The following is a 57,671-nucleotide window of genomic DNA, read 5'->3' on the forward strand; positions in this document are numbered from 1 at the left end:
TTGGCAACGATCAGTCGTGTGTGAAGTACTTCACATGGACCGTATCGTCCGCATTCACGGCTGCGCCGACCTCGTTGCGCATCGCCCAGTTCAGGGTCTGGTGATGCACGGGCAGATAGATCATGTCCTCTTTCACGATCTGCCACATTTCCGCGATCATGGCGTCGCGGGCCTCCAGATCGACCTCGGCCGCGATGGCGCGTGTCATCTCGTCGATCTTGGAGTTGGAATAGCGGGTGCTGTTCCAGGTGCCGAACTCATCGCCCTTGGTGTGGTACAGGAAGTTGAAGATATACTCACTGTCATAGGTCGGAACGCCCCATCCCAGCATGTAGAAATCCGACCCCAGCCCGTTGATCAGCGGGAAGTGCTGCGCCTTGGGCTGCGCGTTCAGGTTCGCCGTCACGCCGATCTGCGCCAGCATCCCGACAGCCGCCTGACAGATCGCCTCGTCGTTGACGTAGCGGTCGTTCGGGCAGTCGAGCTGGATGGAGAATCCGTCCGCCCAGCCGGCCTCTTCCATCAGGGCGCGCGCGGCCTCCACATCGGTGGTGGGAACGGTGTCCAGCTCCTCGGTCCAGCCGTTGACGAACGGAGGCATGACGACCCCCGCCGGGATCGACTGGCCGCGCATCACGACCTGCCGGATCGCATCACGGTTGATCGCCATGTTCATCGCCTGACGCACGCGCACATCGGCCAGCGGGTTTCCGCCCTCGGGCGTGCCGTTGACCAGTTCGTCACCGATGTTCATGCCAAAGAAGATCACCCGGTTCTGCGGTGAGGTCATGATCTTCAGTTCGGGATCGCTCTCGATCCGCTGAAGATCCTGCACCGGCACGTCCTGGATGAAGTCCACCTCACCCGACAGCAGCGCCGCAACGCGTGTCGAGGGGTTCTGGATCGGCGTGTAGACGATATCGGTATAATCCAGCGGGAACTCATCCGCGCCCCAATAGCCGTCGAACCGTGTCATCTCGGTTTTCACGTCGGCCTCACGGCTGACCAGCCGGTAGGGGCCGGTGCCGTTGACGTTCTGCGAGGCGAAGGTTTCCTCGCCGCTCTCGAAATCCTGCACGTTCTGGGCGCCGTTCGCCTCGGCCCAGCCCTTGTCCATCATGAAGATGTTGGTCAGCGATGAGGGCAGCAGCGGGTTCGCGCCGTCGGTGGTGATGATCAGCTCATGATCGCCGTTCGCCTCGACCGACACGATGGAGGTGAGCAAGCCCTTCATGTCGCTGTTCTCGCTCATCGCGCGCTCGAACGAGAAGACGGCATCCTCGGCGGTGAAGTCCGCGCCGTCGTGATATTTCACGCCCTCACGCAGGGTGAAGTTCCAGGCGTCGGGGTTTTCGGTGCTGACGGCCCAGTCGGTGGCCAGCGCGCTTTCCAACTCACCCGACGGGTTGCGCAGGATCAGCGGCTCCATCATCTGGTGCATCATGGCCAGCGTCGGCCCTTCGTTCTGGGCCTGCGGGTCCAGTGTCAGCGAATCGCTCGACCGGGCCCATCGCAGGGTTTCCGCCTGCGCCGCCCCCATCGTCATCGTCATGGCCGTCGCGGCCAGAAGGAGATGTTTCATCATCATCGTTTCCCTGTCGTTTCGTTGCCGGGCCCGGTTCGCGGACCTCATTGCATCAGACCTTGCGATCCGATCGGTGAACCTGACGCGAAAGCGAAGCCCCGAGCTTCGAAGCCCCTGCCCCCTCCGCGTGCAGAATAAGGTTAGCCCCCAAACGCATCCGAATGCGACCCGGAAAGTTGATTTCCCACCGAGGAAAAACGCGATGAAAAAACGTGCCCCCGCGCGGGGGTGCTGACATGCTCACATCTGGTGCAGCGAAAACGCGAGATTTTCCAGAATCCCGTCAAGGATGACCGCCGCAAGCAGCCTCTCGCCACTGTCCGCCCCGAAATAACGATTGACGAGCCTGTCCAGCCGGAACTGATGCATAAAATCAAGTGGACTTTATGAAATCACCAATATACTGACGTTAATATGGACTTTGAGAACTATCAGGACTGCCCCGCATGAAGTATAGAAGTGAAATCGACGGACTTCGCGCTGTAGCTGTTTTACCGGTAATTTTATTTCATGCTGGCTTCAGTTTATTCAGCGGCGGCTACGTTGGTGTTGATATCTTTTTCGTCATTAGTGGCTATCTCATTACCAGCATACTGATCGGTGAACTTGAGCAAGGAAAGTTTTCAATCCTACGATTTTATGAACGTCGGGCCAGGCGAATCTTGCCAGCCTTGTTCACCGTGATGCTGGCTTGCCTGCCATTTGCATATCTATGGATGTTGCCGTCGCAGCTGAAAGATTTTGCGCAAAGCGTTTTTGCTGTCATTTTCTTTGTCTCGAATATACTTTTCTGGAGGGAAGACGGATATTTTGCTGCGGCTGCCGAACTAAAACCACTTCTGCATACGTGGAGCTTGGCTGTAGAGGAGCAATATTATTTTCTGTTTCCACTATTCTTGCTTTTTGCGTGGAGGTTCGGCCGTAATCGTGTGTTCTGGAGTGTTGTTGCGGTTTCCGTGGCGAGCCTCCTCGTTGCCGAGTGGGGGTGGCGGAACTCACCTTCCGCGAACTTCTACCTGGCACCGTCACGCGCGTGGGAAATGCTGGCAGGTTCTATCTGTGCATTTTTGACAGTGGGCCGTTCGCCCAGGTCAAGCAATGTCCTCAGTGTCACAGGGCTGGCGTTAATCGTGTTCTCAGTTTTACATTTTGACAATAACACACCATTCCCAAGCGTATATACTCTTGCTCCAGTAGTAGGAACGTCTTTGATAATTTTGTTCGCTGCGCGTGAAACATTGGTCGCAAGATTTCTTTCCGCAACTCCTCTTGTTGGAATAGGATTGATTTCTTATAGTGCATACTTGTGGCATCAGCCGCTATTTGCTTTTGCTCGTTTAAGAAGCATAGCCAAACCTGATGATTTGTTGATGGCTTCACTTGCCCTCTTGTCTCTGGTGCTGGCGTGGCTCTCATGGCGGTTCATTGAGCAGCCCTTTAGGAAAAAGAATAGGCCTTTGCTCCCTACAAGAACTGGCCTTTTTGCAGCGAGTGGGGCTGTTAGCGCAGCGTTTGTAATTATTGCCTTTTCCGGGCATTTTAGTCAGGGTTTCGATTGGCGCCGCGCCGGAACTTTCACACTTGGGGAGCTGGATCAGCGCGTTGCTATAAATCGTGGCCTTCATAGTGATTGTGAGGGCCACTTTACCGATTCAGAGAACTGCTTTACTTCAGATAATCCCAAAATTTTGCTTTGGGGTGATAGTTTTGCGATGCATCTAGCCCAAGGCATTTTAGCCAGTGACCCAAACCTTGAATTACAGCAGCACACAAAATCAGCCTGCACTCCAATATTAGGGATAGCCCAAATCACAGTTGGTAGGACCAGCGACTGGGCTATGGATTGCATTCAGTTTAATAACAGTGTTATGAATTGGTTAAGTCAAAACGAAGATGTAGATCTTGTTGTAATATCATCTCCTTTTAGTGGGGTACTAAGCGGAACCTTAAAAACCGAAAGCGGCGAAGTTATATCTGGGGATAGCTTGGACTATGTTTCTGAAATGTTAAGGGCGACCGTGGATCAGATACGTCTGATTTCAGATGCCCGCGTGTTGATTGTCTCTCCAACGCCGACCGAGAGCAATAAGTTTAATCTTGGACAATGCGCTATAAGAAGCGTCTTTTTTGCCACGGATGAAGACGTGTGTGACTTTGAAATGAATCCGGAAACAAGACCTTATGAACTTTTAAGAAATGTATCGAACTCAATACCTGTTTACTGGTTGCACGATAACATTTGCGAAGGCGAGGTCTGTCATCCAATAGTCGATGGTGTCTTCATTTACAGAGACGGAGGTCATTTAAGCAAGGAAGGCAGTGCCTATCTGGGCCTTAAATACAACTGGATTGATAGCTTTTATTCAATGGCTCTTTGACACTTACGACGCATATTCCCTTTTCGCCATGCTTGCCCCCCCGCTGAGCCCGCCCTCACGTCGCATAATCGTCGATAAGAGGGTTGGGCTTGGCATAGCGTGTCAGTTCTGCAAGGTCGCAGATCACGATGCGGCTGCCATCCACCTTGACGCCGTGCGGCTCCAACCCCTTGAAGGCACGGCTGAGGTTTTCCGGTGTCATGCCCAGAAAGGACGCCAGCCGCCTTTTTTCCATCGCCAGATCGAACGCCACATCGCCTGTCCGCTCCTGCTGGCGCAGCAGGTAGTTTGCCAGCCGCTCGAACGATGTTCGCAGCTTGAGGTCCTTGGCGTTCTTCACCACGGATCGGTAGCATTGCGCGAGTTCGGCAACGATTGCCTGGGCAAAGGCGCTGTCCCTGGCGAAAACCTCTCTGACATCCTGCGAAGGGATCAGGGCGATGCGGCTCTTCTCCAGCGTTCTGGCGGACATCAGGTAAGGTAGATTCCGCACACTCGCCGCCAGAATGAAGGTCGAGACGGGTCTGACCGTGGCCATGCTCGTCTCCCGCCCGTTCCAGACCGAGAACAGATCAACGGAGCCCGACAGAATGACATGCAGGAAATCCGGCGGATCATTCTCGTGAATCAGATCAATTCGCGGCGGGAAGTTCTGAACATAGGCCCCCCGCACCAGGGCACGGAAATTGGCCTCGTCCATGGCGGTGAACAATTCAAGGTTCCGAATCTCTTGCTTGTAGTCTTCAGACATGTCCACCCCGGTCCGCCGCTTTTCGCTGATAGGCGGTATCCTTCAGGCCCGCTTGATAAATGTCAACTTTGCGATTGACCTACGCGCAGCGCGGCTTGATCTATCGTCGCGCAGGGTTTGATAAATATGGCTAAGTAATTTATTTTGCTGCATATTTTCCCGTTTTTGATCCACGTCAAGCACGCACGGCCCAAAACCCTCCACCTCTTGCACACGCCCGAATTGTGCATGTCGCACGATAATCGTCAGGAGGACGTACCATGGACAGTGCCGGAACGGTCGGCAGAGCCGATCAGAACAGAGCCCTCGGGCTGAGCACCGTCGCCTTTACGGCATGTTTCGCGGTCTGGACGATCTTTTCCATTATCGGTGTCGGGATCAAAGTCGAACTGGGGCTGAACGAGGCGCAGTTTGGCCTGCTGGTCGCAACGCCCATCCTGACCGGCTCCATCACGCGCCTGTTTCTGGGCGTCTGGACCGAGAAATACGGCGGGCGTCTGGTCTTTACCGCCCAGATGGCCCTGACCGCGATTGCGACATGGGCGCTGACCTTCGCCTCGACCTACCCGATGTATCTGATCGCCGCATTGGGCATTGGTCTGGCCGGGGGGTCGTTCATCATCGGGGTCGCCTACGTTTCGCGCTTCTATGATGCGGGTCATCAGGGCACGGCGCTGGGGATCTTCGGGGCGGGCAATGTCGGGGCGGCTGTTACCAAATTCGTGGCCCCGTTCGTGATGGTGGCCTATGGCTGGCAGGGTGTGGCGCATGTCTGGGCCATCGGCCTCGGCATCATGGCGATCATCTTCTTCGTGTTTGCCAAGGACGACCCGGAACTGGTCGCGCGGCGCAAGTCGGGGATCAAGCCGCCCAGCTTTGCCACGCAATTCGCGCCGTTGCGCAATTTGCAGGTCTGGCGGTTCTCGCTCTATTACTTCTTTGTGTTCGGGGCCTTCGTGGCGCTGGCGCTCTGGATGCCGCATTACCTGATCGACGTCTATGGCCTCGACATTCGGGCGGCGGGCATGGCGGCGGCGGTATTCTCGCTGTCGGCCTCCTTGTTCCGGGCCTATGGCGGCCACCTGTCAGACAAGTTCGGCGCGCGCAAAGTCATGTACTGGACCTTCGGCTTCAGCCTGGTGCTGCTGTTCATGCTGTCCTATCCGCCGACCAACTACGTGATTCAGGCCAAGGACGGCCCGATTACCTTCTCGACGGAAATGGCCCTGTGGCCCTTCGTCATCACGCTCTTTGTTCTGGGGTTCTTCATGAGCCTGGGCAAGGCAGCCGTGTTCAAGCATATCCCGGTCTACTATCCGCAACATGTCGGCGCGGTCGGGGGCCTCGTCGGTATGATCGGGGGTCTGGGCGGGTTCGCGCTTCCCATCGGGTTCGGGGCTTTGCTGGAGCTGACGGGCATCTATACCAGCTGCTTCGCGCTTCTGTTCGCACTGGTGGCGGTCTCGCTGGGCTGGATGCACCTGTCCGTGCGCGCGATGGAGCGGGCGGCCCATGGACCGGCGCTGGACGCGCTTCCCGAACTGCCCGAGATGCAGTCGATCCACCTGCCCGAGCGGACAACCATGCCCCGCACGCTGACAGAGTGGCACCCCGAGGACGAAACATTCTGGAAAGAGACGGGCCGAGCAATCGCGCGGCGCAACCTGTGGCTCTCGATCCCTGCCCTGCTGCTGGCGTTTTCGGTCTGGATGGTCTGGTCGGTCGTGGTCGCCAGATTGCCCGCCATCGGGTTCGACTTCACCTCGTCCCAGCTGTTCTGGCTGGCCGCATTGCCCGGACTGTCGGGCGCAACCCTGCGTATCTTCTACAGCTTCATGGTGCCGATCTTTGGCGGCAGGCTGTGGACGACCCTTTCGACCGGGTCGCTACTGCTGCCGGCAATGGGGATCGGCTACGCGGTGCAGAACCCCGAAACGCCCTATCTGATCTTTCTGACGCTGGCGCTGCTATGTGGGCTTGGGGGCGGCAACTTCGCCTCCTCCATGGCAAACATCGCCTACTTCTTTCCGAAGGCGGAAAAGGGCAATGCGCTGGCGCTTAACGCGGGTCTGGGAAATCTGGGCGTGTCGGTCATGCAGTTCCTGGTGCCGATCACGATTACCGCGGGCGTTTTCGGCGCGATGGGCGGCGCGCCGGTCACGCTGGATGATGGCAGCCAGCTGTGGATGCAGAACGCCGGTTTTGTCTGGGTGCCCTTTATCCTCATCGCGACGGTCGCGGTATGGCTGGGCATGAACGACATCGCGGACGCCAAGGCCAGCTTTCGCGATCAGGCCGTCATCTTCGGCCGTTTCCACAACTGGGTGATGTGCGTGCTCTATACCGGCACGTTCGGCAGCTTCATCGGCTATTCGGCAGGCTTCCCCCTGCTGACACGCCTGATGTTCCCCGAGGTCAACGCCCTGCAATATGTGTTCCTCGGCCCGCTTGTCGGTGCGCTCAGCCGCGCGGGCACGGGCTGGATCAGCGACCGGTTCGGCGGCGGGCGGGTCACGTTCTGGACGTTCCTCGGCATGATCGTCGCGGTCTATGGCGTGATCTTCTTCCTGCCCTCGGGCGGACAGGGCGGCAGCTTCATGGGCTTCTTTGCCTGCTTCATGGCGCTGTTCTTCCTGACCGGGGTGGGCAATGCCTCCACCTTCCAGATGATCCCGTCGATCATGCGGCAGGAGGTGCCGCGCCTGATGCCGCAACTGGACGCGGCGGCCCTGCAAAAACAGTCGGAGCGTGAGAGCGCGGCGATCATCGCCTTTACCTCGGCCATTGCCGCCTACGGCGCGTTCTTCATCCCGAAACTTTACGGCACCTCGATCAGCATTACCGGGGCTCCGAACGGCGCGCTCTGGTGCTTCCTGATCTTCTACGTGGTCTGCGTGGCGATCACCTGGACCTTCTACAGCCGCAAGAACGCACCGGTGCCCTGCTGACCCATCGACGACGCGGAGGCGCGGTCGCGCATCCCGACAGCGAAAGGAAAATGGATATGAGCCATCTTCTCGACAGACTGAACTTCCTGCAACCCAAGGAGCTGGAACAGTTTTCCAACGGCCACGGGCAGGTGACCCGCGAAAACCGCGATTGGGAGGACACCTATCGCAACCGCTGGCGCCACGACAAGGTCGTGCGCTCCACCCACGGGGTGAACTGCACGGGCTCATGTTCGTGGAAAATCTACGTCAAATCGGGGATCGTGACATGGGAAACGCAGCAGACCGACTATCCCCGCACGCGCCCCGACCTGCCCAATCATGAACCGCGCGGTTGCGCGCGCGGCGCCAGCTACAGCTGGTATCTCTACTCCGCCAACCGGGTGAAAAACCCGCTGGTGCGCGGGCGCTTGCTGAAGATCTGGCGCAAGATGCGCGAAACGTTGAGCCCGATCGAAGCCTGGACCAAACTGCAAGCCGATCCGATCCTGCGCGCCTCATATGTCGAGACGCGCGGCAAGGGCGGCTTCGTGCGCGCCACATGGGACGAGGCGACCGAGATTACCGCCGCCGCCAATGCCTACACCGCCAGGACCTATGGCCCGGACCGGGTGTTCGGCTTCTCACCGATCCCTGCGATGTCGATGGTCAGTTACGCCGCAGGCTCCCGGTATCTCAGCCTGATGGGCGGCGTGTGCATGTCGTTCTACGACTGGTATTGCGACCTGCCGCCGGCCTCACCCATGACGTGGGGCGAACAGACGGACGTGCCTGAGAGCGCGGACTGGTACAATGCCGGCTATCTGCTGCTGTGGGGCTCCAATGTTCCGCAGACGCGCACGCCGGATGCGCATTTCTATACCGAGGTGCGCTACAAGGGCACGAAATCCGCCGTCATCTGCCCCGATTATTCCGAAGCCGCCAAATTCGGGGATGTCTGGCTGAACGCGCGGCAGGGAACCGATGCGGCGCTGGCAATGGCCTTCGGTCACGTGATCCTGCGTGAGTTCCATCTGGACCGGCAGACCGAGTATTTCGAGGATTACACGCGCAAATATTCCGACTTTCCGATGCTGGTGAAGCTGGACCGGCAAAACGGCAAACTGGTGCCCGGCCGCTTCCTGCGCGCCGATGATCTGGACGGCAAGCTGGGCGAAAGCAACAATCCCGAATGGAAAACCGTTGCCTATGACGAGATTTCCCAAGGCTTCGTCGCGCCCAACGGCTCCGTCGGCTATCGCTGGGGTGAGGACGGCGAATGGAACCTTGAGGAAAAGGCCAAGGAAGCTGAAACCCGGCTGAAGATGAGCTTCATCCTGGATGAGGATCACGACGACGCGCCCGGCGTCGATTTCCCCTATTTCGGCGGTGAGGCCTTCGGCCAGTTCAAGACGGATGCCGACCATCCCAATGTCCTGACGCGCAATGTGCCGGTAAAGCGGATCCAGACCCCCGACGGCGAAATAGCCGTGGCCACGGTGTTCGACCTGTTCTGCGCCAATTACGGCCTCGATCGCGGGCTTGGCGGCGATTGGGTGACGAACGACTACGCCAACGACATGCCCGGCACCCCGGCCTGGGCCGAAAAGATCACGGGCGTGCCCGCGGACAAGATCATCCACGTCGCGCGCGAATTTGCCAGCAATGCGGAAAAAACCAATGGCAAGTCGATGATCATCATCGGCGCGGCGATGAACCACTGGTTCCACATGGACATGAACTATCGCGGTGTCATCAACATGCTGGTGATGTGCGGTTGCGTCGGCAAATCCGGCGGCGGCTGGGCGCATTACGTCGGTCAGGAAAAGCTGCGTCCGCAAACCGGCTGGCAGCCGCTTGCCTTCGCGCTGGACTGGGGGCGCCCGCCCCGGCACATGAACTCGACCTCCGCCTGGTATGCGCATACCGACCAGTGGCGTTATGAGACGCTTGAGGCGGATGAGATCCTGTCGCCCACCGCCCCCGCCGGCGATTGGGATGCCAGCATGATCGACTATAACATCCGGGCCGAGCGGATGGGCTGGCTGCCCTCCGCGCCGCAGCTCAAGACCAACCCGCTGGAGGTGGCCAGGGCAGCAAAGGCCGCGGGCAAGGAGATCCCGGCCTATGTGGCGGAAAACCTGAAATCGGGTGATCTGCAAATGTCGTGCGAGGATCCCGACGATCCCGCAAACTGGCCGCGCAACCTGTTCGTGTGGCGGTCGAACCTGCTGGGATCGTCAGGCAAGGGTCACGAATACTTCCTCAAACACCTGCTGGGCACCGATAACGGCGTGATGGGCAAGGATCTGGGCGAGGAAGGCCGCCAATTGCCCAAGGAGGCCCGGTGGCACAAGGACGCGCCGCGCGGCAAGCTCGACCTGCTGGTGACCATCGACTTTCGGATGAGCACCACTTGCGTCTATTCCGACATCGTTCTGCCAACGGCCAGCTGGTACGAAAAGGACGACATGAACACGTCCGACATGCACCCGTTCATCCACCCGCTTCAGGCGGCGGTGGACCCGGCTTATGAAAGCAAGTCCGACTGGGAAATCTTCAAGGCGATCGCCGCGAAGTTTCAGGAAATCGCGCCCGGCTATCTGGGCAAGGAAACCGACATCGTCGCCCTGCCCATCCTGCACGACACCCCGGCGGAGATCGCGCAGGATCAGGTGAAGGACTGGAAAAAGGGCGAATGCGATCTGATTCCGGGAAAGACGGCACCCGCCTTTGTGGCGGTTGAGCGGGATTATACCGCGATCCACGACCGGTTCACCGCGCTGGGTCCGCTGCTCGACACGCTGGGCAATGGCGGCAAGGGGATCACCTGGAACACCTGTGAGGAGATCGACAACCTGTCCGCGCTCAACGGTGTGCAACTGGACGGCTCGGCCGCCGGTCGCCCCCGGATCGACACGGCGATAGATGCCTGCGAGGTTATCCTGATGCTCGCACCCGAGACGAACGGCAACGTTGCGGTCAAGGCATGGGAGGCCCTGTCAAAGGCCACGGGCCGCGAACACGCCCATCTGGCCGAGGGCGAGCACGGCAACAAGATCCGCTTCCGCGACATCGCCGCCCAACCGCGCAAGATCATCTCCAGCCCCACATGGTCAGGCATCGAGAGCGACAAGGTCAGCTATAACGCGGGCTATACCAACGTCCATGAACTGATCCCGTGGCGCACGCTGACCGGGCGCCAGCAACTGTATCAGGATCACCTGTGGATGCGCGCGTTTGGCGAGAGCTTCATGTCCTACCGCCCGCCGGTCGATCTCAAGACGATCACCAGGGACGTGCAGGATGCGGGCGACACGCTGGTGCTCAATTTCATCACGCCGCACCAGAAATGGGGCATCCACTCCACCTATACCGACAACCTGCTGATGCTGACGATGAACAGGGGCGGGCCGGTGGTCTGGATATCGGAGGTGGACGCGCGCTCTGCCGGGATCGTCGATAACGACTGGATCGAGGTCTACAACATCAACGGCGCACTGACCGCACGGGCGGTGGTGTCGCAGCGGATCAAGGAAGGCTCGACCTTCATGTATCACGCGCAGGAAAAGATCGTGAACACGCCCGGTTCCCAGAAGACGGGCCTGCGCGGCGGCATCCACAACTCGGTGACGCGCACGGTTCTCAAACCCACCCACATGATCGGCGGCTACGCCCAGCAATCCTACGGCTTCAACTATTACGGAACCGTGGGGGCGAACCGGGATGAATTCGTGGTCATCCGCAAGATGAAGAAGATCGACTGGCTCGACACCGAAAAGAGCCGGGACGTGCCCAAGCAGGAGGCAGCAGAATGAAAGTCCGCGCACAAATCGGCATGGTGCTCAATCTCGATAAATGCATCGGGTGCCACACATGCTCCGTCACCTGCAAGAACGTGTGGACCAGCCGCGAAGGCGTCGAATACGCATGGTTCAACAACGTGGAATCCAAGCCCGGCCTGGGCTATCCCACCGATTGGGAAAATCAGGCCCGCTGGAATGGCGGCTGGGAGCGTACGAAATCCGGCAAGCTTCAGCCCAGGCAGGGCAGCAAGTGGCGGATCCTCGCCAATATCTTCGCCAACCCCAACATGCCCGAAATCGACGATTACTACGAGCCGTTCGATTTCGACTATGACCACCTGAAATCCGCCCCCGAGATGGAGGCGTTCCCCACCGCGCGCCCCCGCTCCAGGATCACCGGTGAGCGGATGCAGAAGATCGAGAAGGGCCCGAACTGGGAGGAAATTCTGGGCGGCGAATTCTCGAAACGATCCGGGGATTACAATTTCGAAGGCATCGAAAAGCAGATCTACGGCGAATACGAAAACACCTTCATGATGTATCTGCCCCGCCTGTGTGAGCATTGCCTCAACCCGACCTGCGTATCGTCCTGCCCCTCGGGCGCGATCTACAAGCGGGAGGAGGACGGCATCGTCCTGATCGACCAGGAAAAATGCCGCGGCTGGCGGATGTGCGTCTCGGGCTGTCCGTACAAGAAGGTCTATTACAACTGGTCCACCGGCAAATCCGAGAAATGCACGCTGTGCTATCCCCGCATAGAAAGCGGCAACCCGACGGTCTGCTCGGAAACCTGCGTGGGGCGCATCCGCTATCTGGGCGTCATGCTCTATGACGCGGACAGGATCGGTGAGGCGGCCAGCGTGGAAAACCCGCAGGACCTCTATGATGCGCAGCTTGGCGTGTTTCTGGACCCCAACGATCCGGCGGTGATCGCGGCGGCGCGCGCCGACGGCATCCCCGAGGATTGGATCAAGGGGGCGCAGGAAAGCCCGATCTGGAAAATGGCGATGGAGTGGAAGGTCGCCTTCCCCCTGCATCCCGAATACCGGACATTGCCGATGGTGTGGTATATCCCCCCCCTCTCCCCCATCCAGAACGCGGCGGAGGCCGGCGCGATCGGCATGGATGCGGGAATGCCCGACGTGCGCAATCTGCGCATTCCCGTGCGCTATCTGGCCAACATGCTGACCGCGGGCGACGAGGCACCCGTCATCACCGCGTTGGAGCGGATGCTGGCGATGCGCTCCTACATGCGCTCCAAAACCGTTGAGGGCGTGATTGATGAGGGCATAGCCCAGCGTGTCGGCCTGAGCGGGCGCATGATTGAGGATATGTACAAGATCATGGCGCTTGCCGATTACGAGGACCGCTTCGTGATCCCCACCACGCACCGTGAACAGGTCGAGGATGCCTATGACCTGAAAGGCGGCTGCGGGTTCACCGACACCAACGGATGCTCCACCGGCATCTCGAACGGGTCGCTGTTCGGCGGCTCGAAAAGACCCCTGAAAATGCCGGCGGAGGTGCAATGAAATGGACCGTACATTAAAGGCCCTGTCCCTGATCCTGAGCTATCCCACGTCCGAGTTGCAGCGCGTCATGCCCGAAATCGGCGGCGTTCTTGCCGCCGACCCGCGCTTGACCGCCGCCGCGCGCAGGGCACTGCGCCCGCTGGTCGAGGCGCTGACCACGCGCGACATCTATGAGGTGCAGGAAACCTTCGTCATGCTGTTCGACCGATCCCGCACCCTGTCGCTGAACCTGTTCGAACATGTGCATGGCGAAAGCCGGGATCGCGGCGGGGCGATGGTGTCGCTGGTCGAAACCTACCGCGCGGGCGGGTTCGATCCGGTCACATCCGAACTGCCCGATCACCTGCCGGTGCTGCTGGAATTCCTCGCCACCCGCCCGACCGCCGAGGCGCGTGAGGTGCTGGCCGACGCGGCCCATATCTTCGAGGCCCTGAACGCGCGCCTGAACCGCAGGCAAAGCCCCTATGGCGCCGTCTTTGCGAGCCTCCTGCAACTTGCCGGGGTCAAGGCGGACGCGGCGGCGGTCGCGGAAATGCTGGCCCTGCCCGACGACGATCCCACCGATCTGGAGGCGCTGGACCAGGTCTGGGAGGAAAGCGAAGTGCGCTTCGGCCCCGATCCGAATGCGGGCTGCCCGCAAGTGCGCGACATGCTGGCCAACATGGACGTTCCGATCAACCCCGCCCCGCACGCGGCCGAATAGGGAGAACCCTCATGTTCCTGGATCTCGACTACTTCATCTTTGGCATCATGCCCTATATCGCGCTGACCGTGCTGATTGTCGGCTCGATCGCACGGTACGAGAAAGACCCCTTCACGTGGAAATCCTCCTCCAGCCAGCTGTTGCGACGCAGGCAATTGTGGTGGGGGTCGGTCCTGTTCCATGTGGGCATCATCACGGTGTTCGGCGGGCACCTGATCGGGCTGTTCACCCCGGTCTGGATCCTCGACGCGCTCGGCATTCCGCATCCGTGGAAGCAGTGGGCGGCGGTGATCCTGGGCGGCACGGCGGGGATTGCGGCCCTTGTGGGCGCGTCCCTGCTGATCCACCGCCGGGTGACGGACCCGCGCATCTGGCGGCACACCAGTTTCGCCGATATCGGCATTCTGGTGTTGATCTGGCTGCAATTGTTCATCGGGCTGGGCACGATCGTGCTGACCTTGCAGCATATGGACGGGGTCGAAATGGTCCGCTTCATGACCTGGTCGCAAAGCGTGATCCTGCTGAACCTGAACGCCTGGGCGACGGTTGTGGATGTCCACTGGCTCTACAAGGCGCACATCTTTCTGGGCCTGCTGATCGCCATGCTGTTCCCGTTCACACGGCTTGTTCACATGATCTCCGGCTTTGCGGCGCCGTTCCGGTTCCTTCTGCGCCCCGGCTATCAGATCGTGCGCTCGCGACGGCAGCAGCCCCTGCCCGGTCGCGCGGATCCCAAGGCAATTCCGGCGGAGCACAGATCATGAATGCGCCCCTTTTTCCCGACCTGATCGTGAATGGTCAGACCGTCCCCCATGCCCGCATCGCGGCGGAGACGCAGAACCAGCAGGCACCGAAAGGCAAACCTGGAATCGCATGGCGCAAGGCGGCCAATGCCGTTGCGATCCGAACCCTGCTCTTGCAGGAGGCCGTGGCCCGGAATATCGCGCCAGACCCTCAGCAGGTCGGCCCCGGTCGCTTTGAGACGGATGAGGAGGCCCGGATTCGCGGCCTTCTCGAACAGTCGGTCCGCGTGACGCCCCCCACGGTCGAGGAGGTCGCGGCAGAGTGGCGCAAGGATCCCTCCCGGTTCAGGGCGCCGCCCCTGTGGGAGGCATCCCATATCCTGATCGCCTGCGACCCCCGCGAGCCCGACGCGCGGGAGAATGCACTGGCCCGCATCACAGCCATCGCCACCATGCTGGCCCGCGACCCCAAGGGGTTTGCCGCACTGGCCGCCGGGCACAGCGAATGCGGCTCCAAGGATTCGGGCGGCGCGCTCGGGCAGCTCGGACCGGGCGACACCGTACCGGAATTCGAGGCAGCGCTGCGCACCCTGTCCGAGGGCGAGACCTCACCGCCCGTTCTGACCCGGCACGGCTATCACCTCATCCGGCTGGACGCGCTGGCACCGGGTCAGGTTCTACCCTTCGAGGCCGTGCAGCAAAAAATCGCGGAGGCGATGGAAAAGGCCGCCTGGGCGCGGCAGGCCCGCAGCCTTGTCGATCAACTGGTCAGTGCCGCGAAAATCGAGGGGGCCGACCTCAGCATGGTCTGACACCGCCCCTGGCCCGACCGGGCCGCAACCGCGCCTGTGATTTGGATCAAGGACAGGGCGCAGATTTCGCCGGATCATGCGCGCAACACAACTCTGCGCGGTCAGGACGCTTGCGGACATGCCGCGCGACAGATTGGAACAGCCATGACCGACGCCCTGAAATCCTATATGAGCCGCAATGTGCCGCGCTACACGAGCTATCCCACAGCCCCGCATTTCTCCGATGCGGTTGGGCCGCAGGACTATGCGCGCTGGCTTTCGGCGCTCGATCCGAAAGCGCCCGTTTCGCTCTATCTGCACGTGCCGTTCTGTCGTGAGCTTTGCTGGTATTGCGGCTGCAACATGAAGCTGGCCAAACGCGACGCGCCCGTGGCCGCTTATGCCCAAACGCTGATCCGCGAAATTGATCTGTTGTCACGCCACCTGCCCGGCCGCATGGAAATCTCGCATCTGCACTGGGGCGGCGGCACGCCGACCGCGCTGGTGCCGGATGATCTGGAACGCGCGATGGATGCGGTGCGGGGCACCTTTCGCGTCACCTCGGATGCGGAACTGGCAATCGAGAGCGACCCGCGCACGCTGACGCCTGCGATGATCGAACGGATCGGCAAGCTGGGCTTTACCCGCGCCAGCTTTGGCGTGCAGGAATTCGATCCGAAGGTGCAAAAGGCCATCAACCGGGTCCAGCCGCCCGAGATGGTGCGCGCCTCGGTTGAAGGTCTGCGCGCCGCTGGCGTGACAGGCATCAACTTCGATCTGATCTATGGGCTGCCGCACCAGACGGTGGAAACACTTCTCGACACGATCCGCCTTTGCGTGCAGATGCGCCCTGACCGCATCGCGCTGTTCGGCTATGCGCATGTGCCGTGGATGGCCCGGAAACAACGGCTGATCGACGAGACCGCCCTGCCCGGCGTGGATGCCCGCCTGATGCAATCGCAGGCAGCCGCCGCCGCCCTGATTCAGGCGGGCTATGTGGCAATCGGGCTGGACCATTTCGCACTGCCCTCGGATTCGATGGCCAAATCGGCCCGCGACGGCACGCTGCGCCGGAACTTTCAGGGATATACGACCGATCAGGCGGAAACGATGCTTGGCGTCGGTGCGACCTCCATCGGGCGCTCCCCTTCGGGATATGTGCAGAACCTGTCGGAAACCGGCGCATGGGCCCGCGCGGTCGAGGGCGGCGAACTGCCCGTCGGCAAGGGCCTGGCTCTTACCCAAGACGACAAGCTGCGCGGCCACGTCATCGAGAGGTTGATGTGCTGCGGTGAGGTCGATCTGGATGCGGCGGCCCAGCACGGCCGGGCGGCGGCGGAATGGTACAGCGAACTCGAACCGGAATTGCGCGCCCTGGAACGCGACGGCCTGATAACGCGGCGCGGCGGCCATCTGTCGCTGACAGACAAAGGCACGCCGCTGGTGCGCGTGGTCGCCTCAGTCTTCGACGCCTACCTGCCCGCCACGACCGCACGCCACGCCATCGCCGTCTGACAGGGGGGCTTTCCCGCAGGCAGGCCAGATACCGCAGCGGCGGAGATGTTTGTATCCGGCAGGCAGTTTGCGGCCTGGATACACGAGCAGGCGATGAGGCCTTGCGCAAGAAACTTGTCGCCGGCGCGACTTCGTTCTGCGACAGGTGAGGTCTACAATACCACTGCTGCGCAGCCGACCGTGGCTTGCGCGGCGTGACGAGATCGGCCAATGGCCCGATGGAACCGCTTTGTCAGGGTCGTGGACCTGGAGCAGGAGCGCCGGCCGTTCCGCCCAACACGGTCCGCGCGGCAGCCTGGCGGTCACGGCCCGCCTCGCGATCTGAACTCCCGATGCCCGCCCTAAGAAGAAACGTCTTTTCGTGTGCCGCGCACGCGGCAAGAGTTGCCGTGAACATGAATGATCGGATTGTCGTGGCTGGGACAGAAACGAGGACAGGGAAACGTGCGGGCAGGCCGCCCCTCTGGCTGCTGGTGGCGCTGGCCTCGACCGGCACGCTGGCCATGCACATGTTCGTTCCAGCCTTGCCTTTCACCGCACAGACACTGGGTATCTCAACGCAAGAATCGCAACTGGTCCTGACGGTCTATATCCTGGGCCTGGCGGTTGGGCAGCCGATCTACGGTCCGGTCACGGATGCCTTCGGACGCAGGCCGGTCGTGATCGCGGCCATGATGCTTTACGCGCTCGGCACGCTGGTTTGCATTCTGGCCGCCAGCCTGCCGGCGCTCCTTTCGGGGCGCCTGCTGCAGGCACTTGGCGGCGCGGGCGGCATCACGCTGGCGCGGGCCATCGTGCGCGATGTATCAGGCCCGGGTGGGTCGCAGAAAGACATTTCCCTGCTGAACCTGATCATGCTGACTGCCCCCGCTATCAGTCCTGTCATCGGCGGGTGGATCGTCGTCCAGGGCAGTTGGCGGGGGATCTTCGTGTTCCTGCTTGTTCTTGCGGCCACCGTACTGATGCTGAGCCTGCGCCTGCTGCCTGAAACGGCTCGCCATCGCAAACGGTTGACCTTTCAGGTGCTGCTGGCGGATTTCAGGGCCCTGGCGATGAAACGCCAGTTCATCTGCATCGCCGTGGGGGGCGCTCTCGGGTCGACCGCCACCTATGGGTATTTCGCGGCGGCGCCTTACATCCTGATTCAGCAAATGGAGGTTCAGCCCGAAAATGTGGGCTACTTCGTAGGAGGAATCCTGGTGGGTGCAATCAGCGGCACCTTTATCTCCCGGCTGCGCGTAGGACACATGTCGCAGAGCGCCTTTCTGCAGTTCGGCGGCCTCCTGGCTGTCGCGGCCAGCGGTGCTTTTTTGGCGGCGGTGCTCACCGAAGTCCTGACCCCGGCCCTTCTATTCGCGCTGACCTTTGTCCTGATGTTTGCCGCCGGTTGCATTAGCGCGACCGCACTGGCGGCATCACTCGACTCGGTGCCGCAACTGGCCGGGTCCGCAGCGGGGCTGTTCGGCGCGGCGCAAATGTCCTTTGGTGCGCTGAGCACGGTCCTCGTCGGCTTTGGCACCCGACCGGATCTGAGCTGCGCCCTGACGCTGTTTTCAGCGGCCCTTCTGAGCCTGGCACTGCTGTACCTTGGAAAATCGGGGGCCTGACAGGTGGGGGCCGGTCCGGTCCGTCCGGCCCCTTTCTTGTGTCGTCAGTGCGTGCCCGGATAAGCCCCCCCGTCGCAAAGGATGTTCTGGCCGTTGATGTATGCCGCCTGGCGGCTGCACAGAAAGGCAAAGGCGGCGCCGAATTCCTCTGGCGTCCCCAGCCGGCCCGTCGGGATGGACTGGCGTCTGGCTTCAAGCACTGAGTCGGCAGCCATCCCCTTGCTCAGCGCCTCGTCCTCGATGGTTCCGATCAGCCGGTCGGTCGCGAAGGCCCCAGGTAAGAGGTTATTGATCGTAACTCCCTGCCGGGCCAGCGGCCCGCGGGCGATTCCCGCCACGAACCCCGTCAGCCCCGACCGCGCGCCGTTCGACAGACCGAGGTTGGCAATTGGCGCTTTCACCGAGACCGAGGTGACATTGACGATGCGGCCAAAGCCGCGCTCGGCCATTCCGTCAACCAGCGCCCTTATCAGGGCGATCGGCGTCAGCATGTTTGCGTTCAGCGCCGCCTGCCAATCGCTATCGTCCCAATCGTGGAAATCACCTGGCGGTGGACCGCCCGCGTTGTTCAACAGTATATCGAAGGCGTCGCCCGGACCGTTTGGGGCGGACATGGCCGCGGCCCGCCCTTCGGGTGTGGTGATATCTGCGGCCACCGCGATCACCTCGTTCGCACCGGGCAGCGCGCGCAGACTGTCGGCAGCCTCCCGCAAGAGCCGCTCCGTCCGGGCGACGATTACGAGGTTGACTCCCTCCTCCGCCAACGCCCTGGCACAGCCCAGGCCCAGCCCCTTGCTCGCACCGCAGACCAGCGCCCATTTTCCCGCGATCCCGAAATCCATCGGTGTCCCTCCTGTTCTCAAGTTTCATTTGCGGTTATCAGATACCTCTGCTGCCGCGTGTCACCGTCTGCCGCAGGAAGTTCGCAAAATGCTGTGCCAACTCGCTCAGCTCGGTGTCGCGCTTCCATGCGAGCCCTATTTCCAGCGGTGGAATCGGTTCTGCAATGCTCAGGCGCTCGATCTTGAAACCTTCGAGCGACCAAGGTCGGTAGACGGTGTCGGCGACAATCGTCACGCCAAGGTCAAGTCCGATCCATTCGCGCAGCGCCTCCATCGATGTGGTTCGCAGAACGACGTTGGGCTCGAACCCATAGGGCCGCACGGATTCGCGCAGCACCCGCTCACCCTCATCGATCATCAGAAAGACATATGGCAGGTCTTGGAGTTGCTTGAGTGAGACGGTCCGGTGCGAGGCCAGGGAGGACCGGGACGAAACCCAAACCCGGCGCTGTGCGGTGTCCAGGGAATGGGTTTCCAGATCGTCCGGGCGGGCAAGGTTCGACGTCAGAATCACGCCCAATTCCACGCTGCCCATGACCAGCGCTTCTTCGCATTCGGGGCGCGTCAACTCCTTCACCGAGATCTCGACATTAGGATGGGAGGACAGGAATTTTTGAATGTAGGGCAGCAGGAAATAACCCAGAACGACATGTGTACCGACGATGTTCAGCCGCCCCGAGAGGTTGAGCGAGGCCTGAAAGGGCCATTGCTGCGCTTCCTCCGCCGCTTCGAGCACTTTCATGGCGTGCTGGTGGAAAAGGTGGCCACGGTACGTTAGCGACACGCCATAGGTGTGCCGCTCCAGCAAGGGCACTCCCAGGATCGCTTCCAGGTCGCGGACGGCAGTTGTGACGGCGGATTGCGAGATCCCTATCTCGGCGGCCGCGCGAGCAATCTTTCCGTATTTCGCGGCGGCCACGAAATAGGACAGCTGTCGCAACGTGAAGTGTGCGCTGTTCATCCTCGCCCTCTCCATCCTCTCTGCCCGATTGCCCGAGTCGTTCTAGCCAGTTAGCATCTGATTTTCAGATACATCACTTAAATATATTAGGTTTGACTATATCGCAGGGATTGTCAGTTTAACAACTGGTATAATCGAACGAGGAGGTGATCGATGAGTTCACTACTTGTGAAAGTAGCGTCCATTCGCAACGAGGCGGAGGGGATCGCTTCGTATGAGTTGGTGAGAGCGGACGGCCACGCCCTGCCCGCCTTTGACGCGGGCGCTCATATAGACGTATTCCTGCCTGGCCTGCCGGCGAAGCAGTATTCACTCTGCAGCTGCCCCGGAGAGACCGACCGCTACAGGATCGCCGTGCTCAAGGAGCCGGAGTCACGCGGCGGCTCGCGCCACATGCATGAAAAGCTTTCGACCGGCGACACGTTGACCATTGGCCTCCCGAAAAATCACTTTGCGCTGGTGCCGGAAGCTCGTCGAAGCCTGCTCGTAGCCGGAGGCATCGGCGTGACGCCGCTTCTTGCGATGGCCGAAACGCTTTCCGCCGAAGGCGCGGATTTCGAGATGCATTACTGCGCCCGCAGTCGGTCGCGGTTGGCCTTTGCCGAGCTATTATCGGAGCAGCGGTTTCAAGGCCGCGTGCACCTGCATCTCGACGATGGCCCCGAGGATCAGAAACTGGCCTTGCCCGCCCTGTTGGCGGCGCGCGATGCCGGCGATCACCTCTATATCTGCGGCCCGACCGGTTTTCTGAACTGGGTCCGCGACACGGCGCGGCAAGCCGGGTGGCCCGACGAGGCCGTTCATACCGAATATTTCTCGGGCACGGTCGAGCAGATGGATACCGACACCGGGTTCGAGATTGAAATCCAGGAAACTGGCCAGGTTATTTGCGTCGAAAAGGGCCAGACCGCGCTGTCCGCACTGCTGGACGCGGGCCTCGACATTCCCAATTCCTGCACCGAGGGCGTCTGCGGCATGTGCATGACTCAGGTCGCGGAGGGGACACCTGACCATCGGGACCAGTTCCTGACCACGGCAGAACGCCAGGCCAACGATGTGTTCATGCCATGTTGTTCACGGGCGAAATCGAATCGACTGGTAATTTCCAACGACTACTGACGGCAGGACCTCCGACAATGGCACATTCCGCCCAAACCGCCCGCGTGATCGACGTTCACGCCCATGCCGTTCTGGCCGCCTCGATGGGCGCCGCCGGCGATTTTGGGCCCGAGATCGGCGCTTATCCCGACGGACAGCCCTGGTTCCGGGTCGGTGACTACCGGCTGGACGGCGTGCGCTACGTCGGAAGCCCATTCATGGACACCGACCTGCGCCTACAGCGCATGGACGAAGCCGGGATCGACTACCAGCTTCTTTCTCCCAATCCGCTGACCTATTTTCATTTCATCCCGGCGCCTGAGGCCATCCGCTTTTGCCGCGCCCACAACGACGCGCTGGCTGCAACGGTCCGCAGCCGGACCGGACGGCTGGGTGCCATCGCGGCATTGCCGATGCAGGACATACCGGCTGCCTGCGCGGAACTGCGCCGCGCGATCGTGGATCTGGGGATGCTGGGCGCGCAGATTGGCACTGATATGCCACACCCGCTGGACGATCCTGCGATGGACGCGCTTTATGCGATCTGCGTCGAGTTGGATGTGCCGCTGTTCATCCACCCCAGCCCCGCCGGGATCGACGGACCCCCGGGCGACCCGGCGCTCAAACGCTTTGACCTCGACGTGGTGGTCGGCTTTGCCGCGCAAGAGGTGCTGGCGGTCTGCACCCTGGTTTATGGCGGCGTCCTGGACCGGCACCCGGAACTGGACATCTGCCTTAGCCACGGCGGCGGATCGATGGGCTATCTGGTTGGCCGCATGAAACGGGCAGTGCGCAAGCGCCCCTGGGTCATCGACGCGCTGAAACCCGATGGAGCCTTCGAGGAAAGACTGGGCCGGTTGTGGTTCGACAACCACCTCAACAATTCGCACAGCCTTGATCTGCTGGTGTCGCTCATCGGTGACAATCACCTGGTCTACGGCACCAATTTCGCGGGTTGGGATGCACCCGACCCGGGGGACGCGCATGCCCCCGAACCAAAACTTGCGGACAATGCCAGACGGCTGCTCAGGCTCTGACGGTCGCTAACGGAGGAAACGAGATGAAAGACAAAATCATCATTCGCGGCGGAAACGTAATCGACGGGACCGGGGCCGCGCCGGTCGCAACCGAAATTCTCGTCGAGGATGGCAAGATCGCGGCCCTGGGCGCGAACGCCGAAAGCCGCGCCGAGGGCGCGCGGGAAATCGACGCCACCGGCCAGACCGTGATGCCCGGCCTCATCGACGCCCATTGCCACCTCTCCTTCGACGACGCCGCCTCCAATGCCGAGATATTTCATCAGAGACGCAACGCCCTGTCGGCCCTTGTCGCCTCCTACAACGCGCGCAAGCTGTTGCGCGCCGGAGTGACGGGCATCCTGGATCCCGACAGCACCTTCGAGAACATGATTGACCTGCGCGACGCGATCGATGCCAACGTGGTCGAAGGTCCGCGTATGGCATGCGGGTCCTATGCGCTGATCAACAATCTGGGAGGAACGGCGGGCACGCTGATCCAGGATCGCGGCATCACCGGCTATTACAAGGTTACCGCCGGACCGGATGAGATCGTGGCCGAGATCCGGCGCCAGATCAAGCATGGCGCCGACTGGATCAAGGTGCATGTCACCGGGATCGTGCCGCGCATGTCCCATTTGGGAGAAGTTTGCGTTTGGACCGAGGATGAGTTGAAGCTGATCTGCGACACCGCGCACGAATTGCACACACCGGTCATGGGCCATTGCCGCGGGGCCGAGGCCACGCGCCGCGCCGCGGTGGCCGGGTTCGACCTGATCTTTCACGGCACCGCGATGGATGACAAAGCCTTGCGCGAGATCATTGACCGCAAGATTCCCATCGCACCTGCCCTGACCTTCCAGGCGAACATGGTGGACTTCGGCCCTCGGCTGGGCACCTCTAAGAACCTGATCTCGCTTTTTGAGCGTGAGATCACCGACAGCATCGACACGATCACTGAGGCTCACAAGGCGGGCGTACCGATCCTGTGCGGATCCGAATCCGGGTTCTCGCTGGTGCCCTACGGCGACTGGCACTACCGCGAGATGGAGGTCCTGACCAAGTATTTCGGCTTTACCCCGCTTGAGGCGATCCGCTCGGCGACGATGGAAGGCGCCCGGGCGCTGCGCATGGAGGGCCGCACAGGGGCGATCCTCGAGGGCTACGAGGCCGACATCATCTTCGTGAACGGCCAGGTCGAGAAAGACGTAACCCTGCTGGGGAACACCGATAACATCACGCGTGTCATGATCTCTGGCCAGGAAAGGAACCTCACGCCGCTGCCGCAGCGCAAGCCGATCAACGGTTGGCGGCTGGCAAGCATGGGCAAGAAGCTGACACGGGATTACATCAGCACGACCAAACCGAACCCGGATGAGCCTTTCAACCCCGAAGAATTGCACTGATATTGGCACCTTACCGGGGACGCTAGACGTATCCGATCCCAGCTCCAGCCGGGCTTCTGCAGCAGCCTCTTGATGGCTGCAGAAGTCCGGCTCAAACGTTGTGTGGTTTGCCCAACACTGACCTGTGCGTGCGCGGAAACGGTCATCTCATCTACCTGTTCGTCGGCTCACGGACCGGCGGCCGCGCCGCCGCCATCGCAGACAGCTTGACCGGAACGGCCAGCTGAATGGTGTGGACCCGCAAGGGTGGCTCCCAGATACGCTGACCTGCATCCCAGTCTACAAGTTCACCCGCGTACCGGACGCTTACGATCAGGCATCATGGGCAGTCGGAAACCGCAACTTGCTGAGTGTTCCGTCAAACGGGGTCAAGCCAGCCATCGCGGCAGGACATTGCCCATCAGCAATTGGAACAGCACAGCGCCGGTATTACCGGCGCCTGCTCGTGGTGGTTCAGTCGCGCACATCCTGCAGCGCGATCCGGCTTCCGATCATACTGGGCATATGGGCGCCTTTCGGGGCCGTTCCCTCTCGGACATGCCCGCTGCGACCTTCGGCAGCCGCCTCTCCCGCAAGCCGGCCCAGTGTGAACCCGCCGCTGAGACGCATCCCACCCAGTTCCGCAGTCGGGTTGAAGCCACCGGCCGCGTCGCCGGCCGTGTATAGCCCGGCAATCGGATCGCCGAAGACGTCCATGACCTGCAGGGCATCGTTGACCCGCATTCCACCACTGACGAAATTCGATCCGACCACCATCGGCACCGCATGGAAGGGTGGCTTTACGATCTGGCGGCGTCCCCCGGGCAGGACCACGCGCCCAAAGCGCGAATCCTTGTCGGATGTACCGGCGAGAAACTCGTTCCACTCCGCCACCGAAGTTTGCAGCTCCCCGGGATCGACGCCGATTGTGACCGCGAGTCGCCCGAGATCCGGCGCCGAAACCGGCGGTTCCGGCATCTGGGCCAGGAGCTGCGCCTTGGCTTGGCGAGTCTCGTCGTCCACAATGTAGAAGGCGCACCGGTCCGGCTGCGCCTGAAGCGCCTCGACCCGGCGCTCATAGGGACCGGCCTCGTCGTGAAACCGCCTGCCGTCCCGGTTCACGGCAATGCAATCCTCGACGAAGGAGGACGACACTATCACCAGAGGCAGGACCAGCCCCATGTTGATCAGGTCGGCCCCGATGGCGCCGGCCATCAGGTGCGCGTCGCCACGACAGGTATCGATACCGAGGTAGGGCGCGCGTGCAAGATAGCCAGGCACGTGGCGGGCGCGAAGTTCCGGGTTCGACTGGTAGCCGCCCGATGCCAGGACAACACCCTTGCGAACGTTCCAGCGCAAAGTGCCCCCATCCGCTCCCCGCGCCACCAGGCCCGTCACCCGCCCGTCCTCGGACACGAGCCGGTCGGCGATTGTCCGGGTAAAGAGGCGCACGTTCGGGCGTGAGAACTCGGGTTCGAAGGCCCGGCGAAAGCCCATCATGTCCTCCACCGCCAGCATCCGGGTGGTGCGATGCTGCAATGGCCTGGGAATAAAGCGCGAGAAGCGCACGCCGCGCCCAACCAGGATATCGTAGGTCTCGGCGCTGTGCTGCGCGAAAAGACGCAGCAGGCCGGGATCGGTGATGACAGGGTAGTGGTCGCGCAGCAGGTCGATGCTGGCTTCGGCATCTGAAATGAACGCGTCGACGCTGTCCTCGATGCCTGCTTCCTGCTGGGCGCGGGAATTGACGAAGGCCATGTAACCGGTGGACCAGACCGAGTTGCCGCCGATCTCGTCCAATGCCTCTATGACATGGACCTCGGCCCCCGCCGCGGCAGCAGCCGCGGTGGCGGCCATGCCGGACGGCCCCGTTCCCACAACCAGAACATCGCAATGATGATCTGCGCTTGGCGATACGCCAGGCGCAGATGCTGTTTCCTGAATCCGGGTCACTGTCTTACTCAACCAATTCCCAGGCGCCATCCTTGATGCGCATCACCACGCTGCCGTGCGTCGGAACGCGGCCCTCGCCGAAGCTCATCGACCCGGTCCCCATCAGTACCGGCACATCCGTGGTGTTTTCCAGCGCCTCCTGCAGGGAATCACGGTTGATGTCACCGTCGATGCTGCGCACGGCAGAGGCGATCACCGACATCATGGAATAGCCTGTCGCCGCCCAATGGTCGGGCGAAACGCCGTATTCCGCCTCGTAGCGTTCGACGAAATCGCGCGTCGCGTCCGAATAGGTTTCGACGAAGATCGAAACGAAGAGCACACCGTCCGCCGCAGAACCGGCCGCGTCGATGAACTGAGACGCTCCGAGGCCGCTGTCGCCGGAGATGATCGTGTCACGTGGCAGGCCGGCCTGCTTGGCTTGCAGGATGACATTGGCCGCCTGTTCTGGCGGGGCCGTCACGAAGAGACACTCTGGTTCAGCGTCGACAATCTTCGTCGATAGCGCGGTAAAGTCGGTGTCCGTGGCGAGGATGCCTTCATCCGCCAGTATTTCGACGCCATACCCGGCCAGCGTGTCGCGGAAGACGTCCTTCTGGACGATGTAGCCGGGGTTGTCGAGGAGCGACACCAGATAGCAGTTGTCCGGTGCCAGAGTTTCCCCGATGTAATCCGCCAGCGGGGGCATGTAGCTGTCTGCGGTCTCGGTGATCTTGAAGATCCATTCGCCCAGCGGCAGCACCCCGTTGGTCATCGCCACGGTGAACATTGGGATGCTGAGCTGCACTGCGACCGGACCGGTCGCCATCGCCTCGGATGAGGCAATGGGGCCCAGGATCATGTCGACACCATCGCTAGTGGCCCGCCGCGTCAGCAGCGATATTGCCTCCTGCCGATCCGAACGATTGTCGTCGAACTGCAGCGACACGGTGTGATCACCGTAACCGCCCGAGGCGCTGAATTCCTCGTGCGCCATCTTGATGCCGTTGACCAGCGGCACACCGACAAAGGCATAGGTACCCGTCGTGGAGAGAACCGCGGCGATCTTCGCCTCATCGGCCTGCGCCGTCCCCGCAACCATAGTTGCCCCCAAAACCGACGTAGCAAGCAACTTTCCAAAACATGTCATGATTTTTTCTCCCTGATTTTGATTAGTATTTTCATTGTGGTGCGTCATACTTCCGCATCGACACCAAGATAATGTGCGACCACGCCTTCGTCGGCGGCGAGATCGGCACTGTTTCCCGACAGGACGATCCGGCCCTGATCGAGGATGTATGCCCGGTTTGACAAGTCGAGCGCGAGCGTCGCGTTTTGCTCGATGAGCAAGATTGTCATGCCCTTCTCCTTGAGCGTTCTCAATGCGGCGAAGACCTGCGAGATCACGACCGGTGCAAGCCCGAGGCTTGGCTCGTCCAGCAAAAGCAACTTGGGTGCCCCCATAAGGGCCCGACCGATGGCCAGCATTTGCTGTTGGCCGCCCGACAGCGACCCGGCCAGTTGCGTAGACCGTTCCTGAAGGATCGGGAACAGCTCGAAAACGTCCTTGACGTCCAGATCGGATGGCCTGCCGCGAAGCGCAGTAGCGCCCAGCTGGAGGTTTTCGAGCACCGTCATATCGGAAAAGACCTGCCGACCCTCGGGCACCTGCAACACTCCCTTTGCGGAGATAGTCCAGGGCCGAAGATGGGTGAAGTCCTCACCGCCGACGTGAATGGTGCCCGAGGCGGCCGAAACCAGTCCCGAAATGGTGTTGATCAGTGTCGATTTACCGGCGCCGTTCGGCCCGATCAGAGCGACAACCTCGCCCGCGCCCACGGTCAGGGACACCCCTCGCAGGGCGACGATCCCGTCATAGCGTACTTCCAGGTCAGCGATATCAAGCATGTTCGCCTCCGATATAGGCCGCCATCACCTCGGGATCGCGCAGGACGACCGTCGGTGCGCCTTCGGCAATCAGGCGCCCGCCGTCCAGGACGTAGATGTATTCGCATAGCTTCGAGACGAAGCGGATATTGTGTTCGATCAGCAAGATGCCCATGCCCGTCGAGGCCAGTTCCTGAAAAAGCTCCGCCAAGGAGTCTGACTCGACATCATTCATCCCCGCGATTGGCTCATCGAGCAGCATGAATTCGGGCTCCGAGGCCAGTGCGCGCATCATCTCCAGCTTGCGCTGGTGTCCGTATGACAGCCCGCCCGCGGGGAAGTCCGCCAACGCGCTCATCCCGAAGCGCTGTAGCAGTTCCTCGGCCATTTTGACGATCTTCTCGGATTCCCGGCGTGCACTGGGCAGGCCCAGGATCGCCGCCAGGGTCGAGCATTTCTCGTGCCGGTGAAAGCCGATCAGGATGTTTTCCAGAACCGAATTGTCCGGCAGAATTCGGATGTTCTGAAAGGTTCGCGCCAGCCGGGCGCGGCAGATCTCGTCGGCGGAGGCATGGGTAATGTCCCGACCTCCGACCGAAATCTGTCCGTCGCTGACCGCCAGCATTCCAGTGATCATATTGACGATCGTGGTCTTGCCGGCCCCGTTCGGTCCGATCAAGCCGGTGATCTTACCCTTAGGGACGGTGATGTTCACCGAGTCGGACGCGACGACGCCACCGAACCGCTTGCTGACATTTTGTAGGGTCAGAGACATAATTCAGTTCCTCGTGGCAGTTGTGGCTACGGAGTCGGATTTGGCTAGGCGCGCGCTCAGCCTGCGGGCACGGGCGCGCTCGATCAGAGTGTCCGCGATCCCGTGGGGGAGGTAGTTGATGACAAGGATCAGCAGCAGGCCATAGACCAGCATCCGCGCCTCGGCGAGCGGCCGGGCGATCTCGGGAAGGAGCAGCAAGATCGCGGTGCCGACAATGGGTCCGATAATCGTGTTCCGCCCCCCCAGCACCACATAGGCCAGGATGGAGATCAGGAAGGTAAAGCCGAATTGCGACGGTGCCAAAGCGTAGGAGTGGAAGGCCTCCAGCGCGCCATAGACTCCGGCGAGCGCACCGGAAATGATAAAGGCCAGGGTCTGGTGCCGGACGATCGAGACGCCCAGCGAGGCCGCGACGGCCTCGTTCTGTCGGATGGCGTCGAAGGCGCGGCCCAGGCGACTGTTCGTGATGGTGTACATCAGGTAGACGGTCAGGATGCCGGCGATCAGAAGGGTCACGGTCCCTACTGTCTTGGGGATGCCGTTCAGGCCCTGCGGCCCGCCCGTCAACCCGCTGGCGTAGATGTTCAGCGACAGGACGATCTGGATGAAGGCCACCGTGGCAATGGCCTGATAGACCCCGCGTAACCGGGCAAGCGGAATGGACAGTCCAAGGGCAACGATTCCCCCTGCGAGCCCCGCCAGAAGAAGTGCTACGGGCGCGGGGAACCCGAGTGAAACAACAAGGATGCCGCCGGTGTAGGCGCCCACCGCGGCAAGGCCCGCCGTGGCCAGCGAAAAGACCCCGGCCCGCAGCACCAACCACTGGCTATAGGCCATACCAAGGTGCAGCAGGAACAGATCGAAGAGCGGCTGATATCCCAAAAGGATGTTTGTCATGAATTTACCTCCGACCGCGCAGGATGCCAGCTTCTTCCCTGCCCATCAGGCCTGTGGGCTTGACGAGAAGGATCAGGAACATGGCGGAAAAGATGAATGCCGTGGTCAGACCGGACGGCAGGTAGGCAATGGCCAGCGTCTGGCCCATGCCGAAGATCAGACTGGCCAGAAGTGCGCCCGGGATGCTGCCCAGGCCGCCCAGGATGATGATCGCGAACCCGAACAGCAGATAGGGCTCACCCATCATGTAGTTGATGTTGTTGAACGCCAGCCCGACCAGAACACCCGCCGCCCCGGCCAATGCGCCTGAAATGAAATAGGTCAAGCTGTAGGTGCGGTTCGGGTTCACCCCCACCAGCGTCGCTGCCTTCTCATTGTCGGTGACGGCCCGGACCTGGCGGCCAAATGAGGTGCGGTAGAGGAACCAGGCCATGATCATCACGATCACGACCGCGGCCACCATCATGATCACTTGCAAGAGCGAGACGCGAAGACCCCAGAATCGGAAGATTACCACCGGAACGGTATCGAAGGGGAATCGGACGACCTGCGTCTTGGAGATCCACTGCCAAACCGTCATGATGACCAGGCTCGCGCCCATGGACGACAGGATAGCGCCGAACTCGGCATCGCCCGACTTGCGCAGCCTGCGGAAACAGACGATCTCGATCAGCACCGACAGAAGGCCGGAAATGATGATCGCCGCCAGGAACCCCAGGATCAGCGGACCGCCGGCCTCGACGGTATAGTAGGCCACGAAAGCACCGGTCATGAAGACCGCCCCATGTGCCAGGTTGAGAAAGCGTTGAATGCCGAAGATCAGATTGAAACCGACCGCGAACAGTGCATACACCCCCCCGACGACCAGCCCGTTCAACAATTGCTGAAGCAGCATCATTATCCTCCCGTGTTAGGTGGCCACGATTTGGCCGCAGTACTGATCAAATTGCCGACACCGTCATGTCGGGCTCCCAAGAGGTGAAAACGCCAAGGGCTTCAGGATACGGTTTTCCTGCCGGTCCAGAAGCGGAAGAATCCGCCCCAGGAAGGCTTGCCACTCGGGCACCGCCGCCAGTTCTGATCGTCGCGCGTCGCGATCCTCGAGACTGTCGTACGCCCAGAGATGGACGGTCTGGTTCTGCACTCCGAACTCCGAGGTGAAATAGCCCACCATCTCCCCCAGCGTGCGGCTCTGCAGGTCGCGCACAGTTTCATATTCCTCCAGAAATTTCTGCAGACGTCCCGGGTGAAAGGTGTAGGTTCTTTCCTCTACGATCATCGTCGCCGGCTCCTCATTTCAGTGTTTCCAGGTAGCTGCGGTCATAATCCCTGAGCCCGGCCACCTCACCGGACACCAGGCGCTGCGCAAGGTCGGGATTGGCCAGTAGTGCCCGCCCGAAGGCAATCAGGTCGAACTCGCCATCCTCAATCGCATCGGCGGCCCATTGCAGGGTTCTTGGCGACAGAGCGCCGCGCTTCTTGCCATCCGCCGCCTTGAAGTCCCGATCCAGAAGTGCGGAGCCTACGGCGATCACCGGACGCCCGGACAGACGGCGCACCCAGGACGCCAGACTCGCTCCACTGGACGAAAAGACCTGGTCCCAGAAACGCCGCGTCGAGACGTGGAACCCGTCCACACCGGATGCCACCAGCGGCTTCAGCCAGTCCGAGAGTTCCTCAGGAGTTCCGACGACACGGGCCTGGAAATCCAGTTGTTTCCACTGAGATATGCGCAAGGTGACGATGAAGTCCGATCCCGCCTGCGCCTTGCATTCGTGGATGACTTCGGCGGCGAAACGACAGCGGGCCGCGATGTCGCCGCCGTAGCAGTCCTTGCGCAAATTGCTTTCCGACCAGAAAAACTGGTCGGGCAGGTACCCATGCGCGGCATGGATCTCAACCCCGTCAAAACCGACCTCGCGTGCCTGTCGCGCCGCTTGCCCGTAGTCGCGCACTGTACGGGCGATCTGTCGGGTTGTCATGGCTGTTCCGACCGGATACCCCGTCGCGGCCAGCCCGGACGGGCTGACCCGTGACACGTCGAGGCTGTCGGGCATGTTGATCATCGAGGGCGTGAAGCCGCCGACATGCCAGATTTGCGCCAGGATCGCAGCCCCTGCGGCCTTGACCGGCGCGACGACACGCGCCCAGCCCGCCAGCGCATCGGCACCGTAGAGCCGGGGCACGTTACGTCCGAACCTGCCCTCTTCGTTGGGCGCCGCGCCCTCTGTCACGATCATGCCGACGCCGCCTTCAGCCCGCCGGGCATAATAGCGGGCCATCTCCAGGGTCGGTACACCATCGGGCGCACATTCCCGTGTCATGGGCGCCATGACAATCCGGTTGCGCAGCCGCAAACCGCCCAGGTCGAAACCGCTGGTGAGCACTTCGTGGTCGCAGGGGCGGGGTATCTGTTGCACCTCCATCTCAGGTTGCCAGAAATCCGCCATCGACCGGGATAGCCGTGCCGCTGACATAAGCTGCAGCGTCAGTCGCCAGAAACAGGACCACCCGCGCGACATCGTCCCATTCGCCGATCCGGCGCAGCGGGATGCTTTCGATCAGGCGGTCACGCGTCGCATGGCTGGCGCCCTGCCGGTCGCGCATGGGCGGCATTACACCGGGATGGATACAGTTTACCCTGATGCCCTCGGGGCCATATTCCGCGGCCGCCGCGCGCGTGAAGGCTTCGACCGCGCCCTTGGTCGCATGATAGGCCATGTGCACTCCCGGCGTTCCGACCCGCGCGCAGATCGAGCCGGTAGTGATGATCGAGGCGCCCCTGCCCATCAAGGGCCGGATCGCTTGAACGCCCAGCATGGTACCCCGCAGGTTGATCGCGATGAGCTTTTCCATCAAGTCTGACGACAAGACATCCGGCGCGGCGGAGCCATTCGCCCCTGCGTTGCAGACCAGGACATCGACCCGGCCTTCCTCCGAAGCAATGCTGGCAGCAAGGTCGGCCCAGCCCGCCTCGCCAGATACGTCGAGTTCATGGAAACGCGCCGAAAGCCCTTGGTCCCGCAGCCCTTGAGCGACGGCCTCGCCCTCGTCGCGCAGGATATCCGCGACGATCACCCGTGCGCCCGCAGCGGCAAGGAGTTCCGCCTCGCGTCGGCCCATGCCAGAGGCGGCGCCGGTGACGAGAGCGACCTTGTCGGCCAAGTTCGATGGGAGTCCTTCGGTCATGTGTTAACCTCCTGAAGTTCTAATGCGGCTTCCGCCGCGATCTGGCCAAAACAAAACCCCTCGGAGAGATTGCATCCGTCGGAGGGGTAGAGCATCCCTGTCGCCTGTCCCAACTCTCCGGCTGCAAAAAGTCCGGGGATCGGTTGGCCGCGCGTGTCCAATACCTCGGCGCGCGCGTTGCGGCGCGGGCCGCCGGTGGTGTTCGAGCCTCCGGGATAGAGACGCACACAGTAGAATGGCCCCTCATCCAGCGGCACCATCGTCTCGGCCGGACGGCCGTGCGGGTCGGGTGCTCCGTCGCGGCAGGCGGCGTTGTACGCGGCCACCTCCGCCTCGGCACCCTCGGGATCCTCGACCCCCGCCGCGGCCGCCGCCTCGGCAATAGTCGCACCCGAGGCGATCCAGCCGCGCTCGATCTCGGCCCTGTTGTCACTGCTCCAGTTATAGAGGCCAACCGCGTGCGCCCCGACCGAGGGCAGTGTCAGCATGCCCGCCTTGCGCCGCTTTTCATCGAAGAACCAGTAAGAAGGGTTGCGCGGCGTTTCCCCGGTAGCGGGGTCATAGGACAGCAGATGATAGTAGAAACCATGAAGCAGGTCGGCCTGGGCGCTTTCGTCGGCAAAGCGTTTGCCATTGCAGTCCGTGATCACGTAGCCCGGCGGGTTAAGGAACAGCATCACCGGCAGGTCGCTCCCGTCCTCCAACGGAAAATTCCCGATGGCCCGCCCGATCATCTGGTTCATGTGCCAGAGATCGGCACCCACATCCTGCGCCATGCGCACACCGTCGCCGGTATTGCCGGGATTGCCGTAGAAATAGACCGGCCAGGTGCGCAGGTAGTCCTGCTTCATCTGCGCGTTGTGCAGATAGCCGCCACAAGTCAGAATGACGCCCTTGCGGGCCTCGATCCGGCGGCCATCGGTGGTCTCGACCCCGATGACCCGGCCACTCCGGTTCCGAATTAGCCGGTCGGCGGGTGCGTTCCAGAGAACCGGCACCTTGGTCTTCTCATGGAAATTGGACACCAGTTGGTCCCAAAGGAACGTCCCCGCCTTGCCATTCTGATCGAGCCGCGTCTTGGCACCTCCGGGCTGGTAAACGCCCAATGCTTCGGCGCCTTCGAAGTCCGGATGCTCCGCACCGCCGACATGCTTCAGGTCGAGCCCCGGCGCAATTTCGAGCAACCAGTCGATGAGCGTTATCGCGCGACGGGCCCAGGCTTCGCTGACGTCCCGGGGCACCATTCCCCCGGCGCAACGGTCAAGATAGTCCGTCGCGCCGGCGATATCTGTCGCGGCCATCATCATGCCACCGGACATGCGGGTGCTGGGAGTATGGGCGTCCTGCGCCTGTTTCTCCAGCACCAGCGTCTCCGCTCCCGCACGCCAGGCGGAGATCGCCGCGGCCAGTCCGGCACAACCGAAACCGACAACAACAATGTCCGCGCTGCGATCGAAATCCGCCGACGACTCCCCCATCAAGCCTGTCCTTGGCGAAGGACAAAGGGAAACGACTCGAAATGCTTGCGTTCGGTGCTTTCGTCGATGACCGGCGCCTCGTCAGGATCGAACTCGATTCCCGCCTCCAGCAGCGCCTGAACAACGAGGTAAAGGGTGCCATACTCTGTTTCACCCTCCTCGTCTCCGGCGACCGCCATCGGCATACCCGCCGCCAGAATGCGCCCCACACAGGCATGGGCGCCGGCCCCGAATGTCGCACCGTAAAGAGGAACCCGGCGCGGAAGCTCGCGATAGGGATTGAAGGTGGCGGCATCGTCTCCGAAAACCGAGTTGTCACGGTTGCCCGTCCCGATGTTCACGTCGACGATCTCTTCCTCATCGACCGAAGCACCGTCAGGCAGATCCATCGGACACAGCGCCTTGCGCCGCGCCACGGGGCTGGCCGGATGCAGACGCAGCGATTCCCAGATGAATTTCTGCAAGGTCGCGGGGTCAGTCAGCAGTTCGGCCCGCGTTTCCGGATGCGCAGAGCACCAGGTCAGGATTTCCCACATCGTGTTCTGAAGCGCATTGGCCTGCGTGAAGGCACCGGCGAGAATGAAAAAGGCGGTATCGCGGACCAGCTGGTCCTCCTCGATCTCCCCGTCAAACGCCTGCAGCATGCAGACCAGCATGTCTCGCGGCAGATCGACGGAAGGGTCCTCGGCCTTTTTCGCGATAAGCGCGCGACGGCGGGCGGCGGAATGTTCATAGAAAGAGACCTTGAACAGGTCCAGCGCCTCCTGGATCTCTGCGCGCGCCTCGTCGATGCTGCCGCTCAGCATCTGGCCGATGGTTGGCGCCTTGCCCAGCTTGGTAATGATCTCCAGCATTCGGTCGGTCTGGGCCTCGGTATGGTCCCGGTCGAGCCCTGCCGCATCTGCCACCAGGTTGACGAGGACACGGTAGGAAAAGGTGCCGAGGTCGCCGCGCCCGGCCGCCACGACCGGAGCCAGCGTCTCATCGAGGGCCAGGGGGAATACGCGGTTTTGGTACTGGCGAAAGAACTCGCGCGTAAACAGGCTTTGCACCACGCGGCGCTTGCGTTTGTGTTCCTCTCCATGAAGGCTGACCACCGTGGAGGTCAGGAACAGCGGGTCCGCATCGTAGAGGGCCTGCTTGAGATCCGGCACCCGCAGCGTCGGCTCCAGGTTCGCGTAGTCATTGACAGAATGCATGTTCTTTCCTCCCTTAGATTTTTTTTAAGTTTTCAACTTCAAAGATCCGAAATCCCCAAAGCCAATCCGCCGTCTATCACCAGCGAAGCTCCCGTGGTCCATTCGGCGCAGCACATGTATGCTATCGCCTCGGCCAACTCCTCTGACGTGCCGATCCGGCCCAGAGCGTGCGAGGATTCCAGTGCCTTCATGCGCACCTTCTGTTCCTCTTCGGAGACCACGCCCGCGCGAATGTTCAGCTCGGTCGACACGGCACCGGGAATGACGCAGTTCACCCGCACCTTGCGATTGCCCAGTTCGGCCGCCAGCACCCGGGCCAGCACCTCGACCGCGCCCTTGGTCGCGGCATAAGGCGATGCGCCGGGATATGCGCGCCGGGTATGCACCGAGCCGAGGAAGATCACCGCGCCTTGGCGCGCCTCCAGATGCGGCAGGGCCAGCGCGGTCAGGATCATGCCCGAGACGACATTTGTGTCGAAGACTTCCCGCAGCCCGTCACGCGTCATTTCGGTGATCGACCCGCGCAGCATGTTGCCGGCATTGTTGACAAGCGCGTCCAGTCCTCCGCCCTGCGCCACCGCCGCCTCGACGATGCGGACACAATCCTCGTCGCGGGTAATGTCCCCGACTTCGTAATGGCAAAGAGGGCCTATGCTGTCGGCCACAGCCTTTAACTTTTCTTCGCGCCGTCCGCAGATCGTGACTTTGGCGCCATGGCGGGCAAAATAGCGCGCCGTCCCCTCGCCGATGCCCGAGCCACCTCCCGTGATGAGGATCGACATTTCGTTCATAGGTTTCATCTGTTGTTGTTCCCATTCTTACCCGCAACCCAGAGCGCGGCTTGCTGGATGAATCGAGCCTGTTCCGGATTGGCTATAGAGGTCAGGTCGTGACCAATCGTCAGCGTCACCGCCCGCGGGCCCCCGTCGCCGCGGTCACGGGCCCACGCGACGGGGTAATCCACCCCTTCGCGCGTCCGGCCCTGGGCGAGGATGATGGCCTCGGGGTGGATGGCCAGATCCCTGTAATGTTCGTCGATTACGCAAAAGGGCGCGATACCCTCTGTCACGGGATGATCGCCCAACGGGGTGACATCGACGCTTTCCAGTCCGGGCGCGTGATAACTTTGCCCCCAGACCCATCCACCGGCCAGAAGGTCATGCCAGCCTTGCCAATCGTCGAAACAGATACAGCCCGTATGAAGGGCGACGATCCCGCCACCCGCTCCAGCATGCGCTTCGAGCGCGCGCACCAGGTCCGGTTGGGTTTCATAGGCCCATTGTTCTGTGTAGGGCGCGTATTTCTCATTTCCCAGCATCCGGAACCGTAGCGCCTGCACCACCACCACATCTGCCGGCGCACTGTCGAGCGCGGCGACGAGTTCTGCCGGCGAACCGACCAGTTCCATCTCCATGCCCGCTGTGGCCAGGATGCCCGCTGTGGCTGCGGTCATTTGCCCGAAGTCGTGGAAGATACCGCCTGTCAGAATGACCACGCGCATCCGCTCATTCCCGCGGCAGCGCGCGCAGCAGGCTGTGACAGACCCCGCCATCCACGACCAGTTGATGCGCATTGACATAGCGGGCCTGCGGCGAAGCGAGATACCAGACCGCCTCGGCGATGTCGTCGATCGAACCAAGCCCGCCATGAGGCACAGCGCCTTCCCGCGCGGCCCGGACCTTGGGATCGGTGAAGAACGGCGCGGACATGCCCCCGTCGATGAAACCCGGAGCAATGCTGTTGACGCGAATGCCCAGGCCGCCCCATTCCAGAGCCATCTGTTCAGTCAACTTTGCTATCGCTGCCTTTGCCGCTGGATAGGCCCCGGCGCCTGGACCGGGTGTCACCGCGTTGATCGAGCTGAAATTGACAATGACGCCGCCACTTTCCCTCATCTTTCCGGCCGCCGCCTGAGCACACAGAAAGGTGCCCATGACGTGCACATCCAGAACGCGCCGGAACTCTTCGGCAGTCTGGTTGAGCAGCGGGCCAGTGGCCAGCACGCCCGCGTTATTCACCAGAACGTCCAGGGCACCGAATTGCTCGAATGCGGCATTGACAGCGGCCTGATCGGTCACGTCGGCGACCAGCGGAACCCCGTTTGAAAGGGATGCGGCGGTCTTGCGGGTCAGTTCGGGGTCCAGATCCATAACCCCGACGCGATACCCTTCCGCATCAAATTTGGCTGCGACGCCTGCCCCCAGGCCGGCGGCAGCCCCGGTTACGATCACGGAATTCATGCTCATGTCCGGGCTTCCGATTTCAAAAGGACGGGATAGGACGAAAAGTTCATACGGGAGGTGTTGGCATCCTGTACCGCGGGACGGTCCGGGTCGGGACGCACGTCCCGGTCCAGCAGCGTCTGCACCAGGCGTGCCACGATTCCGTACTGATGGGTTTCAGGATCGGTGTCGGGTCCGGCTGGCAGCCCGCCGTCAAGATCGCGGCCGAGGCACATGTGCATTCCGTAACCGAAGGTCAGGCCCCACATCGGCACACCTTCCGGCAGCGGGCGATCCGGGTCGAAATCGTCCGCCGTTTCGCCGAAGAGATCGCGTTGCCGGTTGGCAGTTGCAAAGTCCAGCTCGACCCGCCCCTCGCTGGACATCGGGCAGGCTGTTTCGGGGCTACGCCAGGCCACCGGGCTGGCCGGATGCAAACGAAAGCTCTCATGCACGCAGCGCTGGACGTAAATCCGGTCCTCGCGCAACTCCCTTCGCGCATCGAGGTCGGGCCATCGAGTGAAAATCTCGTGCAGCGCGTGGACCATTGAATTGGCTGTGGAATGCGATCCAGCCTGCAGGAAAAAGGCCATCTCGCGCAGGATTACCTCATCGGTGATCCCCAGCTTTTCCTGGTTCTGCAACAAGAGGGTCAGCACATCGCGCGGCAGGACCTCGTCCTCTTTCGCCAAGAGCGCCTTACGCCGTTCGACCGATGGTTCGAGGAAGGCTGTCCGCAATTCTTCGAGCGCCGCGCGCGCCTCGGTGCGCACTTCCTCCTTGTTTCGGGTCGAATGGACCAGCGTCGCGCATTCCGAGAATACCTTGACCAGCTTCAGCAGGCGTTCGGTTTCCTCGGGCGATTTCTCGGAGCGGTCGAGGCCCGCGAAATCCGCAGTAAGGTTCATCGTGACGCGATACCCGAATTCGATCAGATCCATCTTTCCGTCTGCGGAAAGCGGCCCGATGACCTGCGCCAGAGCGGGCAGGAATATTTCGGTCTCATAGATCGAGAAAAAGTCTTTGCGCAGAACGGAAAACTCCAGGACCCGGCGTTTGTGATGATCTCTTCCGTGCAACTTCAGCAGCACATCGTCCATGACGACGCCGCCTTCGTCATACAGCGCCTGACGCATGGAACGATCCGTCAGGACGCGCGTGATCTCGTGGTAATCGGTTATGACCTGGCCACCCATTAAAGCCTCCTTGCAGACAATTGAACGTCACGATAATGAACGTCACGATAACTTTTGATGCTTGGCATATGCACGTGACCGCTTTCTTGGTGTGAAGCCATGAATGGCACCTTCCAATCTCCCCCGACATCTTGCTTTCATCCAGTATTCCGGGGGAGGTCACTATGGTCAAATTTAATAACAATAAGGGTGGTATCTGTTTTTCAGATGCAATCGCGCAGACCGCTGCCGGCTGTTTCAGCCCTCGTATTTCGGCCAACCTTCCCGGATCGGGTCGGTGCCGTCCCAGCCCTTCGCAGCCGCCTCGACCTGCTCGAAAATCGAGGCGCGTTCGGGTCCCTTAAGGGTCACTTCAAAAACCATTTTCGGATCATCTGGGTGTTCGAGATAGGCGAAAGGCCCATAGTTTGACCGGCCTTCCTGGATTATGCGCCAGCCAACGGTCTGCGCCCGGCTCACCACGCCGTCGAAATCCTCTTCCCAGGACGAGACATGCTGCAGCAGGTTGCCAGATGGGTAGAGGTCCAGCCATTCGGTGTAGATGCTGCCGACCGGACTTACCTGTTGGATCAGTTCGATTTGATGCGTACCGCTGTTGGCCAAGGCCACGTGCATTTCCAGTTCGATTTCCCGATCCCGGTAGGTGCACATAGGCAATTGCACGTTGCGCGCCACGAACCAGGGCCCGATCCCGACCGTCCCGGACAAAAAGGCCATCCGCTCGTTGATGTCGCGGACCACATAGCCTGACTGCCGGATGCTTCCGAAGATTCTGCTCACTTTTTTCTCCCTTGAGGTATACTGATGATGTGTGCCGAGGATCAACATTAGCACCGGTTCCCCGATCAGTCCCCTCCTGACGGAATCAAGTATCTTCGGATAAGAGCTTGATGATTAAGGCAAATGGAGCCTCAAGTCTGAACCACACTGCCCTGTCGGACAATTCTTCGCGCCCGGCCATACCCTCGGCACCCCTTCGCGCGGTCAGACCACGGGCAGAACGCTGGTGCGCTTGACCACGCCATAGACAAAGCTGGTGTCGATCGACGCGATGCCGCCGATCGTGTGCAACCGCCTGCGCACGAACCGCTCGTAATCGGGCAGATCGGCCACCACGACGCGCAACAGGTAATCCTGCACGCCCGTCATCACGAAGCATTCCAGCACCTGATCCACCCGCGCCACCGCCGCCTCGAACTGCTGCACCGCCTCCTCGGTATGACGCGCCAGCGAAACCCGCACGAAGACCGTCACCGGCAGGCCATAGGCGGCCTCATCCACAAGCGCGGCATAGCCCCGGATCGCGCCTGATTTCTCCAGATTGCGCACGCGGCGCAGACAGGGTGAGGGCGACAGGTTCACCTCCGCCGCCAGGTCCTGATTGGTCATGCGCGCATCGCGCTGCAAGGCGCGAACAATCTGCCGATCCTTCTGATCCATGCGGGCCTCCATTGGCATAATATTCCAATATAGTGACAAATGCGGGCAGGATTGGCAATTTCAAAGCGCCGTTTCCGTCCCATGATGCCGCATCACACGGAGGACATCATGACCGACAGCTTCGCCACCCGCGCCATTCACCACGGCTACGATCCCATGCAGAACGAGGGCGCGCTGACCCCTCCCCTGCACCTGACGTCCACCTTCGCCTTCGACACGGCGGAGCATGGCGGCCAGATGTTCGCGGGGGAGCGGCCGGGCCACGTCTATTCCCGCGTCTCGAACCCCACCAATGACCTGCTGGAGCGGCGCATCGCGGTGCTGGAGGGGGGCGAGGCCGGCCTTGCACTGTCGTCAGGGATGGGGGCCATCACCTCGACCATGTGGACCTTGCTCGCGCCGGGGGATGAGGTGATCCTGGACAAGACCCTCTACGGTTGCACGTTCTCGTTCATGCAGCACGGGCTGGCGAAGTTCGGCATCACCGTGACCCATATCGATCTGACCGACCCTGCCAACCTCGAAGCCGCCATCGGCCCCCGCACCAGGGTCGTGTATTTCGAGACGCCGGCCAACCCCAACATGCGGCTGGTGGACATTGCCGCCACGGCTGAGATTGCCCACGCCGCCGGGGCCGTGGTGGTGGTGGACAACACCTACGCCACCCCCTACCTGACCCGCCCGATCGAACACGGAGCGGACATCGTGGTGCATTCGGCCACCAAGTATCTGGGCGGGCACGGCGATGTCGTGGCGGGGCTGCTGGTGGGTTCGGCCGAGATGGTGGAACAGATCCGCCTCTACGGCATGAAGGACATGACCGGCGCCGTCATGGCCCCTTTCAATGCGATGATGATCCTGCGCGGGCTCAAAACGCTGGAGCTGCGGATGGACCGTGTGTGCGCCAGCGCCCACACCATCGCGCGGATGCTCGACTCCACACCCGGCGTGGCCAGCGTGCACTACCCCGCCCTGCCCGGCTTTGCGCAATATGACCTTGCGCAGCGGCAGATGGCACAGGCGGGCGGCATGATCGCGTTCGAGCTGGAGGGCGGTCTGGATGCGGGTCGCGCGATGATGGACCGGCTGCACCTGATCACGCGGGCGGTCAGCCTCGGCGATGCGGAGACGTTGATCCAGCATCCCGCCAGCATGACCCATTCGACCTACACCCCGCAGGAGCGCGCCGAGCATGGCATCGCGGAGGGGCTGGTGCGCCTGTCCGTCGGATTGGAGGGCGTGGAGGATTTGCTGGCCGATCTGCGGCAGGCGCTGCGCCCTGCCCCGCACCGGGCCGTCGCGTGACTGTTCCCCGCGGGGAATAGGTCAGCACTTCACACCCATTCCCCGCGGGGAACCCCCCTGCCCGCCCGGCAGCCCCGGCCCGCTCAATTGGAATCGAGCGCCCGCAGGAAGGCCAGAACCGCCTGCTCCATCCGGCTGGCCTCGTAATCCGAGAAGTCCTTGTCCAGCTTCAGCTCCACCCGCCCGGCACTGGCGACCAGCTTCGCCGTGCCCTCGGGCCGCTCGATGCGCAGGGTCGTCTTGCCGCGGGGCTTTGCCGTCTGGCTCATCTTATCGCTGCCGGTGCGCGCCGGGGTCGCCGTCTCCGCCGCGCCACCGGCGAAACGGCGCAGAACGGCCAGCTCCTCCTCCACCGTGCGGTTGGGCATGTCGCGCAGCGCGCGGACGATTGCGCCCTGCACCTCCGGCATTTCAGACAGGCGGTTGCGCAGGCTTAGCCCCAGCGCGCGGGGGATTTCCTCGGGATATTCCAGATGCTGCTCCAGCACCTCCAGCAACAGGGTGAAGCTGCGGATATAGCTGCGCTTTTGCGCGCTGGAGGACGCATAGAGCAGCCGGATCGCCTCCTCCACCCCCGGCGCGCCGACCTGCGGATCGACGGCATAATCACGGGCAAGCGCGGCCATCTCGGCAAAGGAGATGTTCTTGCGCACCAGGTTTTCATCGACCATCCGGCGATAGAGCATGTCCACCCCCTGCCCCGCCGGCGCGATCCCTGCGGGGATGGTGGCATAGCTCTCGTCGTCCTCGGCCAGCGCGCGAAACGCGGCCAGCCGTCGGTAGCCCTGGATCAGCTCATAGGTTCCATCCTCCGCCTGCTCGACCTGAATCGGGTTCGACAGCCCGACCTCGCGGATCGAGGCGATCAGGTCGCGCAGATCGGCATCCGCCTTGGTATGGCGGTCGCGGACCAGCTTGCTCATCTTAACCGCATCCAGCGGGATGCGCGCGACGATCAGGCCCTGTTTCTTGAGCGCCACGAACTCATGGGCCAGCCGGTCATTCTCCGCCCGGATGGCCTCGACCGTATCGGCCCGCGCGGCGCGGCTGTCGCCGGTTTCGCGCACGGCGGTGGCCATGGGGCCGCGCCGCCCGGCAGGGCCGGTGCCGCTCGTGGACGTATCCGTTGCCGCGTCGCCTGATGCTGTTTTGCCTGTATTGCCAGGCGCTGTGCTCGGCGCCGGGTCGTCCGGCAGGTCGATCTGAAAGGTGCGTCGCTTACGGCTCATCATACTCTCCTCTCACACACGCGGCCCGATCCGAGGGGGCCCGCAGGGTGCGGTGTCTCGGTCGGTCGGGTGCGTGCGAGGGGCCGCACTGCCACGCCAACTTGACCGCATATCGTTAACATTTCGTAACCCTTCCCCGCGGGGAATAGGTATCGCGTCCTGACCCATTCCCCGCGGGGAACCTCACTCCACATCGTCCCAGACTCCGATCAGATGGTCGCGGAATTCCAGATAGGCCCGGTCGAAACTGTCACGCGCCCGTCGCCAGGTCGCGCGCGTCATGTCGCGGTAATCCACCTCGTAGATCGAGGACAGGAACCGGCCCGACTGCTCCACCGCGCGGGTCAGCTCGATCGGATGCTCCGTCATCCGCTCGCCCCAGACCTTGCGAAAGGCGTCGAACATGGCGCGGTGCAATTCATTGCCCGGCTCATAGCGCGTCATCAGAAAGCGCATTTCGTGAAAGCTCTTGGGCAGGTCCAGGTTCCCCGCGGGGAAGCCATGGGCCAGATCCTCCAACGCCTCGGACAATTGCCCGACAAAGGAGGTGGTGGAATCGTATTCCCAATATCCCGGCCCCGACGGCACCCACAGCACATCCGCCGCAAAGACCGCATTCATCGACTGATAGCCGATGGCGGGCGGGCAGTCGAAGATCACGATGTCGTAGCTGTCATCGGGCAGGGCATCCAGCCAGCGGTCGATGGCGGCAAAGAAGGACCATTCGGGATTGATATGGCGATACTGGGCGGAGGCGAACTCGACAAAGGCCGCGTTGGCGCAGCTGGGCACGATGTCGATGGTGGGCCAGGCCGTCGGCTTGATGAAGTCCGTCACCCGCAACGCCCCCAACCCCATGTCGAGGATCGAGGACGGCAGATCGCGGCGCGGAACGCTGCGCCCCGATTCGGCGGCGACCGGCGCCGCGTTCTGCTCGGCGGTCTGCCGCTCCAGATCGCGCACCATGATGCCCCAGACGGTGTGATCCTCGCTCACATCGTTGAGCCCCATCGAATGGCTGAGCGTCGCCTGCGGATCGAAGTCCACCGCCAACACGCGGTAGCCGTCCAGGGCGGCGGCATGGGCGAAGTGCAGCGCCACGGTGGACTTGCCCGCGCCGCCCTTGAAGTTCGCGATGGCGGCGCGAATGGCGCGCTTGCCCTCGGGGCGGGGGGGCAACAACGACTTGCGCCCGATCCGCATGCGCCGGCGCAGCTCGTTGATCTCCTCAAGGCTGAACCAGCGCTGCCGTCCATCCACCTCGACATTCCCCGCGGGGAAGGAGGGGTCGGCGGCCAGCTTGCCGCGAAAGGTGTTCTGGTTGATGCCCAGGATCAGCTCCGCCACCTCCCACGAGGAAAAGCGGCGCAGGGTCTTGGTCATCTCGGGCGAGAAGGTCTGCTCGCGTATCCAGCCCTGCATCTTGAGCGAGCGGGCCTGAAGGGTGGCGAGGTCGGTATGGTCGAACATGGGCATTTCCCCAAAACGTAAAATCAGCTTCATTCGTGAAATACGCCGAATTTGCCAAAGGAGCAATTTCTTTCCATGCTGGCAAAGGGAAACGGTTCCCCGCGGGGAAAGCCCTTTGCTGCAAGGCGATGGGGCGGGGGCCACTGATTCGCGGTTGCCGTGGCCCTGGCGCGCCATATTGGGGGACAGGGCGAGAGGTTCCGCTACAGATTGGGGGACATTTGCCCTCGAATGGGGGACAGCCTGCATGTCACCCTATACCATTGATACCTGACTTTATTCTTTGAAGGAGATCGGGAAGGGAGGGCGCGTTAACCGATCCTTGACAGAATCGGGTTATCAAACGCTAATCCTTCAAGAGCAGTGAAAAGCGTTTCGATGAGAGTCGGCCCGGTTCCTGTCGCCCGAAGCGTCGGGGCCGATGGAGGATCAGAGAGCAGACCCGCAAACGCACCGGAAGGCAGGACCGATGCGGGCGACAGATGGCAAGCAGGCGTTCATGGGGCAGGGCGCCGCGGAACGCAAATACGATCTTCTCACCGCGCTTGGCGCGTGGGGGATGGGGCAGGGCGGTGCGGAGGCGATGCTGGCCTTGCGGCTGAGCACGCTGATCACGGCCCGGTACAATTGGCGGCGCGATGAGTTGACCACCGGCCAGCGTGAGATCGCGGCGCTGTGGTCGGTGGATACGCGCACGGTCAAGCGGCAGATGGCGCGGTTGCGTGAGCTTGGCTGGCTGGTGCTGGTGCGGCAGGGCGCGCGGGGCCGGGTGGCGGTCTACCGGCTGGATACGGCCGCGATCCTGCATGCGACGCGCGACAGTTTCGCGAATGTCGGCCCGGATTTCCTCGCGCGGATGACCGGAGACGGCATGGGCGATGGCACGGGCAATGACTTGAGGGCGTCGCAGCGAGATGGGCAGTCGAGCGGGCAAGCACGGGAGCAGGCGGGCAACGTCGTGCGCTTTCCCGGCATCGCGGAGCCGGACGGGCAGGATGCGGGATGGGCGCGGATCTCGGGCCGGTTGCAGCGGGCGAATCCCCATACCCATGCGGCCTGGATCGCCGGATTGGCCGGACGGGTCGAGGTGGATCGGCTGATCCTGCGCGCGCCCAGCCGGTTTCATGCACGGCATGTCTCCACCCATTTGCGCGACACGATCTACAGCATGGCGGCGCTGGACGGCATCCGGCGGATCAGCATCGAGGGGATCGACCGCTAGAGAGGACGTGCCGGGGGTGCTGTGCCGATTCAATGCCGCATGTACAAGGCGTTGGATGGGACCGTGCCGATCATGGTCACCGCCGGCAACAATTACGCCAACGGTTGCAATGTCTAGATGCATTAGGGCTAGAGAGAGTCGGTCGTACTTTAAGATACTGCTTTCAAATCATAATTTCGCTATAGAGCGGATTGCCTCCTAATACTGCGCAATCTTGCAGAATTCAGTTTTCGTCCTTCATATTTGCCGTCGCGACGCGCCACCGGATGGGTCGGGTGGCCACGTGGGCACATGATTTTCTTCCTGGCATCCTTCCTCTTGGCATCGGGGCGAAAGCGCGGCCTGCCGCACCGCCGTTACCATGTCAGCAGGTAGCGGGTGGAGCGACCGCCGGAGGTGGAGCGGATGAGCGCGCCGGCGGACTCAATCATCGTCAGATCGCGGGTGGCGGTGGCGGCGGAGACTTTGGCCATCCTGGCATAGGGACCGGCGGACAGGCCCTGTTCCACGCGGATTTGCCCCTGTTCGAACAGGCGGCGCAGCACGGCGAGGGGGCGCGGCGGCAGGTCGGCATGGGCGGTGAGGTAGGCGTTGCGACGCACCAGAAAGCGGGCCTGCGCCGCCGCTTCGGTGATCCCGGCATCCAGACGGTCGAGAAACCACAGCACGAAGCCGGTGGCGTCGATATGGTCGCCCGCGTCGCGGCGACCGGTTTGCAGGGCGGCGTAATAGCCGCGCTTGTCCGCCTCGATCTGGCGGGACAGGGAGAAGGGCAGGGCGCCCTGGGTGGCGAAGATACGCTCGACTATGGCGCGCCCGATCCGGCCATTTCCATCGGCAAAGGGGTGGATGGATTCGAACCACAGATGCGCGAGGGCGGCCCGCACGGGCAGGGGGTGCGTGTCCCGCGCCAGCCAGCCGAGGAAGCGTTGCATTTCCTGGGGCACCCGCTCGGGCGGGGGGGCAGAATAGAGCACGTCGCGCGGCTGACCGCTGGGACCGCGCACGATGTCGATGGGAAAGCTGCGCCAGCGGCCGGGATCCTCAACCTCCATCCCGTGGAACAGCAGCGCATGCCAGCGGTGCAGGGTCGGGATGTCGAAGGGGGCTTGCGAATCTTCCTCGCTGGCGTCGGGGACACGCGTGTCAGCGGTGCGGGCGTCCAGCATCAGCTCGGCGATGGCGTCGCTGCGCCGTTGTGGCACGGTCTGCCGGTGGGTCAGTGAGGCGATTACGGAGGCTTCGATTTCGGGCGCGGGCAGGCGGACGCCCTCGATCGCGAAGCTGGCCAGAGCCTCACCCGTGATGGCGCGCAGGAAAATCTCCTGTCGCTCCGCTGCGCTCAACCCCGCGTGCAGGCCGTCGATGCTGCCCAGACGGGCCATGACATGGGCGAGGGGACGCTCCGTCTTGGCGGGGTCGTGACGGAAATGCGGCCAGGCGGGACTGTTCCAGATGTGCATGAGGGGATTATGGGGGATATTCGCGTCATGAATCAAGAAAATATGAGGGGATTAGCGGGAATAATCGCCTCACGCCCCGCTGGTGTCGCGCCGATGCGGGGGGTGGCCGGATACAGGATTTAAGATGGCGCGAAACCTGTATATGAGTGCATACCAGAACAGTCGTACAACGAAGAGGCCCGTCCATGTCTACCCCCGCACCCATCGTTTATACCGTCACCGACGAGGCGCCGCAGCTGGCGTCCGCTTCGCTGCTGCCCATCGTGCGCCGCTTCGCCGCGATGGCGGGGGTCGATGTGGTGGAGCGCGACATTTCTCTGGCGGGGCGTATCCTGGCGGTGTTTCCCGACAGCCTGACCGAGGCGCAGCGCCAGTCCGACGATCTGGCATGGCTGGGGGAGCTGGTGACAAAGCCCGAGGCGAATGTGATCAAGCTGCCCAACGTCTCCGCCTCCGTGCCTCAGCTGGTTGCGGCGATCGGTGAGTTGCAGGCCGCGAGCTATGCCGTGCCCGACTACCCCGAGGCTCCCGCCACCGAGGCGGAGAAGGACGCCCGCGCGCGCTACGATTCCATCAAGGGATCGGCCGTGAACCCGGTGCTGCGTGAGGGCAATTCGGACCGTCGCGCGCCGGCCGCCGTCAAGGCTTATGCCAAGTGCAACCCCCATTCCATGGGCACGTGGAGCGCGGACAGCAAGACGCGGGTCTCCACCATGGATGCGGGCGATTTCCGCTCGAATGAGAAGAGCGTGACGCTGGACGGCGACGCGACCCTCTCCATCGTGCACAAGGGCGCGAATGGGGAAACCGTGCTGAAGGACGGCATTTCGCTGCCCGCAGGCACCATCGTGGACGCGACGTTCATGAGCGTCGCCGCGCTGACGTCCTTCCTGGACGAGGCGATTGCGCAGACGGCGCAGGATGGCACGTTGTTCTCGCTGCACCTGAAGGCCACGATGATGAAGGTGTCGGACCCGATCATCTTCGGCCATGCGGTGCGCACGTACCTCGCGCCGGTGTTCGAGAAGTACGGCGAGGCGCTGGCCGCTGCGGGTGCGAATCCGAACGGCGGGCTGGGCTCGATGCTCGACGTGATCGACGGCATGGACAACGGCGCGGAAATCCGGGCCGAGATCGACGCGGTGCTGGGCCAGCGCCCACCGATGTACATGGTCAATTCGGACAAGGGGATCAGCAATCTGCATGTGCCCTCGGACGTGATCATCGACGCCTCGATGCCGGCGGTTCTGCGCGCGGGCGGCAAGGGCTGGGGCCCGGACGGGGCCGAGGGTGACACCAATTGCGTGATCCCCGACAGCTCCTACGCTGCCGTCTATGCGCGCAGCGTCGATTTCTTCAAGCAACATGGCGCGCTGGATCCGGCGACCGCCGGCACGGTGCAGAATGTCGGGCTGATGGCCAAGAAGGCCGAGGAATACGGATCGCACCCCACCACCTTCGAGATGTCGGAGTCCGGCACGGTTGAGGTGCGCGACGGCGACACGGTTCTGATGTCGCATGACGTGGCGGCGGGCGATATCTGGCGCATGGCGACCACCCGGTCCGAGGCGGTGGTGAACTGGGTCGAACTGGCGTTGGAGCGGCAGCGGCTGACCGGCTACAAGACTGTGTTCTGGCTGGATGAGACCCGCGCCCACGATGCCGAATTGCTCAAGATGATCCGCCCGCAGATCGAGGCGGCAGGCGCGTCGGACAAGGTGTCCGTCATGGCCCCGGCCGAGGCGACGACCGATGCGTTCGAGACGATCTTCAAGGGTGAGAACACCATCGCGGTGACCGGCAACGTGCTGCGCGATTACCTTACCGACCTTTATCCGATTCTGGAGGTCGGCACCTCGGCCAAGATGCTGTCCGTGGTCAAGCTGATGAATGGCGGCGGTCTGTTCGAGACGGGGGCCGGAGGCTCCGCCCCCAAGCACGTGCAGCAATTGGTCGAGCAGAATCACCTGCGCTGGGACAGCCTGGGTGAGTTCTGCGCGCTGGCGGAATCCCTGCGCTTCGCGGGCGAAAGTGCTGACGATCTGGCGCTGAAGGTGCTGGGCGACACGGCGGACGACGCCATCACCAAACTGCTGGGTGAGGGCAAGTCGCCGGGCCGCAAGGTGGGGCAGGACGACAACCGCGACAGCCATTTCCACTTCGCCCTGTACTGGGCCGAGGCGCTGGCCGCGCAGAGCGATGCGCCTGAATTGGCCGAAAAGTTCGCGCCGCTGGCCAAGGCCCTGTCGGACAAGGCCGACACGATCCGTGAGGAGCTGAAGCAGGGCCGGGGCGAAGCGGTCGATCTGGGCGGCTATTACCGCACGGACCCGGCAAAGGTGGCGCGGATCATGCGCCCCTCCACCACGCTGAACGGCCTGATCGACGGCTAAGCAGCATGGCAATCGGGGGTGCGGTCACGATAGGTCGCGCCCCCTGAAATGCGCCGCTGTTGAGGCGGAAGGCTGGCGGGTGGGCAGGCCCCCGCGACACCTATCGCCAAGGTCTGCGCAGACGCGCGGACCCCTGCGGGGCGCGCAAGGCGTCCGCATGTGCGCATCATGGGACGAAAACGGCCCCTCCGCGCGCGGGCCGTCCAACCCGGTTTGGCAATCCGGTTTTGGCATTCCAGCTTCGGCAATTCGGTGACTGAACGGGTGGAGCAAAGCGATCTTTCGCGTGAGGGCGCGGTGGATTAGGATGAGGACGGGCAAAGCCTTCAGATGAACTGGAGAAGATGAATGAGCAAGGCCGCGATCCTCGTGCTGGAGGATGACGCGCTGATCGCGATGGATATCGAGATGACCCTGTTGGACGCCGGGTATGATACTGTTTGGGTGCATACCAATTCCGCCTCCGCGCTCGACCAGATCGCGCGGGAGGCACCGGGTGCGGCGCTGCTGGATTTCAATCTGGGGCAGGGCAAGGTCAGCCTGCCGGTCGCGCAGGAGCTGAAGGAACGGGGCATCCCGTTCGTCTTCCTCAGCGGCTATTCCGACGCGACGGTTTCGTTGCCCGAGGGGTTGGGCGACCGGCGCAGGATCGCGAAGCCGTTTCAGGCGCAGGAGTTGGTGAAGGCGGTGGGCGAAATGCTCTGACCCCCCCCCCCGGCGGGCCGGGGCGGGGAACCGTGCCACCGTGGGAAGCGTTGTCGCAGGCATTGTCGGGCATACGCAATCATTGCTGCGGGGGAGGGGAGATGGTGAAACGCCCATCCTATGTATTCGTCGGTGGTTTGCACCGCTCGGGCACCAGCCTGCTGGCCGGGCTGATCGGGCAGCATCCTGACATCGGCACCATCGAGGGCGCGCCGGTCCCGGAACAGGAGGGCGTCTATCTGCAAGGTGCGATTGCCCATACCGCGCGGCATGGGGTGCCCGGTGACTTCGCCCACGATCCCGATCAGCATCTGACGGAACTCAGCCCCTGCAACACGCTGGAAACCGCCACCCGCCTGACCCGCGACTGGGACGGTTGGTTCCAGCCCGGCACGCCCTGGCGGATCGAGAAATCGCCGGTGAACCTGCTGCGCGCGCGGCTGTATCAACAGCTTTTCCCCATGGCGCATTTCATTTTTCTGGTGCGTCACCCCCTCGCCGTGTCGCGGGCCACGGCGAAATGGTCGGGGAAAACCGAGAGCGAACTTCTTGAACATTGGCAGGCGGCTTACCAGATCGTCGAGCGGGATTTGTCGTATCTGCATTGCGCGCTGGTGCTGCGATACGAGGACCTTTGCGCCGCGCCGGCTCAGGTGATGGACCGGGTGGCGGCGTTTCTCGCGCTCGACCCGGCGCCGTTTCACCGGGGGGTGCACGATGTTCACGACGGCAATGCCCGCTATCTGGACGCCGCGCCAGCGGGGCCGCTGCCGGAAATTGCCGGGCGTCTGGGATACGGTCCCGATGGGGTTCGCGCCCCGATGGCTGAGGGTTTCGCGTGTCGCCATGTCTTCCGCTCGATCCGGGAGGCTGTCGATCCGTAACATGCGGATGGCGTGACATTTCAGGACGCGGGCCCCCTCTGCCCCATGGATGGAGAAAGGCGGAATGAAAAGTGCATTGATCTGCCGTCTGGAACGGTCCGTCGTTCTGACCGCCGAGGAGCGTGACTGGATCGCCCGACTGGAACGTGAGGAACGGCCGGTCGCCGCGCGCACCACCCTTTATGCCGAGGGGGAGCCGATGACCGACGGTCACGTCCTGCGCTATGGCTGGGCCATCGTGCGCGGGCGCTGCGTCAACGGGCGCGCGCCGATCCTGCGGATCTATCTGCCGGGGGAGATTATCGGCCTGGCGGAGCTGGGCCGGGCGGAGGCCGTGCACAGCATACAGATGCAGACCGATGGCAGCGTCAGCACCTTTCCCCGCGTCCTGTTCGCGGAGCTGATTGCGGACGCGCCGCGCCTTGCCGCCCTGCTGGTGTCGCTGAGCAGTCTGGACCAGATCGTGCTGCGCGAATGGCTGGGGGCGTTGACGCGCATGGACGGCGCGTCGCGGCTGATCCACTTCCTGTTGCAGATGCGCGACCGGCTGGCGCCGCTGTCCGGCCATAAATCGGCGCGGTTCGAGTTGCCGTTCAGTCAGGCGGAAATCGCGGATATTCTGGGCGTCACCACGGTTTACGTGAACCGGATGTTCCAGACCCTGCGCAAGGAGGGACGGCTGGAAAACCACGGGCGCAGCGTGCGGTTGCTGGATGTCGCCGGGATGGAGCGTGACGTGGGCTACCGCGACGTTCAGCAGGGCCTTTATACGGACTGGTTCACGTGAACGCGCGCGCCGTAACGCGGCAATTGGCCAAGTCAAAGCGAAAATCGCGCAGCTGAACAGTAGTATATTGTTTTCGAACAAAGTCGGGAAATCGGGCATTTCGCGGCGGTTGGCACGCATCCTTTTGCGCGGCCCGCCGTTGTGACCTTGTTGAAAGGACCCGCCGATGCCCTCCGCTCAGTCAAACTACCATCAGGACATTCCTGCCGCCAGTAACGATATCGCGAAGATTGCACGTGGCCGGATCTCGCCCGGCCCGGTCCGGGGCAGGGGCAGGGTGGCGGCTGCGGATCGCGGTGTGCATATCGTGCATCTGGCCCTGGGCGGGTGCCTGTCCGCGCCGCCGGTGAATTACGGCCTGACCGAGGATACCGGCGGGCATATCGGCTATATCCTGGGGGCCGCGATGGCACAGATCGCCTGCGCCGGTGTCGGGCGGGTCGAGATCTTCACCCGTGCCTTTGACGGGTTCGAAGGCCGCTATCGGGCGGAGGTGGAGCAGATCGTGCCCGGCTGCACCATCCGCCGCCTGACGACGCGCAACCTTGCGTATCTGGAGAAAAGCGCCCTCGCGGCTGAGGTTGCGGCCTATCAGGAGGCCTTTCTGGAGCATCTGGCCCGTGGCCCGCGCCCCGACGTGATCCACGCGCATTTCGCGGATGCCGCCGGAATTGCCGCCGCTGCCGCCGAAAGGTTCGGTATCCCGTGGTTCTACACACCGCATTCGCTGGCGCTGGACAAGGTCGCCGCGCTGGGAACCGCCTGCCCGGATGAGCGGGCGCGCATCGCGCGGGAACGCGCCGCGATTGCGGGGGCGGATGCGATCCTCGTGTCCTCTCGGGATGAGGCGGAACGACAGGTTCTGGCCTATGATCAGGGCGCGGCGGGCCGGTGTCATCGGGTAAATCCCGGTGTGATGCTGCCGCCGGACTCCGGCGCGCAGGCGGCGCGCGCGCTGATTGATCCGCTGCTGGACGATCCGCAAAAGCCGATCCTGCTGGCCATCGCGCGCCCGGTGCGGAAAAAGAATCTGGCGGCCCTCGTCCGGGCCTATGCCGCGACGCCGGCGCTGCAACGCCGCGCCAATCTGGTCATTCTGGCCGGGCAGCGGCCCGTCGGTCCCGCCTCCAACCCGGTGATCGCGGAGGTTGAGCGCCTGATCGCCGCGCATGGCCTGCAGGGCAAGGTGGCCGTGCCCCACCGTCACGATCAGATGCAGGTGAGGGCGCTTTACACGCTGGCCGCACAGGGCGGAGTGTTCGTGAACCCGGCATTCAACGAACCGTTCGGCCTGACCATCGTTGAGGCAGCGCAGGTCGGGGTGCCGGTGGTGGCCACGCAGGTGGGCGGGCCGTCCGATATCCTCAAGGATCTGGATCAGGGCGTGCTGATCGATCCGACCGATGACGCGGCCATCGCCGCCGCCTGCCTGTCGCAACTGGACGAACCCGCGCGCCGGCGCGCCGCCGTGGCGCAGGAGAGGGCGAGAGCGCAATTCGACTGGACCGCCTATGCCGCGCGCAGCGTGGAAATCCTGCGCGGCCTGCATTCCGCGCGCCCGGCATCCCCCGCGCCATCGCAGCTTTTCGCCAGTGACATCGACGGCACGTTGACCGGATGCCCGGAGGGTGTGCGCGGTTTCGCGCAATGGCGGCACCTGCGGCCCCACACCCGCTTTGCCTGCGTCACGGGCCGCGCGATGGGTGAGGCGCAGCGCGTGCTGTCGCTGTGGAAGCTGCCGGAACCGGACGTGTTCATCACCTCCGTCGGGAGCGAAATCTGGCGGCGGCAGGGAACCGCGCTGGTGCTGTGTCAGGATTATGCCGGGCATATCTCACCCGGGTGGGAGCCGGAGGCGGTCGCGGATCTGGCCGCGCGGCTGCACATCCGCAACCAGCCGGAATATGAGCGTCGGCGGTGGAAGGTCTCGTTCCTGGGCGATGCGGATCAGGCTGCCGCCCTGCGCGATCTGATGCGGGCCGAGGGCGTGGAGGGGCGTGTCATCGCCTCACACGCGAGCTTCATCGACGTGCTGCCGCAACGGGCCGGAAAGGCCGCCGCCATCCGGTTCGAGGCTGCGCGCAGCGGTCTGGAGGAGGGTGACTGCATCGTTGCGGGCGACAGCGGCAATGATCGCGACATGCTGGAGAGCTTCGCCAACGCCATCGTGCCCGCAAATGCCTATGCCGAGCTGGCGACCCTGCGCAATCCGACCCTCTATCGCAGTGCGTATCCCTATGCGCGTGGCGTGGTGGACGGGTTGCGCGCCCTCGACACGGAAGCGGCCGCCCGGATCGCGGCGGAGTGAGCCATGAAAGATAATCTCGACACCCCCGACGATCTGCCTTGCGATGTGTCTGGCGTTCGGCCCGGCGATCTGCGCCCCATCGGATATTTCGTGCATCATCAGGGGCGCGGCCACGCGGTGCGCGCCGCCGCCATCGTCAACGCGCTGCCCCCCGCGCGCCCGGTGACGCTGTTTTGCGCGCGGGACGATATCTTTCCCGAGCTGAGGGGGAATGTCCGGATCCAGCGCATCCCCTCACTGTTTGAGCGGCGGGGCGATGAGGTGCCCTCCGCCGACAGCATCGCGCCGCCCGAAACGATGCACTGCGCCCCCCTGGGCTGGCCCGCGATACGGCAGGCGATGGCCACGATCACCGGCTGGTTCCACAGCGCCGATCCCGCCCTGATGATCGTCGATGTCAGCGCCGAGGTGGCGCAACTGGCGCGGCTTTGTTCCGTGCCGGGGGTGGTCGTGGTGCAGCATGGCGATCGCGGCGATCCCGGCCATCGCGCCGCCTATGCCGGGGCGAGCGGGTTGTTGTGCCCGTTCCACGCCGATCTGGCGCAACCGGACTGGCCGCAGGCGATGCGGGCCAGGATGGGGAACTTCGGCGGTCTGGGCGTGGATACCGGTCTGCCGGACCGCGCCACGGCCCGCGCGCGGATCGGTGTGGACACGCAGCGCCCGGTCGCGCTGGTCATTTCGGGTGGCGGGGGCAACGGCATCTCGCAGGCGCCGCTGGGGGTCGCGGCGCGCAGCGTGCCGGATTACGACTGGATCACCATTGGCGAGGTGCAGCGCGACTGGCACGCGACGGAGCCTGCGAACCTGTCGCATCGCGGCTGGGTGGACAACGCGCCCGATTATATCGCCGCCGCCGATCTGGTGGTCGCTTCGACCGGGAACACGACCTGCGGGCAGGTTCTGGCGGCGGGCAAGCCGTGGATCGCGGTGCCGGAATGGCGCTATTTCGATGAGCAGGTGGAAAAGGCGAAGGCCATCGCCCGCGCCGGAGCGTGCACGCATCTGCCGCATCTGCCCTCCAGCGCGCATCGCTGGGTCGAGGCGGTCGAGAGCGCGCAGCGTGACCACCGCCCGGACCTGCAACGCGCCCTGATCGACGCGAGCCCGGCGCAGGACGCGGCCCGCTGGATCGAGGCGTTGATCGCCCGCATCTGGGCGGACAGGGGCGCAGACCTGCTCGGCGCCGCACCCGATCCTACACCGCCCGAAACAACCCCGACCGACCCCATCCAGCCCGAAATTGCGTCACAGGAGCCGACACATGCCTGATATTTCCGTCCTCACGATCTGCGCCGGGCGTCTGTCGCATCTGGAAAACCTGATCCGCGGGCTTTGCACGCAGACCAGCCTGCCCGGTGAGCTGGTCATCGGGGTGATGCAGGATGCAATCTATGACGACCTGCCCCAGACTCCGTTTCCCGTGCGTCAGATCGTGGTTCCCCGCGAAACCGAGGCGCTGCCGCTGGCGCGGGCGCGCAATGTCGTGGGCAATGCCGCGCGGGGCGAGGTGCTGATCTTTCTCGACGTGGATTGCATCCCGCATTCCGAATTCGTCGCGGATTACGCACGGCATGTCCACCCCGGCGCGGGGCTGTTCATGGGTGAGGTGCAATATCTGCCCGCCGGGGCGACTGATGGCGGGCTGGACGACGCGCGGTTCGACCGCCTCTCCGTCCGTCATTCGGAGCGTCGCGGCCCGCCGCTGGAGGGGATCGACCCCTGCCGGGATTATCGCTGTTTCTGGTCGCTGAACTTCGCCATGCACCGCGATGACTGGCAGCGGGCAGGGGGCTTTGACGAACGCTTTACCGGCTATGGCGGTGAGGATACGGATTTCGGGCGCAGCGTGGCCGAAAGGAACATCCCCCTCTGGTGGCAGCGTGGCGCGCGGGTCTATCATCAATATCACGCGCATTGCATGCCGCCGATCCACCACCTCGCCTCGATCCTGCACAACACGCAGGTTTTCGCGGACAAGTGGGGCCACCGCACGATGGAGCACTGGTTGCGGGCCTTTCGCCTGATGGGGCTGATCCGCGAGGGTGCCGACGGGCTGGAGGTCGCCCGCGCCCCGGATGAGGACGACTTCGCCCTGTGCCGTCAGCAGCAGCATCAGCCCTTTGCCAGCTCGGACAAGGTGTTGAAGGAACTGGAACGCCGTGCCGCAGAAGGCGACGCCGCCACCATCGCGGCGCAATAGGATGGACCGGCCCCTTAGAATTGCCCTGATCGCCCATGTCCGCCACCCCATCGCGCAGCCGTTCAAGGGCGGGATGGAGGCGCATGCCTTTCAATTGTGCCACTGGCTGACCCAGGCCGGGCATGAGGTGACGCTGTTCGCCTCGGGCGATAGCGATGCGCCCGGCGCGCTGGTTCCGCTGATGCAGGAGCATTACGACAGGCACTATCCCTGGCACCGGTTCCATGGAACGGAGGTTTTGACGAACCTGCTCGACACGGCCTTTGCCGGCGCCTTGCCCCGGCTGGCGGATTTCGACGTGGTGCACAATAACAGCCTGCACCGCTATCCGCCGCGCCTGTCCCGGCGCGACCGCATCCCGATGGTTACCTCCCTGCACATTCCGCCCTTTCAGGCCTTGCGCCAATCCGTGAATGACAGCGCCGCGCCGTGGTGCCGCTTTACCGTCTGTTCGGAGCGGCAAAGGGATGTCTGGTGGCCCGCCGGTGCGCCGTCCAGCGCGCATGTGCTGTATAACGGCATCGACACGGACAGCTTTACCTTTCAGCCGCGGGGCAATGGGCGGGCGCTGTGGGCCGGGCGGATCACGCCGAACAAGGGCACGCATCTGGCCGTCGCGGCGGCGGCGCGGGCGGGGATCGGCCTGTCGATCCATGGCACGATCGAACATGCGGATTATTTCGAGAACGAGGTGCGCCCGCATCTGACCGAAGATATCCGGTATGAGGGGCATTCCGACATGCAGCACCTCGCGCGGGAGATGGCGCAAGCCTCCGTCCTGCTGTTCACACCGCTGTGGGAGGAGCCGTTCGGGCTGGTCGCGGCGGAGGCGATGGCCTGCGGCGTGCCGGTCGCGGCGCTGGCGAATGGTGCGACGGCGGAGGTGATCGGCCGGGGCGGCGTCGTGGCGGCAGCAGAGACGGGCGAGGCAGATACGGCGGAGGCTTTGGCCACCGCGATCCGGCAGGCGCTGACGCTGGACCGCCGCGCGGTGCACGACTGGGCGACCTCACGCTATGGCAAGCGGCGCATGGTGGAAAATTGCGTGGCCCTGTACCGCACCGCGATGGCGCAGCGCGACGCCCCGGCGGGGGAGGTGGCGTTCGGCCAGGGCGACCTGCCGGGCGACCTGCCGGGCGGCGGCGTCGATCTGGGGCGCAGCGCGGCGTGATTGCCGACCGGATCGTGCCAGATTCTGCTGGGCGACGGGGGCCTAACCGGCGGCCTTCAGCGCCTGTTGCAGGATGGCGCGATCGCCCACATGGTTGGCCAGAACGAGGATCAGCCGCGCGTTGAACGCATCGCTTTCCGGCTTGCTCAACCCCGCATGCGCGGCGAGCAGTTCATCGTAAAACCCGTCCGGGTCGGGGATGTTTGGGGTCAGATTGAGTTCCTCGGTCATATCCCTCGTCCTGTTGCATTTCGCATGGCGGTTTCGATCTCTGCTGTACTGGCTGTCGCCCACCGCGCAACGATGTGCTGATCGGGGCGGATCAGATAGATGCCTTGGGGTTGATCCCCCAGATAGCGCGCGGCAATGGCGCCGGTCGGATCGTCGCGCGATGTCTCCAACGTGATTGTGCGAAGGGCAATACCGTCGGTATCCGCCATGTCCGGCGGCGTGGTGTTGAGAGCCAGAAGCGTGAAATCGCCCCCAAGGCGGTTGAGCAGAAAGCCCTCCGCCATGGGGGCATCGGCGCAGGTCGCACCCACCCGGCTGCGCGCGGGTCCGTCCAGTTCATCCGGCCCGTTCAGCGACAGCCCGTCATAGACACAAGGTGTCGAAAGACGGCCGGAATTGACCAGGGGCCGCGCGAAGGCGTGCTGCTGCGCCAGTTTCAGGACCG

Annotated in this window: 48 protein-coding genes (1 of these 48 running past the window's edge); 22 read left to right on the forward strand and 26 right to left on the reverse strand. The window is 63.0% G+C overall.

Going from position 1 to position 57,671, the window contains the following annotated elements; genetic code table 11:
* Positions 1–10: 10 nt before the first annotated feature.
* Positions 11–1,588: an ABC transporter substrate-binding protein gene (locus tag H1S03_RS13965; RefSeq protein ID WP_185804945.1), complete on the reverse strand. Its 1,578-nt coding sequence runs from the start codon at positions 1,586–1,588 to the stop codon at positions 11–13.
* A 443-nt stretch (positions 1,589–2,031) separates the two neighbouring features.
* Between H1S03_RS13965 and H1S03_RS13970 the strand changes: the two genes are divergently transcribed.
* Entirely contained in the window at positions 2,032–3,963 is a 1,932-nt protein-coding gene (locus H1S03_RS13970) for an acyltransferase family protein (protein WP_185804946.1), read from the forward strand.
* Positions 3,964–4,018: 55 nt separating this feature from the next.
* Here the strand turns inward: H1S03_RS13970 and H1S03_RS13975 are convergent, their stop codons facing one another.
* Positions 4,019–4,714, reverse strand: a complete 696-nt coding sequence (locus H1S03_RS13975) for a helix-turn-helix domain-containing protein (RefSeq protein WP_185804947.1) — start codon at positions 4,712–4,714, stop codon at positions 4,019–4,021.
* Positions 4,715–4,974: 260 nt separating this feature from the next.
* Between H1S03_RS13975 and H1S03_RS13980 the strand changes: the two genes are divergently transcribed.
* The 8 genes from H1S03_RS13980 (at position 4,975) to H1S03_RS14015 (ending at position 18,338) form a co-directional block, all read left to right on the forward strand.
* Positions 4,975–7,662 (forward strand): nitrate/nitrite transporter, encoded by a 2,688-nt coding sequence (locus H1S03_RS13980; protein WP_185804948.1) that lies wholly within the window; start codon positions 4,975–4,977, stop codon positions 7,660–7,662.
* Positions 7,663–7,718: 56 nt separating this feature from the next.
* The gene (locus H1S03_RS13985; RefSeq protein WP_185804949.1) at positions 7,719–11,459 is read left to right on the forward strand and encodes a nitrate reductase subunit alpha; all 3,741 of its coding nucleotides are present in this window, start codon (positions 7,719–7,721) and stop codon (positions 11,457–11,459) included.
* Entirely contained in the window at positions 11,456–12,979 is a 1,524-nt protein-coding gene (gene narH, locus H1S03_RS13990) for a nitrate reductase subunit beta (protein WP_185804950.1), read from the forward strand. Before H1S03_RS13985 ends, narH begins: the two co-directional genes overlap by 4 nt.
* Position 12,980: 1 nt before the next feature.
* Positions 12,981–13,682 (forward strand): nitrate reductase molybdenum cofactor assembly chaperone, encoded by a 702-nt coding sequence (gene narJ / locus H1S03_RS13995; protein ID WP_185804951.1) that lies wholly within the window; start codon positions 12,981–12,983, stop codon positions 13,680–13,682.
* Positions 13,683–13,693: 11 nt separating this feature from the next.
* Positions 13,694–14,446 (forward strand): respiratory nitrate reductase subunit gamma, encoded by a 753-nt coding sequence (gene narI / locus H1S03_RS14000; protein WP_185804952.1) that lies wholly within the window; start codon positions 13,694–13,696, stop codon positions 14,444–14,446.
* Positions 14,443–15,237, forward strand: coding sequence for a peptidylprolyl isomerase (locus H1S03_RS14005; protein WP_185804953.1), 795 nt, complete (start codon positions 14,443–14,445; stop codon positions 15,235–15,237). The genes narI and H1S03_RS14005 overlap by 4 nt, the downstream gene beginning before the upstream one ends.
* A 144-nt stretch (positions 15,238–15,381) precedes the next feature.
* Positions 15,382–16,731: an oxygen-independent coproporphyrinogen III oxidase gene (hemN, locus tag H1S03_RS14010; protein ID WP_185804954.1), complete on the forward strand. Its 1,350-nt coding sequence runs from the start codon at positions 15,382–15,384 to the stop codon at positions 16,729–16,731.
* 395 nt (positions 16,732–17,126) lie between these two features.
* Positions 17,127–18,338, forward strand: coding sequence for a multidrug effflux MFS transporter (locus H1S03_RS14015; RefSeq protein ID WP_221892709.1), 1,212 nt, complete (start codon positions 17,127–17,129; stop codon positions 18,336–18,338).
* A gap of 44 nt (positions 18,339–18,382) precedes the next feature.
* Here the strand turns inward: H1S03_RS14015 and H1S03_RS14020 are convergent, their stop codons facing one another.
* Both H1S03_RS14020 and H1S03_RS14025 read right to left on the reverse strand, forming a co-directional pair.
* Positions 18,383–19,180 carry an SDR family oxidoreductase gene (locus H1S03_RS14020; RefSeq protein ID WP_185804956.1) on the reverse strand — a complete coding sequence of 266 codons (798 nt, stop codon included), beginning with the start codon at positions 19,178–19,180 and terminating at the stop codon, positions 18,383–18,385.
* A 37-nt stretch (positions 19,181–19,217) separates the two neighbouring features.
* Positions 19,218–20,156, reverse strand: a complete 939-nt coding sequence (locus H1S03_RS14025) for a LysR family transcriptional regulator (RefSeq protein ID WP_347339233.1) — start codon at positions 20,154–20,156, stop codon at positions 19,218–19,220.
* Positions 20,157–20,294: 138 nt separating this feature from the next.
* On the opposite strand from H1S03_RS14025, the gene H1S03_RS14030 reads away from it, so the two are divergent.
* The 3 genes from H1S03_RS14030 to H1S03_RS14040 are packed head-to-tail and all read left to right on the forward strand — an operon-like array spanning position 20,295 to position 23,661.
* Positions 20,295–21,260: a PDR/VanB family oxidoreductase gene (locus H1S03_RS14030; protein WP_185804958.1), complete on the forward strand. Its 966-nt coding sequence runs from the start codon at positions 20,295–20,297 to the stop codon at positions 21,258–21,260.
* Positions 21,261–21,277: 17 nt separating this feature from the next.
* Positions 21,278–22,276, forward strand: a complete 999-nt coding sequence (locus H1S03_RS14035; RefSeq protein ID WP_185804959.1) for an amidohydrolase family protein — start codon at positions 21,278–21,280, stop codon at positions 22,274–22,276.
* Between the two features lie 23 nt (positions 22,277–22,299).
* Positions 22,300–23,661, forward strand: a complete 1,362-nt coding sequence (locus tag H1S03_RS14040) for a metal-dependent hydrolase family protein (protein ID WP_185804960.1) — start codon at positions 22,300–22,302, stop codon at positions 23,659–23,661.
* A 453-nt stretch (positions 23,662–24,114) separates the two neighbouring features.
* Here the strand turns inward: H1S03_RS14040 and H1S03_RS14045 are convergent, their stop codons facing one another.
* From H1S03_RS14045 to H1S03_RS14125, 17 genes are all read right to left on the reverse strand, one after another.
* The gene (locus H1S03_RS14045; RefSeq protein WP_185804961.1) at positions 24,115–25,623 is read right to left on the reverse strand and encodes an FAD-dependent oxidoreductase; all 1,509 of its coding nucleotides are present in this window, start codon (positions 25,621–25,623) and stop codon (positions 24,115–24,117) included.
* Positions 25,598–26,674 carry an ABC transporter substrate-binding protein gene (locus tag H1S03_RS14050; protein WP_185804962.1) on the reverse strand — a complete coding sequence of 359 codons (1,077 nt, stop codon included), beginning with the start codon at positions 26,672–26,674 and terminating at the stop codon, positions 25,598–25,600. The genes H1S03_RS14045 and H1S03_RS14050 overlap by 26 nt, the downstream gene beginning before the upstream one ends.
* 92 nt (positions 26,675–26,766) lie before the next feature.
* A complete protein-coding gene (locus H1S03_RS14055; protein ID WP_185804963.1) occupies positions 26,767–27,480 on the reverse strand; it encodes an ABC transporter ATP-binding protein in 714 nt (237 codons plus the stop codon).
* Positions 27,473–28,234 carry an ABC transporter ATP-binding protein gene (locus H1S03_RS14060; protein WP_221892711.1) on the reverse strand — a complete coding sequence of 254 codons (762 nt, stop codon included), beginning with the start codon at positions 28,232–28,234 and terminating at the stop codon, positions 27,473–27,475. The genes H1S03_RS14055 and H1S03_RS14060 overlap by 8 nt, the downstream gene beginning before the upstream one ends.
* A gap of 3 nt (positions 28,235–28,237) precedes the next feature.
* Positions 28,238–29,131: a branched-chain amino acid ABC transporter permease gene (locus tag H1S03_RS14065; RefSeq protein WP_185804964.1), complete on the reverse strand. Its 894-nt coding sequence runs from the start codon at positions 29,129–29,131 to the stop codon at positions 28,238–28,240.
* 4 nt (positions 29,132–29,135) lie between these two features.
* The gene (locus H1S03_RS14070; protein ID WP_185804965.1) at positions 29,136–30,026 is read right to left on the reverse strand and encodes a branched-chain amino acid ABC transporter permease; all 891 of its coding nucleotides are present in this window, start codon (positions 30,024–30,026) and stop codon (positions 29,136–29,138) included.
* Positions 30,027–30,089: 63 nt separating this feature from the next.
* Positions 30,090–30,410: an NIPSNAP family protein gene (locus tag H1S03_RS14075; protein ID WP_185804966.1), complete on the reverse strand. Its 321-nt coding sequence runs from the start codon at positions 30,408–30,410 to the stop codon at positions 30,090–30,092.
* Positions 30,411–30,423: 13 nt separating this feature from the next.
* The gene (locus H1S03_RS14080; protein WP_221892712.1) at positions 30,424–31,581 is read right to left on the reverse strand and encodes an oxidoreductase; all 1,158 of its coding nucleotides are present in this window, start codon (positions 31,579–31,581) and stop codon (positions 30,424–30,426) included.
* Positions 31,559–32,320: an SDR family NAD(P)-dependent oxidoreductase gene (locus H1S03_RS14085; RefSeq protein WP_185804967.1), complete on the reverse strand. Its 762-nt coding sequence runs from the start codon at positions 32,318–32,320 to the stop codon at positions 31,559–31,561. The genes H1S03_RS14080 and H1S03_RS14085 overlap by 23 nt, the downstream gene beginning before the upstream one ends.
* Positions 32,317–33,798 carry an FAD-dependent oxidoreductase gene (locus H1S03_RS14090; protein ID WP_185804968.1) on the reverse strand — a complete coding sequence of 494 codons (1,482 nt, stop codon included), beginning with the start codon at positions 33,796–33,798 and terminating at the stop codon, positions 32,317–32,319. The genes H1S03_RS14085 and H1S03_RS14090 overlap by 4 nt, the downstream gene beginning before the upstream one ends.
* Positions 33,798–34,997 (reverse strand): cytochrome P450, encoded by a 1,200-nt coding sequence (locus H1S03_RS14095; RefSeq protein WP_185804969.1) that lies wholly within the window; start codon positions 34,995–34,997, stop codon positions 33,798–33,800. The genes H1S03_RS14090 and H1S03_RS14095 overlap by 1 nt, the downstream gene beginning before the upstream one ends.
* A 38-nt stretch (positions 34,998–35,035) precedes the next feature.
* Positions 35,036–35,797: an SDR family NAD(P)-dependent oxidoreductase gene (locus H1S03_RS14100; RefSeq protein WP_185804970.1), complete on the reverse strand. Its 762-nt coding sequence runs from the start codon at positions 35,795–35,797 to the stop codon at positions 35,036–35,038.
* Positions 35,794–36,498, reverse strand: coding sequence for a ThuA domain-containing protein (locus H1S03_RS14105; protein ID WP_185804971.1), 705 nt, complete (start codon positions 36,496–36,498; stop codon positions 35,794–35,796). Before H1S03_RS14105 ends, H1S03_RS14100 begins: the two co-directional genes overlap by 4 nt.
* A gap of 4 nt (positions 36,499–36,502) precedes the next feature.
* A complete protein-coding gene (locus H1S03_RS14110; RefSeq protein WP_249777935.1) occupies positions 36,503–37,243 on the reverse strand; it encodes an SDR family NAD(P)-dependent oxidoreductase in 741 nt (246 codons plus the stop codon).
* Positions 37,240–38,415: a cytochrome P450 gene (locus H1S03_RS14115; protein WP_185804972.1), complete on the reverse strand. Its 1,176-nt coding sequence runs from the start codon at positions 38,413–38,415 to the stop codon at positions 37,240–37,242. The genes H1S03_RS14110 and H1S03_RS14115 overlap by 4 nt, the downstream gene beginning before the upstream one ends.
* 237 nt (positions 38,416–38,652) lie before the next feature.
* Positions 38,653–39,195, reverse strand: a complete 543-nt coding sequence (locus tag H1S03_RS14120; RefSeq protein WP_185804973.1) for a VOC family protein — start codon at positions 39,193–39,195, stop codon at positions 38,653–38,655.
* 204 nt (positions 39,196–39,399) lie between these two features.
* Complete coding sequence (locus tag H1S03_RS14125) at positions 39,400–39,855, reverse strand: Lrp/AsnC family transcriptional regulator (protein WP_185804974.1); 456 nt, start codon at positions 39,853–39,855, stop codon at positions 39,400–39,402.
* Positions 39,856–39,963: 108 nt separating this feature from the next.
* Here H1S03_RS14125 and H1S03_RS14130 point away from each other — a divergent pair, with 108 nt between their 5' ends.
* Complete coding sequence (locus H1S03_RS14130) at positions 39,964–41,160, forward strand: methionine gamma-lyase (RefSeq protein ID WP_185804975.1); 1,197 nt, start codon at positions 39,964–39,966, stop codon at positions 41,158–41,160.
* An 83-nt stretch (positions 41,161–41,243) separates the two neighbouring features.
* Here H1S03_RS14130 and H1S03_RS14135 read toward each other — a convergent pair whose 3' ends face one another.
* Positions 41,244–42,389 (reverse strand): ParB/RepB/Spo0J family partition protein, encoded by a 1,146-nt coding sequence (locus H1S03_RS14135; protein WP_185804976.1) that lies wholly within the window; start codon positions 42,387–42,389, stop codon positions 41,244–41,246.
* Positions 42,390–42,572: 183 nt separating this feature from the next.
* Positions 42,573–43,859: an AAA family ATPase gene (locus H1S03_RS14140; RefSeq protein ID WP_166195518.1), complete on the reverse strand. Its 1,287-nt coding sequence runs from the start codon at positions 43,857–43,859 to the stop codon at positions 42,573–42,575.
* Between the two features lie 469 nt (positions 43,860–44,328).
* Between H1S03_RS14140 and H1S03_RS14145 the strand changes: the two genes are divergently transcribed.
* A complete protein-coding gene (locus H1S03_RS14145) occupies positions 44,329–45,081 on the forward strand; it encodes a hypothetical protein (RefSeq protein ID WP_249777936.1) in 753 nt (250 codons plus the stop codon).
* A gap of 356 nt (positions 45,082–45,437) precedes the next feature.
* Here the strand turns inward: H1S03_RS14145 and H1S03_RS14150 are convergent, their stop codons facing one another.
* Entirely contained in the window at positions 45,438–46,544 is a 1,107-nt protein-coding gene (locus H1S03_RS14150) for a Fic family protein (RefSeq protein WP_185804977.1), read from the reverse strand.
* A gap of 185 nt (positions 46,545–46,729) precedes the next feature.
* Here H1S03_RS14150 and H1S03_RS14155 point away from each other — a divergent pair, with 185 nt between their 5' ends.
* The 8 genes from H1S03_RS14155 (at position 46,730) to H1S03_RS14190 (ending at position 56,995) form a co-directional block, all read left to right on the forward strand.
* Positions 46,730–48,937 carry an NADP-dependent isocitrate dehydrogenase gene (locus tag H1S03_RS14155; protein ID WP_185804978.1) on the forward strand — a complete coding sequence of 736 codons (2,208 nt, stop codon included), beginning with the start codon at positions 46,730–46,732 and terminating at the stop codon, positions 48,935–48,937.
* Between the two features lie 348 nt (positions 48,938–49,285).
* Positions 49,286–49,642, forward strand: coding sequence for a response regulator (locus tag H1S03_RS14160; RefSeq protein WP_185804979.1), 357 nt, complete (start codon positions 49,286–49,288; stop codon positions 49,640–49,642).
* Between the two features lie 101 nt (positions 49,643–49,743).
* Positions 49,744–50,526 (forward strand): sulfotransferase family protein, encoded by a 783-nt coding sequence (locus H1S03_RS14165; protein WP_185804980.1) that lies wholly within the window; start codon positions 49,744–49,746, stop codon positions 50,524–50,526.
* 64 nt (positions 50,527–50,590) lie between these two features.
* Positions 50,591–51,313: a Crp/Fnr family transcriptional regulator gene (locus H1S03_RS14170; protein ID WP_185804981.1), complete on the forward strand. Its 723-nt coding sequence runs from the start codon at positions 50,591–50,593 to the stop codon at positions 51,311–51,313.
* A gap of 166 nt (positions 51,314–51,479) precedes the next feature.
* Complete coding sequence (locus H1S03_RS14175) at positions 51,480–53,621, forward strand: HAD family hydrolase (protein WP_249777937.1); 2,142 nt, start codon at positions 51,480–51,482, stop codon at positions 53,619–53,621.
* A 3-nt stretch (positions 53,622–53,624) separates the two neighbouring features.
* On the forward strand, positions 53,625–54,893 hold the full coding sequence (locus tag H1S03_RS14180; RefSeq protein ID WP_185804982.1) for a glycosyltransferase: 1,269 nt from the start codon (positions 53,625–53,627) through the stop codon (positions 54,891–54,893).
* Positions 54,886–55,824: a glycosyltransferase family 2 protein gene (locus tag H1S03_RS14185; protein WP_185804983.1), complete on the forward strand. Its 939-nt coding sequence runs from the start codon at positions 54,886–54,888 to the stop codon at positions 55,822–55,824. The genes H1S03_RS14180 and H1S03_RS14185 overlap by 8 nt, the downstream gene beginning before the upstream one ends.
* Position 55,825: 1 nt before the next feature.
* Positions 55,826–56,995 carry a glycosyltransferase gene (locus tag H1S03_RS14190; RefSeq protein WP_185804984.1) on the forward strand — a complete coding sequence of 390 codons (1,170 nt, stop codon included), beginning with the start codon at positions 55,826–55,828 and terminating at the stop codon, positions 56,993–56,995.
* A 42-nt stretch (positions 56,996–57,037) separates the two neighbouring features.
* Here H1S03_RS14190 and H1S03_RS14195 read toward each other — a convergent pair whose 3' ends face one another.
* Both H1S03_RS14195 and H1S03_RS14200 read right to left on the reverse strand, forming a co-directional pair.
* A complete protein-coding gene (locus H1S03_RS14195; RefSeq protein WP_185804985.1) occupies positions 57,038–57,226 on the reverse strand; it encodes a DUF2783 domain-containing protein in 189 nt (62 codons plus the stop codon).
* Positions 57,223–57,671, reverse strand: the 3' end of a protein-coding gene (locus H1S03_RS14200) for an FAD-dependent oxidoreductase (protein WP_185804986.1). It continues 1,177 nt past the right edge of the window; the window shows 449 of its 1,626 coding nt (coding positions 1,178–1,626); its start codon lies beyond the right edge, outside the window; its stop codon occupies positions 57,223–57,225. The genes H1S03_RS14195 and H1S03_RS14200 overlap by 4 nt, the downstream gene beginning before the upstream one ends.

Origin of the sequence: Pontivivens nitratireducens (genome assembly GCF_014235845.1) — a bacterium.
GTDB classification, from domain to species: domain Bacteria; phylum Pseudomonadota; class Alphaproteobacteria; order Rhodobacterales; family Rhodobacteraceae; genus Pontivivens; species Pontivivens nitratireducens.

Coding starts and splice junctions, on each gene's coding strand:
- H1S03_RS14050 (WP_185804962.1), bottom strand. CDS start 26,674: ATGGTTGCGGGGACGGCGCAGGCCGATGAGGCGAAGATCGCCGCGGTT.
- H1S03_RS14180 (WP_185804982.1), top strand. CDS start 53,625: ATGAAAGATAATCTCGACACCCCCGACGATCTGCCTTGCGATGTGTCT.
- H1S03_RS14020 (WP_185804956.1), bottom strand. CDS start 19,180: ATGGATTTCGGGATCGCGGGAAAATGGGCGCTGGTCTGCGGTGCGAGC.
- H1S03_RS14190 (WP_185804984.1), top strand. CDS start 55,826: ATGGACCGGCCCCTTAGAATTGCCCTGATCGCCCATGTCCGCCACCCC.
- H1S03_RS14070 (WP_185804965.1), bottom strand. CDS start 30,026: ATGCTGCTTCAGCAATTGTTGAACGGGCTGGTCGTCGGGGGGGTGTAT.
- H1S03_RS14185 (WP_185804983.1), top strand. CDS start 54,886: ATGCCTGATATTTCCGTCCTCACGATCTGCGCCGGGCGTCTGTCGCAT.
- H1S03_RS14080 (WP_221892712.1), bottom strand. CDS start 31,581: ATGGCGGATTTCTGGCAACCTGAGATGGAGGTGCAACAGATACCCCGC.
- H1S03_RS14110 (WP_249777935.1), bottom strand. CDS start 37,243: ATGAGCATGAATTCCGTGATCGTAACCGGGGCTGCCGCCGGCCTGGGG.
- H1S03_RS13965 (WP_185804945.1), bottom strand. CDS start 1,588: ATGATGATGAAACATCTCCTTCTGGCCGCGACGGCCATGACGATGACG.
- H1S03_RS14150 (WP_185804977.1), bottom strand. CDS start 46,544: ATGCACATCTGGAACAGTCCCGCCTGGCCGCATTTCCGTCACGACCCC.
- H1S03_RS14095 (WP_185804969.1), bottom strand. CDS start 34,997: ATGCATTCTGTCAATGACTACGCGAACCTGGAGCCGACGCTGCGGGTG.
- H1S03_RS14170 (WP_185804981.1), top strand. CDS start 50,591: ATGAAAAGTGCATTGATCTGCCGTCTGGAACGGTCCGTCGTTCTGACC.
- H1S03_RS14165 (WP_185804980.1), top strand. CDS start 49,744: ATGGTGAAACGCCCATCCTATGTATTCGTCGGTGGTTTGCACCGCTCG.
- narI (WP_185804952.1), top strand. CDS start 13,694: ATGTTCCTGGATCTCGACTACTTCATCTTTGGCATCATGCCCTATATC.
- H1S03_RS14130 (WP_185804975.1), top strand. CDS start 39,964: ATGACCGACAGCTTCGCCACCCGCGCCATTCACCACGGCTACGATCCC.
- H1S03_RS14085 (WP_185804967.1), bottom strand. CDS start 32,320: ATGACCGAAGGACTCCCATCGAACTTGGCCGACAAGGTCGCTCTCGTC.
- H1S03_RS13985 (WP_185804949.1), top strand. CDS start 7,719: ATGAGCCATCTTCTCGACAGACTGAACTTCCTGCAACCCAAGGAGCTG.
- H1S03_RS14055 (WP_185804963.1), bottom strand. CDS start 27,480: ATGCTTGATATCGCTGACCTGGAAGTACGCTATGACGGGATCGTCGCC.
- H1S03_RS14015 (WP_221892709.1), top strand. CDS start 17,127: ATGAATGATCGGATTGTCGTGGCTGGGACAGAAACGAGGACAGGGAAA.
- H1S03_RS14195 (WP_185804985.1), bottom strand. CDS start 57,226: ATGACCGAGGAACTCAATCTGACCCCAAACATCCCCGACCCGGACGGG.
- H1S03_RS14075 (WP_185804966.1), bottom strand. CDS start 30,410: ATGATCGTAGAGGAAAGAACCTACACCTTTCACCCGGGACGTCTGCAG.
- H1S03_RS14135 (WP_185804976.1), bottom strand. CDS start 42,389: ATGAGCCGTAAGCGACGCACCTTTCAGATCGACCTGCCGGACGACCCG.
- H1S03_RS13970 (WP_185804946.1), top strand. CDS start 2,032: ATGAAGTATAGAAGTGAAATCGACGGACTTCGCGCTGTAGCTGTTTTA.
- H1S03_RS14105 (WP_185804971.1), bottom strand. CDS start 36,498: ATGCGCGTGGTCATTCTGACAGGCGGTATCTTCCACGACTTCGGGCAA.
- narH (WP_185804950.1), top strand. CDS start 11,456: ATGAAAGTCCGCGCACAAATCGGCATGGTGCTCAATCTCGATAAATGC.
- H1S03_RS14115 (WP_185804972.1), bottom strand. CDS start 38,415: ATGGGTGGCCAGGTCATAACCGATTACCACGAGATCACGCGCGTCCTG.
- H1S03_RS14045 (WP_185804961.1), bottom strand. CDS start 25,623: ATGGCGCCTGGGAATTGGTTGAGTAAGACAGTGACCCGGATTCAGGAA.
- H1S03_RS14040 (WP_185804960.1), top strand. CDS start 22,300: ATGAAAGACAAAATCATCATTCGCGGCGGAAACGTAATCGACGGGACC.
- H1S03_RS14160 (WP_185804979.1), top strand. CDS start 49,286: ATGAGCAAGGCCGCGATCCTCGTGCTGGAGGATGACGCGCTGATCGCG.
- hemN (WP_185804954.1), top strand. CDS start 15,382: ATGACCGACGCCCTGAAATCCTATATGAGCCGCAATGTGCCGCGCTAC.
- H1S03_RS14175 (WP_249777937.1), top strand. CDS start 51,480: ATGCCCTCCGCTCAGTCAAACTACCATCAGGACATTCCTGCCGCCAGT.
- H1S03_RS14060 (WP_221892711.1), bottom strand. CDS start 28,234: ATGTCTCTGACCCTACAAAATGTCAGCAAGCGGTTCGGTGGCGTCGTC.
- H1S03_RS14035 (WP_185804959.1), top strand. CDS start 21,278: ATGGCACATTCCGCCCAAACCGCCCGCGTGATCGACGTTCACGCCCAT.
- H1S03_RS14140 (WP_166195518.1), bottom strand. CDS start 43,859: ATGTTCGACCATACCGACCTCGCCACCCTTCAGGCCCGCTCGCTCAAG.
- H1S03_RS14030 (WP_185804958.1), top strand. CDS start 20,295: ATGAGTTCACTACTTGTGAAAGTAGCGTCCATTCGCAACGAGGCGGAG.
- H1S03_RS14155 (WP_185804978.1), top strand. CDS start 46,730: ATGTCTACCCCCGCACCCATCGTTTATACCGTCACCGACGAGGCGCCG.
- H1S03_RS14025 (WP_347339233.1), bottom strand. CDS start 20,156: ATGGAGAGGGCGAGGATGAACAGCGCACACTTCACGTTGCGACAGCTG.
- H1S03_RS13975 (WP_185804947.1), bottom strand. CDS start 4,714: ATGTCTGAAGACTACAAGCAAGAGATTCGGAACCTTGAATTGTTCACC.
- H1S03_RS14100 (WP_185804970.1), bottom strand. CDS start 35,797: ATGAAACCTATGAACGAAATGTCGATCCTCATCACGGGAGGTGGCTCG.
- H1S03_RS14065 (WP_185804964.1), bottom strand. CDS start 29,131: ATGACAAACATCCTTTTGGGATATCAGCCGCTCTTCGATCTGTTCCTG.
- H1S03_RS14125 (WP_185804974.1), bottom strand. CDS start 39,855: ATGGATCAGAAGGATCGGCAGATTGTTCGCGCCTTGCAGCGCGATGCG.
- H1S03_RS14145 (WP_249777936.1), top strand. CDS start 44,329: ATGCGGGCGACAGATGGCAAGCAGGCGTTCATGGGGCAGGGCGCCGCG.
- narJ (WP_185804951.1), top strand. CDS start 12,981: ATGGACCGTACATTAAAGGCCCTGTCCCTGATCCTGAGCTATCCCACG.
- H1S03_RS14090 (WP_185804968.1), bottom strand. CDS start 33,798: ATGGGGGAGTCGTCGGCGGATTTCGATCGCAGCGCGGACATTGTTGTT.
- H1S03_RS14005 (WP_185804953.1), top strand. CDS start 14,443: ATGAATGCGCCCCTTTTTCCCGACCTGATCGTGAATGGTCAGACCGTC.
- H1S03_RS13980 (WP_185804948.1), top strand. CDS start 4,975: ATGGACAGTGCCGGAACGGTCGGCAGAGCCGATCAGAACAGAGCCCTC.